57 protein-coding genes (2 of these 57 cut by a window edge) are annotated in these 57,088 nt (G+C 53.5%); 35 read left to right on the forward strand and 22 right to left on the reverse strand.

The window, feature by feature from the left end; all coding sequences use genetic code 11:
- From fabF to G340_RS0109240, 9 genes are all read right to left on the reverse strand, one after another.
- Positions 1–348: the beginning of a beta-ketoacyl-ACP synthase II gene (fabF, locus tag G340_RS0109200; RefSeq protein WP_020073360.1), read on the reverse strand. The gene continues 897 nt to the left of window position 1, outside the view; only the first 348 of its 1,245 coding nucleotides appear in the window; the start codon lies at positions 346–348; the stop codon falls past the left edge of the window.
- Positions 349–402: 54 nt separating this feature from the next.
- Positions 403–1,146: a 3-oxoacyl-[acyl-carrier-protein] reductase gene (gene fabG / locus G340_RS0109205; RefSeq protein ID WP_020073361.1), complete on the reverse strand. Its 744-nt coding sequence runs from the start codon at positions 1,144–1,146 to the stop codon at positions 403–405.
- A complete protein-coding gene (fabD, locus tag G340_RS0109210) occupies positions 1,143–2,078 on the reverse strand; it encodes an ACP S-malonyltransferase (protein ID WP_020073362.1) in 936 nt (311 codons plus the stop codon). The genes fabG and fabD overlap by 4 nt, the downstream gene beginning before the upstream one ends.
- A complete protein-coding gene (locus G340_RS0109215; RefSeq protein ID WP_020073363.1) occupies positions 2,075–3,142 on the reverse strand; it encodes an NAD(P)H-dependent flavin oxidoreductase in 1,068 nt (355 codons plus the stop codon). Before G340_RS0109215 ends, fabD begins: the two co-directional genes overlap by 4 nt.
- 1 nt (position 3,143) lies before the next feature.
- A complete protein-coding gene (locus G340_RS0109220) occupies positions 3,144–4,076 on the reverse strand; it encodes a nitronate monooxygenase (RefSeq protein ID WP_020073364.1) in 933 nt (310 codons plus the stop codon).
- Between the two features lie 15 nt (positions 4,077–4,091).
- A complete protein-coding gene (locus G340_RS0109225) occupies positions 4,092–5,033 on the reverse strand; it encodes a beta-ketoacyl-ACP synthase III (protein ID WP_020073365.1) in 942 nt (313 codons plus the stop codon).
- Positions 5,030–5,968 (reverse strand): acetyl-CoA carboxylase carboxyltransferase subunit alpha, encoded by a 939-nt coding sequence (locus G340_RS0109230; RefSeq protein ID WP_020073366.1) that lies wholly within the window; start codon positions 5,966–5,968, stop codon positions 5,030–5,032. The genes G340_RS0109225 and G340_RS0109230 overlap by 4 nt, the downstream gene beginning before the upstream one ends.
- A complete protein-coding gene (gene accD / locus G340_RS0109235; protein ID WP_020073367.1) occupies positions 5,965–6,816 on the reverse strand; it encodes an acetyl-CoA carboxylase, carboxyltransferase subunit beta in 852 nt (283 codons plus the stop codon). The genes G340_RS0109230 and accD overlap by 4 nt, the downstream gene beginning before the upstream one ends.
- Positions 6,817–6,889: 73 nt before the next feature.
- Positions 6,890–7,120, reverse strand: a complete 231-nt coding sequence (locus G340_RS0109240; RefSeq protein WP_020073368.1) for an acyl carrier protein — start codon at positions 7,118–7,120, stop codon at positions 6,890–6,892.
- A 453-nt stretch (positions 7,121–7,573) separates the two neighbouring features.
- Here G340_RS0109240 and hemC point away from each other — a divergent pair, with 453 nt between their 5' ends.
- The 5 genes from hemC (at position 7,574) to bioB (ending at position 13,635) form a co-directional block, all read left to right on the forward strand.
- Positions 7,574–8,452, forward strand: a complete 879-nt coding sequence (hemC, locus tag G340_RS0109250; RefSeq protein ID WP_020073370.1) for a hydroxymethylbilane synthase — start codon at positions 7,574–7,576, stop codon at positions 8,450–8,452.
- Positions 8,453–8,553: 101 nt separating this feature from the next.
- Positions 8,554–9,786 carry an aspartate aminotransferase family protein gene (locus G340_RS0109255; RefSeq protein WP_020073371.1) on the forward strand — a complete coding sequence of 411 codons (1,233 nt, stop codon included), beginning with the start codon at positions 8,554–8,556 and terminating at the stop codon, positions 9,784–9,786.
- Positions 9,787–9,926: 140 nt separating this feature from the next.
- On the forward strand, positions 9,927–10,493 hold the full coding sequence (gene ahpC, locus G340_RS0109260; protein WP_020073372.1) for an alkyl hydroperoxide reductase subunit C: 567 nt from the start codon (positions 9,927–9,929) through the stop codon (positions 10,491–10,493).
- A 158-nt stretch (positions 10,494–10,651) separates the two neighbouring features.
- On the forward strand, positions 10,652–12,328 hold the full coding sequence (locus G340_RS0109265; protein WP_027103943.1) for an FAD-dependent oxidoreductase: 1,677 nt from the start codon (positions 10,652–10,654) through the stop codon (positions 12,326–12,328).
- Between the two features lie 332 nt (positions 12,329–12,660).
- Positions 12,661–13,635, forward strand: coding sequence for a biotin synthase BioB (gene bioB, locus G340_RS0109270; protein ID WP_020073374.1), 975 nt, complete (start codon positions 12,661–12,663; stop codon positions 13,633–13,635).
- A 106-nt stretch (positions 13,636–13,741) separates the two neighbouring features.
- On the opposite strand, the gene G340_RS0109275 is transcribed toward bioB, so the two are convergent.
- A complete protein-coding gene (locus G340_RS0109275) occupies positions 13,742–15,097 on the reverse strand; it encodes a Na+/H+ antiporter NhaC family protein (RefSeq protein WP_020073375.1) in 1,356 nt (451 codons plus the stop codon).
- A 343-nt stretch (positions 15,098–15,440) separates the two neighbouring features.
- On the opposite strand from G340_RS0109275, the gene G340_RS0109280 reads away from it, so the two are divergent.
- A complete protein-coding gene (locus G340_RS0109280) occupies positions 15,441–16,319 on the forward strand; it encodes a LysR family transcriptional regulator (protein WP_020073376.1) in 879 nt (292 codons plus the stop codon).
- A 277-nt stretch (positions 16,320–16,596) separates the two neighbouring features.
- Entirely contained in the window at positions 16,597–17,598 is a 1,002-nt protein-coding gene (locus tag G340_RS16670; protein ID WP_020073377.1) for a DMT family transporter, read from the forward strand.
- Between the two features lie 529 nt (positions 17,599–18,127).
- Here G340_RS16670 and nspC read toward each other — a convergent pair.
- The 7 genes from nspC to G340_RS17915 form a co-directional block, all read right to left on the reverse strand.
- On the reverse strand, positions 18,128–19,264 hold the full coding sequence (nspC, locus tag G340_RS0109290) for a carboxynorspermidine decarboxylase (RefSeq protein ID WP_020073378.1): 1,137 nt from the start codon (positions 19,262–19,264) through the stop codon (positions 18,128–18,130).
- Positions 19,265–19,266: 2 nt separating this feature from the next.
- On the reverse strand, positions 19,267–20,466 hold the full coding sequence (locus G340_RS0109295) for a saccharopine dehydrogenase family protein (RefSeq protein ID WP_020073379.1): 1,200 nt from the start codon (positions 20,464–20,466) through the stop codon (positions 19,267–19,269).
- Positions 20,467–20,581: 115 nt separating this feature from the next.
- Complete coding sequence (gene speB / locus G340_RS0109300; RefSeq protein ID WP_020073380.1) at positions 20,582–21,469, reverse strand: agmatinase; 888 nt, start codon at positions 21,467–21,469, stop codon at positions 20,582–20,584.
- On the reverse strand, positions 21,450–22,310 hold the full coding sequence (speE, locus tag G340_RS0109305; protein ID WP_020073381.1) for a polyamine aminopropyltransferase: 861 nt from the start codon (positions 22,308–22,310) through the stop codon (positions 21,450–21,452). The genes speB and speE overlap by 20 nt, the downstream gene beginning before the upstream one ends.
- Before the next feature lie 3 nt (positions 22,311–22,313).
- Positions 22,314–23,744: an aminotransferase class I/II-fold pyridoxal phosphate-dependent enzyme gene (locus tag G340_RS0109310; protein ID WP_020073382.1), complete on the reverse strand. Its 1,431-nt coding sequence runs from the start codon at positions 23,742–23,744 to the stop codon at positions 22,314–22,316.
- A 43-nt stretch (positions 23,745–23,787) separates the two neighbouring features.
- Positions 23,788–24,576 (reverse strand): adenosylmethionine decarboxylase, encoded by a 789-nt coding sequence (gene speD, locus G340_RS0109315; RefSeq protein ID WP_009062947.1) that lies wholly within the window; start codon positions 24,574–24,576, stop codon positions 23,788–23,790.
- Between the two features lie 299 nt (positions 24,577–24,875).
- Complete coding sequence (locus tag G340_RS17915; RefSeq protein WP_154653157.1) at positions 24,876–25,094, reverse strand: hypothetical protein; 219 nt, start codon at positions 25,092–25,094, stop codon at positions 24,876–24,878.
- A 125-nt stretch (positions 25,095–25,219) separates the two neighbouring features.
- On the opposite strand from G340_RS17915, the gene G340_RS18480 reads away from it, so the two are divergent.
- From G340_RS18480 to G340_RS0109350, 6 genes are all read left to right on the forward strand, one after another.
- Complete coding sequence (locus G340_RS18480; protein WP_326522367.1) at positions 25,220–25,342, forward strand: hypothetical protein; 123 nt, start codon at positions 25,220–25,222, stop codon at positions 25,340–25,342.
- A 582-nt stretch (positions 25,343–25,924) separates the two neighbouring features.
- Complete coding sequence (locus tag G340_RS0109330; RefSeq protein ID WP_020073385.1) at positions 25,925–27,373, forward strand: 4Fe-4S dicluster domain-containing protein; 1,449 nt, start codon at positions 25,925–25,927, stop codon at positions 27,371–27,373.
- A gap of 129 nt (positions 27,374–27,502) precedes the next feature.
- Positions 27,503–28,411, forward strand: a complete 909-nt coding sequence (locus G340_RS0109335) for an ABC transporter ATP-binding protein (RefSeq protein ID WP_020073386.1) — start codon at positions 27,503–27,505, stop codon at positions 28,409–28,411.
- Positions 28,408–29,211 (forward strand): ABC transporter permease subunit, encoded by an 804-nt coding sequence (locus G340_RS0109340; protein ID WP_020073387.1) that lies wholly within the window; start codon positions 28,408–28,410, stop codon positions 29,209–29,211. Before G340_RS0109335 ends, G340_RS0109340 begins: the two co-directional genes overlap by 4 nt.
- Positions 29,212–29,574: 363 nt before the next feature.
- On the forward strand, positions 29,575–30,420 hold the full coding sequence (locus tag G340_RS0109345) for a PHP domain-containing protein (RefSeq protein WP_020073388.1): 846 nt from the start codon (positions 29,575–29,577) through the stop codon (positions 30,418–30,420).
- Between the two features lie 96 nt (positions 30,421–30,516).
- Positions 30,517–30,780 (forward strand): TIGR03905 family TSCPD domain-containing protein, encoded by a 264-nt coding sequence (locus G340_RS0109350; protein ID WP_020073389.1) that lies wholly within the window; start codon positions 30,517–30,519, stop codon positions 30,778–30,780.
- 232 nt (positions 30,781–31,012) lie between these two features.
- Here G340_RS0109350 and G340_RS18235 read toward each other — a convergent pair whose 3' ends face one another.
- Entirely contained in the window at positions 31,013–31,162 is a 150-nt protein-coding gene (locus tag G340_RS18235) for a hypothetical protein (RefSeq protein ID WP_020073390.1), read from the reverse strand.
- A gap of 347 nt (positions 31,163–31,509) precedes the next feature.
- Here G340_RS18235 and G340_RS0109360 point away from each other — a divergent pair, with 347 nt between their 5' ends.
- The 5 genes from G340_RS0109360 to G340_RS0109380 are packed head-to-tail and all read left to right on the forward strand — an operon-like array spanning position 31,510 to position 36,708.
- Entirely contained in the window at positions 31,510–31,959 is a 450-nt protein-coding gene (locus tag G340_RS0109360; protein WP_020073391.1) for a CtsR family transcriptional regulator, read from the forward strand.
- Between the two features lie 19 nt (positions 31,960–31,978).
- Complete coding sequence (locus tag G340_RS0109365; RefSeq protein ID WP_020073392.1) at positions 31,979–32,506, forward strand: UvrB/UvrC motif-containing protein; 528 nt, start codon at positions 31,979–31,981, stop codon at positions 32,504–32,506.
- Positions 32,503–33,522, forward strand: coding sequence for a protein arginine kinase (locus G340_RS0109370; protein WP_020073393.1), 1,020 nt, complete (start codon positions 32,503–32,505; stop codon positions 33,520–33,522). The genes G340_RS0109365 and G340_RS0109370 overlap by 4 nt, the downstream gene beginning before the upstream one ends.
- 16 nt (positions 33,523–33,538) lie before the next feature.
- A complete protein-coding gene (locus tag G340_RS0109375) occupies positions 33,539–36,004 on the forward strand; it encodes an ATP-dependent Clp protease ATP-binding subunit (RefSeq protein ID WP_020073394.1) in 2,466 nt (821 codons plus the stop codon).
- A gap of 53 nt (positions 36,005–36,057) precedes the next feature.
- Complete coding sequence (locus G340_RS0109380) at positions 36,058–36,708, forward strand: hypothetical protein (protein WP_020073395.1); 651 nt, start codon at positions 36,058–36,060, stop codon at positions 36,706–36,708.
- A 69-nt stretch (positions 36,709–36,777) separates the two neighbouring features.
- On the opposite strand, the gene G340_RS0109385 is transcribed toward G340_RS0109380, so the two are convergent.
- Positions 36,778–37,722, reverse strand: coding sequence for a S1 RNA-binding domain-containing protein (locus G340_RS0109385; protein WP_020073396.1), 945 nt, complete (start codon positions 37,720–37,722; stop codon positions 36,778–36,780).
- Positions 37,723–37,916: 194 nt separating this feature from the next.
- On the opposite strand from G340_RS0109385, the gene G340_RS0109390 reads away from it, so the two are divergent.
- The 4 genes from G340_RS0109390 to G340_RS0109410 all read left to right on the forward strand — a co-directional run bounded on the left by G340_RS0109390 (position 37,917) and on the right by G340_RS0109410 (position 41,944).
- Positions 37,917–38,756 (forward strand): peptidylprolyl isomerase, encoded by an 840-nt coding sequence (locus G340_RS0109390; protein ID WP_020073397.1) that lies wholly within the window; start codon positions 37,917–37,919, stop codon positions 38,754–38,756.
- 86 nt (positions 38,757–38,842) lie between these two features.
- Entirely contained in the window at positions 38,843–39,172 is a 330-nt protein-coding gene (gene trxA / locus G340_RS0109395; RefSeq protein ID WP_020073398.1) for a thioredoxin, read from the forward strand.
- A 345-nt stretch (positions 39,173–39,517) separates the two neighbouring features.
- On the forward strand, positions 39,518–41,134 hold the full coding sequence (locus G340_RS0109405; protein WP_020073400.1) for a CTP synthase: 1,617 nt from the start codon (positions 39,518–39,520) through the stop codon (positions 41,132–41,134).
- Between the two features lie 120 nt (positions 41,135–41,254).
- Complete coding sequence (locus G340_RS0109410; protein ID WP_020073401.1) at positions 41,255–41,944, forward strand: GntR family transcriptional regulator; 690 nt, start codon at positions 41,255–41,257, stop codon at positions 41,942–41,944.
- Between the two features lie 227 nt (positions 41,945–42,171).
- On the opposite strand, the gene G340_RS0109415 is transcribed toward G340_RS0109410, so the two are convergent.
- Positions 42,172–42,513: a carboxymuconolactone decarboxylase family protein gene (locus G340_RS0109415; RefSeq protein ID WP_020073402.1), complete on the reverse strand. Its 342-nt coding sequence runs from the start codon at positions 42,511–42,513 to the stop codon at positions 42,172–42,174.
- A 105-nt stretch (positions 42,514–42,618) separates the two neighbouring features.
- Positions 42,619–43,377 carry an RNA polymerase sigma factor gene (locus G340_RS0109420; protein WP_020073403.1) on the reverse strand — a complete coding sequence of 253 codons (759 nt, stop codon included), beginning with the start codon at positions 43,375–43,377 and terminating at the stop codon, positions 42,619–42,621.
- 879 nt (positions 43,378–44,256) lie between these two features.
- Between G340_RS0109420 and G340_RS0109430 the strand changes: the two genes are divergently transcribed.
- The 8 genes from G340_RS0109430 (at position 44,257) to G340_RS0109465 (ending at position 50,924) form a co-directional block, all read left to right on the forward strand.
- A complete protein-coding gene (locus G340_RS0109430) occupies positions 44,257–44,670 on the forward strand; it encodes a hypothetical protein (RefSeq protein WP_020073405.1) in 414 nt (137 codons plus the stop codon).
- A gap of 38 nt (positions 44,671–44,708) precedes the next feature.
- On the forward strand, positions 44,709–45,818 hold the full coding sequence (locus tag G340_RS0109435) for a nuclear transport factor 2 family protein (protein WP_020073406.1): 1,110 nt from the start codon (positions 44,709–44,711) through the stop codon (positions 45,816–45,818).
- Positions 45,819–46,077: 259 nt separating this feature from the next.
- Positions 46,078–46,749: a response regulator transcription factor gene (locus G340_RS0109440; RefSeq protein ID WP_020073407.1), complete on the forward strand. Its 672-nt coding sequence runs from the start codon at positions 46,078–46,080 to the stop codon at positions 46,747–46,749.
- Positions 46,746–47,813, forward strand: a complete 1,068-nt coding sequence (locus G340_RS0109445) for a HAMP domain-containing sensor histidine kinase (protein ID WP_020073408.1) — start codon at positions 46,746–46,748, stop codon at positions 47,811–47,813. The genes G340_RS0109440 and G340_RS0109445 overlap by 4 nt, the downstream gene beginning before the upstream one ends.
- 53 nt (positions 47,814–47,866) lie before the next feature.
- Entirely contained in the window at positions 47,867–48,598 is a 732-nt protein-coding gene (locus tag G340_RS0109450) for a hypothetical protein (RefSeq protein WP_020073409.1), read from the forward strand.
- A 152-nt stretch (positions 48,599–48,750) separates the two neighbouring features.
- Positions 48,751–49,122, forward strand: coding sequence for a hypothetical protein (locus G340_RS0109455; protein WP_020073410.1), 372 nt, complete (start codon positions 48,751–48,753; stop codon positions 49,120–49,122).
- Positions 49,123–49,229: 107 nt separating this feature from the next.
- A complete protein-coding gene (locus tag G340_RS0109460) occupies positions 49,230–50,252 on the forward strand; it encodes an NAD-dependent epimerase/dehydratase family protein (protein ID WP_020073411.1) in 1,023 nt (340 codons plus the stop codon).
- Between the two features lie 120 nt (positions 50,253–50,372).
- Positions 50,373–50,924, forward strand: a complete 552-nt coding sequence (locus G340_RS0109465; RefSeq protein WP_326522368.1) for a hypothetical protein — start codon at positions 50,373–50,375, stop codon at positions 50,922–50,924.
- Between the two features lie 575 nt (positions 50,925–51,499).
- Here G340_RS0109465 and G340_RS0109475 read toward each other — a convergent pair.
- On the reverse strand, positions 51,500–52,705 hold the full coding sequence (locus G340_RS0109475; protein ID WP_326522369.1) for a DUF6076 domain-containing protein: 1,206 nt from the start codon (positions 52,703–52,705) through the stop codon (positions 51,500–51,502).
- Positions 52,706–52,756: 51 nt separating this feature from the next.
- Here G340_RS0109475 and G340_RS0109480 point away from each other — a divergent pair, with 51 nt between their 5' ends.
- From G340_RS0109480 to G340_RS0109500, 5 genes are all read left to right on the forward strand, one after another.
- Entirely contained in the window at positions 52,757–53,857 is a 1,101-nt protein-coding gene (locus tag G340_RS0109480) for an AAA family ATPase (RefSeq protein WP_020073415.1), read from the forward strand.
- Positions 53,858–54,089: 232 nt separating this feature from the next.
- Complete coding sequence (locus G340_RS0109485) at positions 54,090–54,395, forward strand: plasmid mobilization protein (RefSeq protein ID WP_020073416.1); 306 nt, start codon at positions 54,090–54,092, stop codon at positions 54,393–54,395.
- The gene (locus G340_RS0109490; RefSeq protein ID WP_020073417.1) at positions 54,395–55,777 is read left to right on the forward strand and encodes a relaxase/mobilization nuclease domain-containing protein; all 1,383 of its coding nucleotides are present in this window, start codon (positions 54,395–54,397) and stop codon (positions 55,775–55,777) included. The genes G340_RS0109485 and G340_RS0109490 overlap by 1 nt, the downstream gene beginning before the upstream one ends.
- Before the next feature lie 12 nt (positions 55,778–55,789).
- Positions 55,790–56,083, forward strand: a complete 294-nt coding sequence (locus G340_RS0109495) for a hypothetical protein (protein WP_020073418.1) — start codon at positions 55,790–55,792, stop codon at positions 56,081–56,083.
- Between the two features lie 84 nt (positions 56,084–56,167).
- Positions 56,168–57,088, forward strand: partial view of a recombinase family protein gene (locus G340_RS0109500; protein WP_407635361.1) — the 5' portion only. The gene runs 780 nt beyond the window's last position; the window shows 921 of its 1,701 coding nt (coding positions 1–921); the start codon lies at positions 56,168–56,170; its stop codon lies off the right edge, out of view.

Raw genomic sequence — 57,088 nt, forward strand, 5'->3', positions numbered from 1 at the left:
CGCAATCGTGCCCAGCCCGCCGATGCCGCTGGAAACAATCACGGCGCAGCGGTACGCATTCTCCCGCTCCGTTACGATGCCGCTGTCGCGGAACGCCTGATCGGCGGCGGCGATAGCGAGCTGTGTAAAGCGGTCGAGCTTTCTGGCTTCGCGCTTGTCCATATAGTTTTCCGGCTGAAAGTTTTTGACCTCACCGGCAATTTTTACCTTTTGATTCGCAGTATCATACAGCGTGATTTCCCCGATTCCGCAGACGCCGTCCTTTGCGGAGCGCCAGGTTTCGTCTGCGGTCAGGCCGATGGGGGTAACCGCCCCCAGTCCGGTGATGACAACACGTCGTTCCGTCATAGTAACCTCCTGAAAATGTCCGCTCATAGGCGGTGATTGTGTTTGAAAGGGTGGTTAAACGGCCATTCCGCCATCTACGCAAAGCACCTGGCCGGTGATGTACCCGGCTTCTTCGCCGGCAAAAAAGGCAACGGCCGCGGCGATTTCCTCGGGCTTCCCGGCGCGTGCCATGGGAATGCCCTGCAAAAGCTGTTCCTTTACCGCGTCCGGCAGTACGCCGGTCATGTCGGTTTCGATCATGCCGGGAGCGACGGCGTTTACCGTCACGCTGCGCCCGGCCAGCTCTTTGGCCAGCGACTTGGTGATGCCGATCAGCCCGGCCTTGCTGGCGGAATAGTTGACCTGCCCGGCGTTTCCGCGCACGCCGGCCACGCTGCTCATGTTGATGATCCGTCCCCAGCGCTGCTTCATCATAATGCGCGAGGCGAGCTTCATGCACAGAAACGCGCCCTTGAGATTGGTGTTGATCACTTCGTCAAAATTGTCCTCGCTCATGCGCAGAATCAGCCCGTCGCGGGTGATGCCGGCATTGTTGACGAGAATATCCACGGTTTGAAAGGCCTCCTGCGCCTTCGCGAAGAGCTCTTCGCAGCCTGCGGCGGAGGATACGTCCGCCTGCACCAGAACGACCTGTGCGCCAAGCGCGTGGCATTCGGCGGCGGTTTCTTCCGCGGCCTGAAGATTGCCCGCATAGTTGATCACAAGGTTTTTTCCTTCTGCGGCGAATCGCTTGCAAATGGCGCGGCCAATGCCGCGGCTGCCACCGGTAACGATGGCGGTTCTGACAGTCTGGTTCATTGTGCGGCTCCTTTCAGCGCTTCGATTGCAGCGCGCAGGCTTTGGGCGTCTTCTACGGAGTACGTTTTGATGCTTTTGGTGGTTTTGCGCACAAACCCGGCAAGAACCTTGCCCGGGCCAATTTCCACTGCGGTATCGATTCCGGCCTGCTCCAAATAGCGGATGGAATCCTCAAAATACACGCTGCTCTGCACCTGGCGCTCCAGCAGAGCGGGGATGCTTTCTCCCGGCTGCAAGGGCTTTGCGGTGGTGTTGAAGATCACGGGGAATTTCATATCTCCAAAAGAAATGGTTTTAAAATAATTGGCCAGCGCATCCCCGGCGGGGTGCATCAGCGAGCTGTGGAACGGGCCGGGAAGGTGAAGCGGAATGCAGCGCCGGGCCCCGGCTGCGAGCGCCAGCTCGCCCGCCTTTTCCACGGCGGCCTTTTCACCGGCAATGACCAGCTGGCCGGGGCAGTTGTAGTTTGCGATTTCCACCACACCCAGCGCGGAGGCCTCCTCGCAGACCTTTTGCAGGTCGCCGCGGTTCAGATTCAGAATCGCGGCCATGGCACAGGGCAGATCGCCCACGGCGGTTTCCATCGCCTTACCGCGGAATGCCGTGAGGGCGATCGCGGTGTCGGGGTCAAACACCCCGGCGGCCGTCAGAGCGGAGTATTCCCCAAGGCTCAGCCCGGCAGCCATTTCAGGCACAATGCCCTCCCGCTCCAAAAGAGCGGTGATGCCGGAGCAAAAGGCCACCATGCACGGCTGGGTGTTGCGCGTCTGGCTCAGCTCCTCCTCGGGCCCGTTCTGAATCAGGGCCTTCAGATCAAATCCGGCGGCGCCGGTATCGTAGAAGCGCCGGAACTCCGGGTACTGCTCGTACAGGTCCATGCCCATTCCAACGTGCTGGTTTCCTTGTCCCGCATATAAAAAAGCCAATTTCATTGAGAATCCCTCCATCCCTGTTTCAGTTCCTCCAGCAGCTTCTGCACCGGCAGGATGCGATCCAGTCGCCAGGCATTGCTTCCGCAGAAGAATAACCCTTCCTCCCAGTTGCCGCGCACGGCCTCCGACAGCGCTTTGGTAATGCAGTACGGCGTCGTCGCGGGGCTGCACGGGTGCAGGCAGTCGCAGCACTTCTGCACGGGAATGCGCAGCTCCCTGCGCAGGCGCTGAATCAGCGGCGAATTCAGCGCGCGGCCAGGCATTCCCACCGGGCTTTTGATGAGGCAGATGTCCTCTTTTTTGGCGGCGACCAGAAGCTCTTTGTAGCGCTCTGAAGCGTCGCATTCCTCCGTGGCGATAAAGCGGGTGCCGATTTGCACGCCCGCTGCGCCCAGCTTTAAAAACCGGGCAATATCCTCCGCGGTATAAACGCCCCCGGCCACGAACACCGGAATGCGCCTTTGGTATTTCTCTTCATACGGTTTGATTGCCGCCAGTACCTCCGGCAGAATCTGCTCGGGGGTCTGGGCGGTGCCGTTCTCCAGCTCTTCCGCATGAAAGCCGAGGTGCCCTCCGGCCATTGGCCCTTCGATCACGATGAAATCGGGGCAGACCCGATGCCGTTTGTCCCACAGGCGGCAGATGGTGTGCGCCGCTCTTCCGCTCGAAACGATGGGGGCGATCGCTGTTTGGCTTCCCTTTACATAGGCGGGAAGATCGGAGGGGAGACCGGCTCCGGAAATCACCGCGTCCGCGCCCGCCTCCACGGTGGCCTGAATGGTCTCTTCATAATGGGTGGTGGCGACCATCGCGTTGATGGCGACCCACCCGTTGCCCTGCGCGATCCGCTTCGCTTTCTGAATCTGTTCTTTTAAAGCGGCGATATTGCACCGCATGGCGTTTTTCCAGAAATCCGGCGCCGCAAAGCCGGGGTTGGCCGCGCTGATCACGCCCATCGCGCCGTGCTTTGCCACATGGCCCGCCAGATTCCCGAGGGAAACGCCGATTCCCATGCCGCCCTGAATGATCGGTAGCAGCAAAGGCCGTTCCTTGACCAGAACCATATCAGCGCTCCTGTTCCAGCTTTGTCAGAGTATCGAGATATCCCTGGTAAAGCTCCTCGAAAATTTGGCGCAGGGGCTTGATTTCACGCAGCTGCCCCGCTACCTGGCCCGCCATCAGTGAGCCGTTGTCCACGTCGCCGTCAAACACGGCGCGGCGCAGGGAACCGAGCGTGTAGTGCTCCAGCTCCATTTTATCGGCTCCTGCGGCTTCCTTTTTCAGGTATTCGCGAACCATTTTGTTTTTGAGCAGGCGAACCGGTACGCCCGCCGAGCGGCCGGTAACGGTTGTGCTGTTGTCCTTGGCCTTGAGGATCGCCGCCTTGTAATTGGCGTGAATGGGGCATTCATCGCTGACGAGCAGGCAGGTGCCAAGCTGTGCGCCGATGGCTCCGAGCGCGAACGCGGCCAAAAGCTGCCGTCCGCTGGCAATGCCGCCCGCGGCGATCACGGGCAGGTTTACCGCGTCCGCCACCTGCGGCACCAGCGCCATGGTAGTCAGCTCGCCGACATGCCCGCCGCTTTCGGTTCCCTCCGCAATCACGGCATCGGCGCCGTATTCCGCTACCCGCTTGGCCAGAGCCACGCCGGGCACGACCGGGATGACCTTTGCGCCCGCGTTTTTCCACATGGAGATATAGGCGCTGGGGTTGCCCGCGCCGGTTGTCACGACGGGGATTTTCTCCTCCGCCGCCAGCTCCGCCATCTCTTTTGCCTGCGGGTGCATCAGCATGATGTTCACGCCGAAGGGCTTATCGGTTTTCTCCTTGCAGACCCGGATGTTTTCGCGAAAGGAATCCAGATTCATTCCGCCGGCCCCGATCAGGCCAAGACCGCCCGCGTTTGAAACCGCTGCGGCAAATTCGCCGGTGGCGATGTTGGCCATACCGCCCTGTATAAACGGAAATTCAATTCCGAGCCAGTTGTTCAGTCTCATATTGATTCCTCCTTCTTACCATTCCAAAATCGCGCTGCCCCAGGTGAGCCCTGCTCCAAACCCGACACAAAGCGTGCGTGTTCCGGGCGCGAGCATGCCCTGCTCCGCCATTTCGTCCAGAGCGATCGGGATGCTTGCGGCGGAAGTGTTGCCGTAATTGTGTACGTTGATGTAGAACTTTTCTTCGGGAAGATGTGTTTTGCGGATTGCACTGGAAATGATGCGCTGATTTGCCTGATGGCATACAAAATAGTCGATTTGATCTGCGGAAAGCTGTGCCTTCTGCAGTGATTCCTCGATGCTGCGGGGCACTGTTTCCACCGCAAAGCGGAACACCTCGCTGCCGTTCATGAAAATGCGGTGGCGCTCGGCGCCCGATTCGTTGGTGCAGCCCAGCAGCGTATCGTCGCCGCGGCAGCCCAGCACGCTGGTAAAGGCGTAGTCGTCCGAAAGCTCGATGACCGCCGCGCCCGCGCCGTCACCAAACAGAACGCAGGTGCTTCGGTCGCCAAAATCCAGCACCTTAGAGATAACCTCGCTGCCGATCAGCAGCGCGCGGGAATATCCGCTTTGCAGCAAAAGCCCCCGAACAACACTAAGACCGTACAGAAAGCCTGTGCAGCCCACACTGATATCGAAGGAGGGGCAGTCCTCCGGCAGGGAAAGACGGTGCTGCACCTGTGTGGCAACGGCGGGGGACATGTGGTCGGGCGTAAAGGTGGCTACCACGCAGGCGCCGATTTCCTCCGGCTTCGCCCCCGCGCGCTCCATCGCCTTCCGCGCGGCGGCGGTCGCCAGATCCGCGTTGCTCTCGCCCTGCACGAAATGTCTTTGACGGATTCCGGTGCGGGTGGAGATCCATTCGTCGTTGGTATCTGTCAGCTTGCTGATGTCGTCGTTTGTGACGATTTTCTCCGGAATGCAGCGTCCGGTTCCCAAAATGTGAATTCCGCTCATATGGCCTCCTTAGACGTGCCTATTTTTCTGAATTTATCGTATCGCTGAGTGGCCAGCCGCTCCCCGCTGAGCGGCAGCAGCTCCTTGAGGTTGCGCAGCAGGGCTTCGTCCAGCGCGGTGTAAACCGCGTTGGGGGTTCGGTGTGCGCCGCCGCGCGGCTCCGGCACAATTTCATCCGCTATGCCGAAACGGAGCAGATCCTGAGCGGTCAGTTTCATCATGGCGCTGGCTTCGGCGCTGCGGGAGGAATCCTTCCACAAAATGGAGGCGAAGCCCTCCGGCGACAAAACGGAATACACGGAGTTTTCCAGCATCAGCAGGCGGTTTGCAACGCCAAGCGCCAGAGCGCCGCCGCTGCCGCCTTCTCCGGTAACCACGGCGATCACAGGAACCGAAAGCTGGCTCATCTCGGCCAGATTGCGCGCAATCGCTTCGCTTTGGCCGTTCGTTTCCGCTTCCAAACCCGGGAACGCGCCGGGCGTATCGATAAAGGTAATAATGGGCCGCCCGAATTTTTCCGCCTGCTTCATCAGGCGCAGGGCCTTGCGGTATCCCTCGGGGCCGGGCATCCCGAAATTATAGTACAGGTTTTCCTCCAGATTTTTTCCCTTGCAGTGGCCGATTACCGTTACGGGAATCCCGTGGTAAAATGCCACGCCGCCCAGAATGCTCTTGTCGTCTTTATTCAGGCGGTCACCCCGCAGCTCAAAAAAATCCTGAAACAACGCCGCGGTGTAGTCGCGCACACCGGGGCGCTTCGGCCGGCGGGCCAGATAGACCTTGTCGGCCGGGGTAAGCTCGGGGTAGGCCTCAAGCAGCTTTCTGCGTTCTCCCTCCAGCTGCCAGATGCGCAGCTGGGGAACCTTGGACTTTTCCCGCAGGGCGGCAAGCTCCTGATCCAGCTGATCGAGCTGGAGCTCCGTCTCTTTGATCATGCGGGCATCCCTCCTTTTTGATGAATGAGCAGCAGAAAGCCCAAAGTGGACTTCATTTCGCCGCGCGGCACAATGCGGTCCACAAAGCCGTGCTCCTCCTGAAATTCCGCGCGCTGAAAGCCCTCGGGCAGCTTCTGGCGAATGGTCTGCTCAATGACGCGGGGGCCGGCAAAGCCGATCAGCGCGCCGGGCTCCGCGAGCGTGATGTCGCCAAGGCCCGCAAAGCTGGCGCTGACTCCCCCGGTGGTCGGGTGCGTCAGGTAAGAGAGATACAGGCCGCCCTCCTTTGCAAAACGGGCCAGCGCGGCGCTGGTTTTTGCCATCTGCATCAAAGAGAGGATTCCCTCCTGCATTCTCGCGCCGCCGCTGGCGCTGAAAATGATCAGGGGAAGCTGTTGTTCCAAAGCGTATTCCACGGCGCTGGTGACGATTTCGCCTACCTGAACGCCCATGCTGCCCATGAAAAAGCGACTGTCCAGCACCACCACAACGGCGGGCTGGCCGTAAATCTTTAAAGAGGCGAACAAAGCGGCCTCAGGCATCCCTGTTTTCTGCCGGTTTTCCTCCAGCTTTTCGGGGTACCCGGGAAAATCCAGCGGGTTTTCCGGGCAGGCGGGCAGATTGAGAAGCTGCAGGCTTCCCGCATCCGCCAGCATATTCAGGCGCTCCCGCGCGGAAATCGGGAAATGATGCCCGCACTGGGGGCAGACCATCTGCCGGTCCGACAAGTGCGCCCGCAGAATTTCTTTTTTGCAGCCCGGGCAGGTGGTGTAGCCCGGAATTTCTTTTTCGCTCGATTCCTTGCGGGCCTTTTGGGTAGGCAGGCGAAGCATCGAGAATAAAGTCATTTTGGGATGTGGGGAATGTTGATTCATGGCCTGTTCCTTTCTTTCGGTAAAAACAAAATCAACCCTGTGTATTTTATTTTGTGCTGTTTTTCATAAATGTAACAATATCGCTTACGGTATGAAAGGCAATCAAATCCTCGTCGGGTATTGTAACGGCAAAGACGTCCTCCAATTCTATTCCCAGCTCCGCAAGGTCGAACGAATCCAGACCAAGGTCGTCTCTCAAACTGGCCTGCATGGTCACAACACTTTCGCTGAGGTTGGTTCTGCTCATGATGCAATCTCTGATTTTTTCAAAAATCACGATGGTAACCTCTTCTCCGAAAATTCCGAAATAGTTAAAAATATTTAATTAAAAAAATTTAATGTTATGGTATTCCAATTGCCGTAAAAAGTCAAGAAAAATTTCTGTAAAAGAACGCGATAAGCCCGAGGGAGCTTTGCTCTGCTTGACTTTTCGCATGGTATCCGGTAAAATCAGGAACAAGATGATCCATACCATATATTGGAGTTCGGTGCTTCTTTAACGGCCGGCAGAAGCAATTGAAAAGAGGATGGATTTCAAAGGGCGAAATGGGCGGCATATCTTTTATCACAAGCTCGCGGGCCGGAGCCCCGGCGGGTGTTTTTCCCCTTTTTGTTCTTACATAAAACAGAAACCCCACATCATTTTAAAAGATGGATTCTTCCTGCCGCGGGGCAATACACATGCCGTGCGGACAGACAGGAATAAAACTGCAATGATCGGAGGTTGCAGATGGAAAGATTACGGATTGGCTGCCGTGATAACGCGCTTGCGGTGATCCACGCAAAACGGATCATGCAAAAAATAAAAAGAGCGGATTCTTCCTGCCAGCTGGATATGGTAACTGTTGCGGCGGCAGAGGAGCAGGTGCTGGAGCTGACGGAGGAAACGGCGCACAACGGGACATTCGCTGGGGAACTGGATCGGGCGCTGCTGGACGGAAGCATCGATCTGGCCGTGTGCGACCTGGGGAAGCTGCCACCGCAGCTGCCGCCGGGGATTTCAATCGCGGCGTATTCCGCGCGGTCGGACGCAAAGGACACTCTGGTTCTGCCGCGCGGGGCGGAGCACCCGGATATGGAAAGGCCGATCGGCGCTTCGGGCGCGCATCGCCGCATGCAGGAGGGGGTGCTGTATCCCCGTTTTGACATCGCCCCGATCCGCGGGGATATTCAGAGCAGGCTCAAACGGTTGGACTGCGGGGATTATTCTGCTCTGATTCTGTCCTGTGATGCGCTGGCCCGTTTGGGAATCCGCGGCCGCAGCAGCCGTGTTTTTTCGGAGCAGGAGATCGTTCCGCTGGCGGGGCAGGGGATTCTGGCCGTTATGACCAGAGAAAACGAGGTTCACGATTGCCTTTCGGGCGTGGATGATTTTTTCAGCCGGTGCTGTGCGAAGGCGGAGCGTACGTTTATTGAATCGTTTGAGGATATCTGCAATAATCCGGTCGCCGCGTTCGCGCAAATACAGGACAATGAAATGCAGCTGACCGTCTTTTACAGCGACGGTGAGCGAAGCTGCAAGCGGCAGCTGACCGGCCCGCTCTCTGAGGCGCGAAAGCTCGGGGAACGCCTGGCGAGGGAAGTGAAGCAATGGTATGAACATGGGTGACAAGCAGGCGCAAATGACTGCAGTTTACCTGAGAAAGGTGCTTGCACCGGCTGTGAAATCTGAATATTCATCGGGGATCAACCGAAGGGAGAAATCAATTTATGACACGTTCTGAGCAGTTGTTTGAGGAAGCGGCCCAGTATATTCCAGGCGGGGTGAACAACCCGCTGCGTTCCTTTGCGGGAATGGGGCAGCCCCTCCGCTTTATCCGCCGTGCGGATGAATCCCGTGTTTACGATGTGGACGGTCACGTTTATATTGATTTTGTGTGCTCCGGGGGCGCCGCGCTGCTGGGTCACAACCCGCCCCTGGTGAAAAAAGCTGTGCTCGAGGCCGTTCAGAACGGCCTGAATTACGAGGCCTGTGCAGAAGCCGAGCTGAAGCTGGCGAAGCTGATCGTTCAGCTGGTTCCGTCCGTCCAGATGGTGCGCATGGTCAGCTCCGTTACCGAAGCGGTTTTGAGCGCGGTTTGTGCGGCGCGCAGCGCGACGGGCAGAAAGCGCCTGATCCGGTTTGCCGGGTGCCGCCACGGCGGCTTTGACACGGCGGAGGGGGATCCCTCCGGCGTTTCTTTGCTCTGCGGCGGCGGTCAGGATGTGCTTGAGGCGCAATACAATGACCTGAGCAGTGTCGAACGCCTGTTGGAAGAAAACAAGGGGCAGGTTGCAGCGGTAATCATAGAGCCGCTGGCGGCCCACATGGGAGTCATCGAACCGGAACCGGAGTTTTTACAGGGCCTGCGAAGGCTTTGCGGCCAGAGCGGTACCATTCTGATTTTTGATGAGACGGTTACGGGATTTCGGCTGGCTCTTGGCGGCGCACAGGAATACTATGGAGTAAAGCCGGATATGACTATCTTCGGAGAGATCCTCGGGGCGGGGCTGCCGGCGGGCGCCCTTGGCGGGAGCAGGGCGATCATGGAGCAGCTGGCCCCCGTGGGGCCTGTGTACCAGGCGGACGCCTGCAACGGAAATCCGGTGGCGATGGCGGCGGGCTTTGCGCAGCTGAGTTCGGTGCTCAACCAGCCGCTGTTATATGAAAAACTGGCGAGAGAGGGAGAAGCGCTGCGGGCGGGCCTGCGCGAGCTGTTCCCCGAATGCACGGTCGGTGGAGTCGGCTCCATCAGCAGCCTGCTCTTCACGCCCGGCCCGGTGAAACATGACAGGGATGCCAAACGCGGAGATCAAGGGCAGTTTGCCCGCTATTTTTCGCACATGCTGCAAAACGGTATTTTTATGATGCCGTCTCAGTTCGAGCCTGTTTTTCTCTCCGGTGCTCACACAGAGCGCGATGTGGAAATGTTTTTGGAGGCCTCTGCCGAATTTTTGGCGTGATTGAAAAAATATTTTTAAAAATAATAATTATTCTTAAAAATCTATTGAAATTCAGACAAACTTCCTGTATACTAGGTGTTAGTAAAGAATAACTGCGAAAGCAGTTTCAAAATTCATGAAGGTACAGGAGGTAAATTGATATGACAAACTTAATTGGACGTGAACTCCCGGATTTCAAACTGCAGGCGTATCATCAGGGTGAATTCAAGGAGGTCTCCCGCGAGGATTTGAATGGCCAGTGGAGCATCCTGTTTTTCTACCCGGCGGATTTTTCCTTCGTTTGCCCGACAGAGCTCGGCGATCTGGCGGATCATTACAGCGATTTTAAGAAGATCGGCGTAGAGGTGTATTCCGTATCGACCGATAGCCAGTATGTCCATAAGGCCTGGGCGGATGCCTCCGAAACCATCAAGAAAATTCAGTATCCCATGCTGGCCGACCGGGCCGGGGCGCTCTCGAAAGAGCTGGGGATTTATGTGGAATCCGGCGGTCTGGCGCTGCGCGGCACCTTTATCGCAAATCCTCAGGGCAAGATTGTCGCCTACGAGGTGAATGATCTGGGAATCGGCCGAAATGCAGAGGAGGTTCTGCGCAAGGTGCAGGCCGCTCAGTTTGTCGATAAACACGGCGACCAGGTTTGCCCCGCCAAGTGGAAGCCCGGCGAGGAGACTCTTTCTCCCAGCCTGAATCTGGTTGGTAAGCTGTAAGAAAAGAAAATCCGATTGCCTTCTAAAAGCGAACGGAAGAAAAACGGCGATTTTCTTCCCTCCCCAAACAGGGAAGAGAGTAAAATCTTTTGTACAATGTGAATCAACAGGCCGCTGCCGGAATGGCGGCGGCCATTTTTAAAGAGGAGTCTGACAATATGAATCCGATTTATGATCTGATTATTATCGGGGCCGGCAGTGCGGGGCTGGCTGCCGGTGTTTATGCGGGGCGTGCAAAGCTCAAAACGCTGATTCTCGAGAAAAGCAATCCGGGCGGCCAGGTGGGGAATACCGCAGAGGTTGTGAACTACCCTGGCATCCGCAGAACAGGCGGCCCGGAGCTTGTCGAAGAAATGAAGAATCACGTCCGGGATTTTGGCGTAAAGATTGAAACGGCAGAGATTGAGCGGGTGGAATTATCCGGGGAGATCAAGAAGCTCTATTCCTCCTCCGGAACGTACCAAAGCCGCGCGGTGATCATCGCGACCGGGGCGTCGCCCCGCCGCGGCGGCTTTGAAGGGGAGGACCTTTACAGCGGGCACGGCGTCGCCTACTGCGCCACCTGCGACGGCGAATTTTTCAGCGGGCTCGATATTTTCGTGGTCGGGGGCGGTTATGCCGCGGCGGAGGAGGCGATTTACCTGACCCGTTTTGCCAAATCGGTCACGATCGTCATCCGCGGCAAAGATTTCAGCTGTGCGAGAACAGTGGCGGAAAAAGCGATCGCGCATCCGAAGATCACTGTAAAGTATAACACCCTGCTTGAAAAGGTAGAGGGCGACAGCCTGCCGCGCCGGGCGTATTTCAAGGATAAGCTGACCGGGGAAACCAGCGTGTATGACGCCGGGGAAAAGGGAACATTCGGCGTGTTCGTCTTTGTGGGGTACGACCCTGCGACCGAGCTGTTCCGCGGTGAGGTGGAAATGGACGAGGACGGGTATATTCTCACCGACGACGCCATGCGCACCAATGTGCCGGGCGTTTTTGCCGCCGGCGACCTGCGCCCGAAGCTGCTCCGCCAGATCGTTACCGCGGTGGCCGACGGCGCGGTGGCGGCCACTTCGGCCGAAAAGTATATCACCGGGGAAAAGGAACGCCTGGGTCTTCCGATGTTTGAGGAGGACGCGGCAACGGCGGAGCCGGAGCCGGAACAAAAGCCGGAAAAAGCGGAGAACTCTGCCTCCGCTTCCGATGGAGCGTATTTGGACGGCGAGCTGAAGGAGCAGCTGGCACAGGTATTCCAGCGCCTGAAAAGAGAAATGACGATCGTCACGGTAGTCGATCCGTCGAATCAGAAGTCTCTGGAGCTGGAGGGCTTCCTCCGCGAAATAGAGCCGCTGAGCGATCTGATTCACCTGCGCGTGCTGCAAAAGGGAGAGGACCCCGGGCTGGAGCAGTCGCTTGGAATCGAACGCTACCCCGTCGCCGCTTTTCTGGATGAGAACGGCCGTTTCAGCGGGGTGAAGTTCAGCGGGATTCCCGGCGGACACGAAATCAATTCGTTCGTCCTGGGGATTCTCCATTTGGCTGCGGAGGATAAGCTGACTGCGGAGCAGATTGAGAAAATCCGGCAGCTTCCCCCGAACACGACGCTGAAGGTGGGCGTGACGCTTGCTTGCCCGTATTGCCCCGATGTTGTCGCGGCGGCCCATTCCATTGCGATTGCGAGCGGCGGAAACGTGACGGCAGAAATGATGGATGTGGCGTTGTTCCCGGATATTCGGGAGAAATATCACATCATGAGCGTTCCTGCTCTGATCGTCAACGGCAACGAGCAGGCCACCTTTGGGGCGCAGTCATTCGATCAGGTTCTTCAAAAAGTTTTGGAGGGATGATTTCCACCCATCCTGTTTTTCAGAGCTCCCGGCCAATCAGGCTGGGAGCTCTGTTTTTTTGAACCTCTTTCGTCTCAGCCGCTTTTATGTCCGCTTTTAGAGATAATTGTAAACTAAATATATTTTTATAGGTTGACAATGCGCAGCGAGCCTGCTACAATAAGGCAGACATGTTTTTCAGCGGGCCTGCCGAATCGTCCAACAACTGAATCAACGCAGCATCAAACCCAACTGACCGGTTTCTCTTTGCCGGAGACAGGCGAGTATGTTGCTTTTATGTTGTATGGCCGTCAAGAACAGTGAATGGCAATTGATTAGGAGGATGTCACGAAATGAGTATCGTGCAGATTTGGAAGGAAAAAATCCTGTCCGGCGGGAAGATTGACCGCCCCGGGGCAGAAGAATTGCTGAAGGCACCGCTGGAGGAATTGTGTGAAGCCGCGAATGAAATCCGCGAAAAGCTGAACGGCAACACACTGGATACCTGTTCGATTTTAAACGGAAAAAGCGGTTTGTGTACCGAAAACTGTAAGTATTGCGCACAGGCGCGCGGGCATAAAACGGGGGTTGAGGAATATCCGCTCCTCACGGCAGACCGCATTGTGGAGGAGGGCCTGCAAACCGCCGAGGCAGGAGTGGATCGTTTTTCAGTCGTTACCGCCGGGGTGCGGGTATCCGACGCGGAGGTGGACGTTTTGTGCCGCGCCTACGCCAAAATCCATGAGCAGTCCGATATTCAGCTGTGCGCTTCTCACGGTCTGATCAATTACGGGCAGTTTCTGCGCCTGAAAGAGGCCGGCATTACCCGCATTCACAATAACCTTGAAACCTCCCGCAGGTTTTTCCCGCAGGTTTGTACCACCCATACGTACGACGATAAAATCGCAACCATCCGGGCGGCGCAAAAAGCGGGGCTCGAGATTTGCAGCGGCGGCATTATCGGGATGGGCGAAGAAATGAGCGATCGTCTGGATATGGCTTTCGAGCTGCGCGATCTGGGCGTGGAATCGATCCCCGTCAACGTGCTGATGGCGATTCCGGGTACGCCCATGCAGGATCAGCCCCTGCTGCCCGAGCCCGAAATTCTGCGCACGATTGCGCTGTTTCGGTTTATCAACCCCACGGCCAACATCCGTTTGGCCGGCGGACGCAATTCCATGACGGACTGCGGCCGGCTGGCGCTGCACGCCGGTGCGAACGCTTCGATTACGGGGAACATGCTCACCACCTCCGGCAATACGGTGGAAGAGGATTTTGAAATGTTCACCAAGGCTGGCTTCCGGCTGCGCCGTCGGGTTCGGGCTTAAGCCGTATCTTTCTGCAAACAGGATTTCCTATCATAACATAAAAGGGCACCGGGGATGGTTTCGGCCATTCCCGGTGTTCTTTTGCGCTTGCCTATGTACAGTGGATTTATTTGTTCTCTTCCGGATTGTGCGAGGGCTTCATGCCTTTCTCTGCCGTTGCCCGTTTGTTCTTCCCGTTCAGGAGCAGCTCCGCTCCGAAGCTGAAAACGGGGAGCAGAAACAGATAAAAAGCGAACCAGATGCTCGCGGTCGGCGCGCCGACTGTCGTTAAGGGCATACCGCCCGCAATGCTCCAGGGAATCAGCGGCGCAACCACAATCACGGTATCTTCCAGCGCAATCGCCAGCTTTTTTCGGTCCGGCAAAATGGAATCGCACATCTGAAAGGTCAGCATCGTGGCCAGCGTTTGATTGCAGCTGATCGCACTCATCACCACAGAGGTAAACAGCACCGAGCCGAACGGCGTGATTTTGGAGGCGGAGGCCTCCACGAGCCTGTGAACCTCCGTCAAAAGCTGCGTCTGCTTGAATATGCCGAAGTAGGAGGTGGAGATCAGGATGATCCCGGCCACCCTTGCCATGGAAAGAATCCCGCCGCCGTTCAGTAAAGCCGCGAGCTCGGCATTCGGCGACTCATAGCCCAGCAGCAGGCTGGGGAGCAGCTGAGCCAGAGGAATTTTCTGTACGGTAAGGCAGATTACGCCCGCGGCGAGGATGCTCAGCAGCATGGTTCGCTTTACCGGCACACGGAACAGCGACAGGAGGATGATCAGCAGCGCGGGCAGCGCCACGACAAAGGGGAGGTTAAAATGCTCGCGGAACAGGTCTAAAGACGCCACGGCGCCGGTTTGGGGAGAGGCCCCCCGCGCCATCAGGTACAACAAACACGAAAGGGCAAACGGGACGGCCGCCGTTTTCAGCATCCGCCTTATATTATCGTAGATGTTGGTATCGGTCAGCTCACTGACCAGCAGCGCGCTGGAGGACATCGGCGAGCAGCGGTCGCCGAAATAAGAGCCCGCCAGAATCGCGCCGCCCGCAAAAACCGGGTCGATTCCCAGTGAGCGTGAGATCATCATACACACAACGCCCATGGTGGCCGCCGTTCCGAACGAGGTTCCCATCAAAAAAGACATCATGCAGCACAAAAGGAATGTGTACAGCACAAAAAAGCCGGGATTCAGCATCTGAACGGCATGGTAAATCAAATATGGAATGGTTCCCGACGACCGCCACACAGAGGTCAGTATGCCGATCAATAAAAAGATAATCAGAATGTTCTTTGCACCGCGGATACCGTCCAGCATCATGACGATCATCTGACGAGGCGTATGTTTTTTCAAAAGACCGTAGACGACAAAGCAGACCAGACCAAAGGCCAGCGCGTACAGAATTTGAAATCCTCCTAGAATACAGGCAACGAGCCCCAATAAAAACAAAGACAGCGCGATTCGTTCCGCCAAAGCCAATTCCCCCACCAATCGAATTGTATTTTAGATAGTACAAACTCAGAGGGGGTTTCTTTATGAAGACTGCCCGGAGAATGAAAAACAGATCCCCGGCGCTCCAATGCTCCCTCAGCCGCCAAATGCTTCGCCTTTTACGCAGCGTGAGGTTATTATAGCGAAGTTGCCGGGAATTTCCAACCCTTTTCCATTCTTTATTTCGCACAATCAACGGGTAAAGAAAGAAATCGGGCGTATTTGCTTGATTTTCCATAAGTAAAATAGTATCATCTAATCAGATTTGCTTCCATTCTCTTATGGATAAGAGTGAATGCAATGAAAGTGAGGGAGAACAAACCGTATGACTTTGCGGCATTATAAAATTTTTTTGGCAGTCTGCGACTGTATGAATATGACGGCGGCAGCGGAAAATCTGTTTCTCTCTCAATCGGCAGTCAGCCAGGCGATCGCGGAGATGGAGAAGCATTACGGCGTGCGCCTGTTCGAGCGGATGTCCCGCAAGCTTTACCTGACCACCGCCGGAAAAAAGCTGATGCGCTACGCGAATCAGATCGTGCGGATGAACCTCGAAGCGGAAGACAATATGAAAGCTCTGCAAAAGGACGGCTCCATCCGGGTGGGCGCGAGCGTAACCATCGGAGCCTACGTGCTGCCGAAGCTGGTGTCGCGCTTTCAGCAGAACCGGCCGGGCACGGAGGTGTTCGTGGTGGAGGACAACACGGCGAATATGGAAGCGATGCTGCTGGGCGGCCAGCTGGATCTGGCGCTTGTGGAGGGGGATACGGTATCCTCCGATCTCGTGACGCTTCCTTTTCTCAGCGATGAGCTGGTGCTGATCTGCGGCGCGCGGCACCGTTTTGCCGGGCGCAAACAGATTGCCCCCGAGGAACTGGAGCGGGAAACCTTTATCGTTCGCGAAAAGGGCAGCGGAACCCGTAAGACCTTTGAGGATGAAATGGCGGCAAAATCACTCGCCTGGCGGGAGGGCTGGGTCTGCAACAACGTGGATACCATTAAGCTGGCCGTGCAGGAGGGGCTGGGGGTTTCCGTGATTTCGCGCCTTGCGGTACAAGAAGAATGTGCTGCGGGCAAGCTCTTTATGATCGACGTCGGCCACATGCGGTTCCGCAGATGGTTCAAGGCAGTTTATCATAAAGGGAAATATCTGACCGACGCCATGACGGAGATGATTGATCTTTGCCGGGACGGGAAATTTTGACCGCAGAAAAACACCTGGAAGGGATAGACATTCCGGAGCGGCTGGGTTACACTGGTTGAAGCGGATTTTTACAGGGAAAAATGGCCGCAAGACGGCCGCCTTGCGCAGACCGAGCAAACTCTCAATGCCGCTTTGCGTCTGCGCATTTGCACACGGCGCGAACAGGCGCACTGATTTGCCGGGGATACAGCGGTGCCCTGCGTTTTGGGCTGCGAAACAAAAGCATCCGGCAGAAAATATACTGAAAACATACGATAAGGGGTTGGAGAGGTTTTATATGAAAAAGGGATATTTGTACATTCTGATTACGACCATTTTTTTCAGTACCATGGAGATCATGCTGAAAATTACGGCGGGCGGGTTCCATCCGCTGCAAATTACCGTGCTGCGTTTTTCCATCGGCGCGCTGGTGCTGCTGCCGTTTGCACTCCGGCATCTAAAGAAGAAAAATTGCCGACTGAGCTCTAAGGATTTGCTGTATTTAGCCCTTACCGGCTTTTGCTGTGTCGTCATCAGCATGGTTGTATACCAGATGGCTGTTCTTTATTCGGATGCGTCGATCGTTGCGATTTTGTTCAGCTGCAACCCTGTGTTTGTCATGATACTGGCCGCGCTGGTTCTGAAAGAAAAGGTTTATAAATATTCGATCGTTTCTATCCTCGTCAGCCTTGCCGGTATGCTGGTGACGATCGATCCCTTCCATGCCAAGGGCTCCGCAACGGGAACCGTTCTTTCGGTTCTGGCGGCGATCACCTTTGCGCTGTACAGTGTGATGGGCAAAAAGCACGGCGCCCGTTATGGCAGCGTCGTCACCACCTGCTTCAGCTTCATCTTCGGCGCGGCGGAGCTGCTCGTCCTCGTTCTGCTGACGAAAACGGCATGGTTCGGCGGCTTCTTAACCGATATCGGATTGGGTGTGTTCGCCAATACGCCCATTTTCACCGGCATCACTGCTGACCTGCTGCCCAGCCTGCTGTACATCGGCGTCGGCGTTACCGGCCTTGGCTTCGCGTTTTACTTTATGGCCATGGAAGAAACCTCGGCGATCACTGCCTCGCTCGTATTTTTTATCAAACCGGCTCTCGCGCCGGTTCTGGCTTTTCTGATTCTTCAGGAGCCGCTCACTTCCACAAAGATTGCCGGTATCGCGCTGATTCTGATCGGCTCGATGATCACGTTCATTCCCGGCTGGAAGCGCCAGAAGGCCGCCGCCGTGCCGGCGGCTGTACCGAAAGAAGCCGCCCCTGCGGAAATCGCCGAACAAGTGATTCCGGAATAATCCGAATTACGCAAAACCTCTGTCACAAGCGGACAGATCCTCGATGAGAAAGCCCTGTCGCAGAATGACTTGGATTCAAACCGCTACTTGTTCGACTTCTGCACGGCAGATGAATTTCATACGATATAGACCTTCCGTCTTGGGAGTACCAAAGAAATTTCCCATAGAAGCCACTGCGGGAAACCTCATGGGAACGGCACATGGCCTCAATGCAGTTATTTACCGCGAAACCGTTCAATCACGCGATATTTTAACTTCACTTTCTTCCAGCTTCGGACAGAAAATTTTGCAGCGGTTCACTTTCATTCGGAGTTAGCGGTTGCTCTCTCCTGCTTCCTCTCGCCGGAATACCTCTTGGTTCAGTCCTTCTGTTTTTGTATCTTTCTGGATATAAAATGGCCTCCTGTCGTAGCTCTATTCTACAACAGGAGGTCTCTTTTTTTAGAGTATTGTCCATCAAATGCGGCAGGCGGTGTTTGTCATTGTCTGCTTGCTGCGGTATCGTCCCTTATGCCGGGGTTTTTGCGGCTTACGACAGCCGCCCTTTAAAATCCTCATACCCAAAGGTTTTCTGCACCCGCAGCCTGCCGCTTTGGTCAAGAATCGCGATCGAGGGCAGAGCCATGCCGTTGAATGTGTTGGTTTTCACCATCGAATAATGGGCCATGTCACCGAAAATCAGCCGGTCGCCGGGGGCAAGCGGCTGATCGAAGGAGTAATCCCCAATGATGTCGCCCGCAAGGCAGGTCGGCCCGCCCAGCCGGTAACAGTACGGCTTTTCCTCCAGCAGTCCCGCGCCCAGCAGGGGCGGGCGGTAGGGCATTTCCAGCACGTCCGGCATGTGGCACGCGGCAGAGGTATCGAGAATCGCGTTGGTGATCCCGTTTTCCACGATCTCCAGCACGGTGCAGACGAGAAAGCCCGCGTTCAGCGCGACGGCCTCGCCCGGCTCCAGATACACCTGCACGCCGTAGCGCTGCTGTGTGCGATTGATCAGGGAAATCAGCTTCTCCACATTGTAGTCCGGACGGGTAATGTGGTGCCCGCCGCCGAAATTGAGCCATTTCATCCGGGGGAGATAAGCCCCGAACTTTTCTTCCACAGCATCCAGTGTCCGCTCCAGCGCGTCGGCGTCCTGCTCGCACAGCGTGTGAAAATGCAGGCCCGAAATGCCGCCGAGCAGCTCCGACCGAAAATTCGCGGCGGTTACCCCCAGCCGCGAGCCGGGGGAGCAGGGGTCGTAGATCGCGTGATCCTGCGTGGAGCATTCCGGGTTGATGCGGATGCCGCATTCGCATCCGGCAGCCAGCGCGCGGTCTTTGTACTTTTGCCACTGAGAAAACGAGTTGAATACAATGTGGCCGCACAGGCGGGTGATCTCGTCAAATTCTTCGTCGCGGTACGCGGGGGAAAACACATGGTTTTCCTTTCCCATTTCCTCAAAGCCCAGCCGTGCTTCATACAATCCGCTGGCGGTTGCCCCGCTCAGATACTTCCCGATCAGCGGGTACAGCGAAAACATGGAAAAGGCCTTCTGTGCCAGCAGAATCCTGCAGCCGGTGCGCTCCTGCACCGAGGAAAGCAGCTCCAGATTTTGAATCAGCAGGGCCTCGTCCACCACAAAGCAGGGGGAGGGCGCCTGTAAATAAAGCTCCGTTCGTTCCATACTCAGTCAACCAGCTCGGGGGCAAAGCTCTCCTGCCACGGCAGGCCCCATTTGTTCAGCGCGTCCATAAACGGATCGGGATCGAACTCCTCAATGTTGTGCACGCCGGGCTTGTTCCACACGCCGGTCATCAGCAGAGCCGCGCCGATCATGGCCGGAACGCCTGTGGTGTACGAAATGGCCTGCGAGCCTACCTCGCGGTAGCACTCCTGATGGTCGCATACATTATAAAGGTAATAGGTTTTCTCTTTGCCGTCCTTCTTGCCCTGAAAGATGCAGCCGATATTCGTCTTGCCCTTGGTGCGCGGGCCGAGCGAGGCCGGGTCGGGCAGAACGGCCTTCAAAAACTGCAGCGGCACAATCTGCTTGCCCTCGAATTCGATCGGCACAATCGAGGTCATGCCCACGTTCTCCAGGCATTTCAGGTGGGTCAGGTAGCTCTGACCGAACGTCATGAAGAAGCGGATGCGGCGGATGCCCTTGATGTTGAGCGCGAGGGATTCCAGCTCCTCATGGTGCAGCAGGTACATATCCTTTTCGCCGATTTCGGGGAAGTTGTACACGCGCTTGATCTCCATGGGCTCGGTTTCGACCCATTTGCCGTTTTCCCAGTAGCTGCCCTTGGCACTCACTTCGCGGATGTTGATTTCGGGGTTGAAGTTGGTGGCAAAGGGATAGCCGTGGTCGCCCGCGTTTGCGTCGAGAATGTCGATGTAGTTGATCTCGTCGAACTGGTGCTTCTGCGCGTAGGCAGAGAATACGCCGGTCACGCCGGGGTCAAAGCCGCTGCCGAGCAGCGCGGTAATGCCCGCCTTCTCGAAGCGCTCCTTGTAATCCCACTGCCATTTGTATTCAAATTTTGCGGTGTCAAGCGGCTCGTAGTTCGCGGTATCCACATAATTGGTCTTGGTCGCAAGGCAAGCGTCCATAATGGTCAGATCCTGATACGGCAGGGCCAGGTTCAGTACCACATCGGGCTTGAATTGTTCGATCAGCGCAATCAGCTCGTCCACGTTGTCGGCGTTGACCTGCGCGGTGTGAATGACGGTTTTCCCGCCGGAGAGTTTTTCCTTGAGCGCGTCGCATTTGCTTTTGGTACGGCTCGCGATGCAGATTTCCTCAAAAACGTCGCTGTTTTGGCAGCATTTGTGAATGGCAACGCTCGCAACGCCGCCGCAGCCGATGATCAGTGCTTTTCCCATAATATGATACCTCCTGTGTTGTTCCCTTGCGGGGATTCACCGCTCTGGTGCAATTCCCCGCGGCCTGTATTGCTTCTCCATATACTTTAATGCCCAATCTTACGGTCGTTGACTCTTATTTGCCCTTTTCTTTTCGGTCGGGAGAGGGAACAACCGCTAAAAGCAGCTCCCGCAGGATTTTGCAGGCCACCGCGGTGGAAACGCCGCTCTGGTCGTAAACGGGGGAAAGCTCGTTTACGTCGCAGCCCACGACATGCAGCCCTTTCAGCGCCAGCACCGCGTGCAGCAGCTGCAAAAAGGTGACGCCGCCCGGCTCCGGTGTACCCGTGCCGGGGAATACCGACGGGTCGAGAACATCCAGATCGATCGTGACGTAGACCGGCTTGCTCTCAAGGGAAGAAATGGTTTTTTCCAGCCCCTCAAAATTGAATTTGTGGGTGGATACATGCTGCCGTCCCCACAAAAATTCGCTCCGGTCGCCGGAGCGAATGCCGAACTGAAAGATTTTGCCGTCCCCGACCAAGTCCCAGCAGCGGTGCAGCACCGTCGCGTGGGAGAGGGCCGCGCCCAGGTATTCCTCGCGCAGGTCGGCGTGCGCGTCAAAATGCAGAATGTGCAGGTCGGGATGCTTCTTCACCGCGGCCCGAACCGCGCCCAGCGTCACCAGATGCTCGCCGCCGATCATCACGGGAAGCTTGCCGTCCTCCAATATGCCCGCGGCAAATTCTTCGATCTGCGCAAGGGCTTTCTGCGTGTCGCCGAAGCAGAGCTCCAGATCGCCGCCGTCAAATACGGAAATATCCGTTAAATCCTTGTCCTGATAGGGGCTGTACGTTTCCAGCCCGAACGAGTCGCCCCGCATGGCGCGGCTTGCAAAGCGTGTGCCGGGGCGGAACGACGTGGTGGAATCAAACGGCGCGCCGAACAGCACGGCCCTTGCGGATTCGTATTCGCTGTCGCAGCCCAGAAAGGTTTCAATGTTTTTAGTCAATGTGTTCGACATTTTTCAGGAGCTCCTCCACATAGTTTGGCAGGGCGAACGCGCCCCTGTGCAGCTTGGTGTTATAGTATCGGGTCGGAATGCCGCGTTCCTTCCAGCGCTTGGTATCCATATCTTTCAGCGGGTGATATTCCTTCGACGCGAACCCGAACAGCCAGTGGCCGGAGGGGTACGTGGGAATATGCGCCTGATACACGCGGCTGATGGGGAAGGATTTCACAATCCGTTTGTGCGCCCGCTGCATGGCCAGCGCGTCCACCGCGTAGAACGGGCTTTCGTGCTGGTTGACCATGATGCCGTCCTCTTTGAGCGCCTTGTAGCAGTTGCCGTAAAATTCCCGGGTAAACAGGCCCTCGCCGGGGCCGAACGGGTCGGTGGAATCGACCAGAATCAGGTCGTATTCCTCGCTCTGACGGCGCACAAATTTCAGCCCGTCCTGAAAATAGAGCTTCACTCTCGGGTCGTCAAAGCCGCAGGCCGTAAACGGCAGGTGCTCACGGCAGACCGTGACTACCTGTTCGTCGATCTCAACTAAGTCGATCCGCTCGATCTCGGGGTAGCGGATCAGCTCGCGCACCGCGCCGCCGTCGCCGCCGCCGATCACCAGCACGCGCCGCACCTTGGGGTGCACCACCATGGGGACATGGACGATCATTTCATGATAAATAAACTCATCGCGCTCTGTCAGCATCATGTAGCCGTCGAGCGTTAAAAAGCGGCCGAATTCTTCGGATTCAAACACATCGATGCGCTGAAACTCGCTCTGCCCGCTGTACAGCTGCCGGTCCACCCGGATGGAAAGCTTAACGCCGGGCGCGTGTTTTTCAGTAAACCATAAATCCACCGCTTATTCCTCCTTGATTACGTTGAGCCGTTCCAGATTCAAATCCTCCGGGCCGGTCAAAAAGCAGCCCTTTTCCTTGGCGTACTCAATATATTCCAGTATCTCGCCGGTGATCAGCTCGCCCGGGGCAAGGATCGGGATTCCCGGCGGATAGCACATGACAAATTCACTGCAGATGCGCCCGGGGCTCTGCGCAAGGGGCAAAGCCTCCTTTTCGGCGTAAAAAGCCTTTTGCGGCGCAACCGCTACGATGGGGGAGATGTACTCCATGCGCAGCATGCCCGTTTTGTCGCGCTTGTAGTTGCGGCGGATCTCCGCGAGCGCGCCGACAAGCCGCTCCAGATCGCGGTGGCGGTCGCCGACGGACAGATACGCCAATATATTGCCAAGGTCACCGAATTCTACCTGAATATCGTATTCATCGCGAAGAATGTCATAAACCTCGATTCCGGCCAAACCCAGCTCCAGCGTGTTGACGGAAAGCTTTGTGGTGTCGAAGTCGTACACGGTGTCGCCGTTGATCAGCTCGCGGGAATAGGCATAGTAATCGCCGATCTGGTTGATCTCGCCGCGCGCGTACTCGGCCATTTCCACCACCCGGCGAAAAATCTCTTTGCCCTCGGTGGCAAGCTTTTTCCGGGAAATATCGAGGCTCGACAGCAGCAGATAAGAGCCGCTGGTCGTCTGGGTCAGGTTGATGATCTGCCGTACGTACCCCGCGCTCACGCCGCCGTTTACCAGCAGAAACGAGCTTTGGGTCAGCGAGCCGCCGGATTTGTGCATGCTCACCGAGGCCATGTCCGCCCCGGCCTTCATGGCGCACAGGGGCAGGTCTTCGCCAAAATACAGGTGTGTGCCGTGCGCCTCGTCCGCCAGCACCAGCATGCCGTTCCGGTGGGCCAGCTCGGTGATGGCTTTCAGGTTCGAGCAGATGCCGTAATAGGTGGGGTTGTTTACGAGAACCGCCCGCGCCTTCGGATGCTCGCGGATTGCCTGCTCCACGGCGGAAAGGCGCATCCCGAGCGAAATACCGAGCTGGTGGTCGGTTTCGGGATTGACATAGACGGGCGTCGCACCGCACAGAATCAGCGCGTTGATCACGCTGCGGTGCACGTTGCGCGGCAGGATGATCTCATCCCCGTGCTTGCAGGCAGAAAGCACCATCGCCTGCACGGCAGAGGTGGTGCCGTTCACCATAAAAAAAGCGTGCGCCGCTCCGAATGCGTCCGCGGCCAGCTCCTCCGCCTCACGGATCACGGAAACCGGGTGGCACAGATTGTCCAGCGGCTTCATGGAGTTGACGTCAAGCTGCATGCAGCGCTCGCCCAAAAACTGGGTCAGTTCGGGGTTTCCGCGCCCGTGCTTATGCCCGGGTACATCAAAAGGAACCACTCGTTCCGCCTCAAAATCCAGCAGCGCCTGCCGGATGGGCATTCGGGTTTGGTCTAGTTTGCTCAACAAAGGGCCTCCTTTCCGTTCAGTACACGTTGCTGCCGGTGAAAATTTCAATCATCTCGCGCCGCAGGCTGTCTGTGATCTTCAGCCGTGCCTGGGGCGGCAGCTCGTAAACGTCGGTATTGAACAGATAGTTCTGCAGATTGATGTCTTTGATCAGCATCTTGGTATGGAACAGATTCGATTGGTATACGTTCAGGTCGATCGCGTCGTATTTGCGCAGGGTTTTGTCATCGATAAAATCCTGAATCGACGTCATCTTATGATCCATGAACAGCTTTTTGCCGGTTACGTCGCGGGTAAAGCCGCGCACGCGGTAATCCATAGTGATGATGTCGGAGTCAAAGCTGCCGATCAGGTAGTCTAGTGTGCTCAAAGGCGTGATCTCGCCGCAGGTGGCAACGTCAATATCGACCCGGAACGTTGCGAGGAAGGTGTCCGGGTGGTATTCGGGGTAGGTGTGCACCGTCACGTGGCTTTTGTCGAGATGTGCCACCATCGTTTCGCCGGAAAGCTCCGCGCGCGTGCCGGCCCTGCGTCCCGCCAGCATCGATTCCTCCGCGATCAGGAAGGTGACACTCGCGCCCTGCGGGTCGTAATCCTGTGTTGAGATATTCAGTACATGCGCGCCGATCATTTCAGTCACGCGTTCCAGAATCCCGGTCAGCCGTTCGGAATTATATTGTTCGTCAATATAAGCGATGTAATCCCGCTGTTCCCGTTCGCTTTTGGCGTAGCAGACGTCATAGATGTTAAAGCTGAGGGATTTGGTCAGATTGTTAAAGCCATATAATTTCAGTTTGTTTTCCATACCGTCACCTGATTTCCGGCGTATTTTTTGTGGGGAGAAAATAAAAAAAGACCCAAAGTGAGCGCGGCGTGTGTCGCACTTTATCACTTGAGTCACAATTCTGTCGATTTTGTTTTATTTCGAGCGGGCCATGCGCAAAGGCGCGTCAGTCCGCTGTTATTTATTCAAAAGTACAGAGAATCAGAGTCTATATAGCAATAACTTACTTTTACTACTCTTATTGATTGTTTCACAAGCGTAATGTGCGAAAAGCACACGGTTTTAAGTAACCAACTTATAAAATTTGAGCAACGGCTCAATCAATAAGGCAACGAAAGTTGCCAACCGGCATTTTGACCCAGCTGTCCGTATGGCGTTTGATTTCTTCCGCAAGACACAAAAGAAATGGTCAAAAAAAGTTGTTGCTGTGAAAGTGAAGCCTCACCTTCACTGAAAATAGGCTTTGATCCTATCTTTTCTTCGATTTGCATTGTACTATAAACAGCTGCAAAATGCAAGAAGAATTTTATGTGATCCATATTATAATTTCATTTTTCTCACGAGATTATCACAAATGGTTTGTTTTGGCAATGATACATAAGGACAATCAATTCTCAATTATGGTACATTTGCTCCTTCCATTCGGGAAAAAAGCCGATACCCGGTGCCTGAAGCTGCCTCTTTTGCAAAAGCATCTGCCAATTCTATTGATGAATTTACCTTAGTCGGTATCGAGGAAGAGGAATATCAACCCCTTTATCAGGAGGTCAGCGAAAAATATTTTTAAATAACAAAGATTTGCTTTTTGTAAGCGCGGGGGCTGCTGCGGCATCGCACAGCCCTTTTTTATGTTACGAAAGGGTTTGCAGGCTGAAAGAAAAAGAAATTCTTTTGAGTCATTTCACACACGATGAAAAATTCATCGAAAAACCGAAAAGGATTTTTTACAAGATCATTTAAATTTCAGCAAGTTCAGCAAATCCGCAGAAGATACGACGGTGTCTTTTTATGGTGCACAGGTGTATTGCCTGAAAGACCTGGCGCAATCTTATATTTATACATTTTTCTGAATGAAAATAGTTGAAAACTGAAAGAAAGGCTACCGCATGTTTCAGAAACTTCTTGTATGGCTGACGGAAAAAAGCAAAGATTTTTGTGTGGTTTACAGAGAATATCATTTCGGCTTTTTTGTGGCTTTTTCCAAATCATTTTTATTTCTCTCTTGTTATTATACAGCTGAAATGTTATAATAATCACAAAGATAACATGAAACGGTTTCCGCAATCCTTTCTGAAAGCTGCGGAGCGTTTCTTATGCTTTTAATTGTACGCAATCAAAATACAATGATAAAAGTAGGGTGGATTTTAGCATGAAGTATGACAATGACGCAAAGCAGCTCAAGTATAGAGTGCTGTCTTCGGTGGCGCGCCTGAGCTATGACAATCAGCTGTCAGAGCATCTGGGGGATATTCCCTATGAAATCATCCCCGGCCCGCAGCCCGCGTTTCGCTGCTGCATTTACCGTGAGCGCGAAATCATCCGCGAGCGCGTTTCGGCGGCCTGCGGGGAAGATCTTCCCCGTCAGGGAGACAAGGCCGTAATGGGCGTGCTTCCGGCCGCGTGCGAGGGGTGTCCGATCAACCGTTTTAATGTAACGGATAACTGTCAGAAATGTCTGGCGAAGAAATGCGTGGCGGCCTGTCCCTTTGGGGCGGTCAGCGTGACCGGGCGCGGCGCGTATATCGACCCGGCCAAATGCAAGGAGTGCGGCCGCTGTGCCGCCGCCTGTCCGTACAACGCAATTTCAGACACCATGCGCCCGTGCCTGCGCTCCTGCCCGGTCAACGCCATCACCATGGATGAGAACCGTCTGGCTGCGATCGATTACAGCCGCTGCATCAGCTGCGGCGCGTGCATGGCCGGCTGCCCGTTCGGTGCGATTACAGACCGCTCCAGTCTGGTCAGCGTAATTCAGGAGATTCAGTCCGGCAAAAGAGTATACGCGGTATTTGCCCCAGCAATAGAAGGGCATTTTGGAACCGCGAATGTCGGTCAGCTGAAAGAGGGCCTGCGCCGGCTTGGCTTTGCCGATGCGGTAGAGGTTTCTCTGGGCGCGGATGCCACAGCCTATCATGAAGCGCAGGAGTTGAAAGAGGTGGTTGAGGAAGGCAAGAAGATGACCACTTCCTGCTGCCCGGCGTTTGTGGATATGATCGAAAAGCATTTTCCCAAGCTTGAGCCCAACATTTCTCATACGGCGTCTCCCATGACAATGACCGTGCGGTACTTAAAAGAGAAAGAGCCGGACATAAAGGTTGTCTTTTTTGGCCCCTGTGTGGCGAAGAAGCTCGAAATTCAGAAAGCGAAAGATACCGCTGATTTCGTTATGACATTTGAAGAGCTGGCCGCTATGTTCAGCGCCAAAGAGATCGAAGTGGAAACGATCGAAGTGGAGAACGCGCAGGACGGCAGCCTCAAGGGCAAGAATTTTGCCGTCAGCGGCGGTGTTACCGCTGCGGTAGAAGCCGCTTTGGCTGAGGATGGCTTTGATAAAGCAGTTTCCTGCGTCAAGTGCAGCGGCGCCAAGGAGTGCAAAAAGCAGTTGATGGTAATGAACGCCGGCCGCATGCAGGAGGATCTGATCGAAGGCATGGCCTGCGAGGGCGGCTGCGTCGCCGGGCCCGGCGGAATAGAGCCGGTGCAGAAGCTGATGAAGAACCGCCAGAAGCTGCTGGCTGCCGCCGACAAACGCGGTATTAAAGAAAATTTGGAGCAAATTCACGATTTGACGCACATTCCCATGGAGCAGAGAGCATAATAGCTTCATGCACTTTCAAACAGCCTGATTGCCGGCACAACGGTTTCCTCCCCCGCCTGCGGCGGGGAAGGAAACCGACAGCTTTATCTCAGGCATCAGCGATCAATCGAAAAGGAGGCGGATATCCCGATGAATGCCATCGCTGCGCAGAGTCTGGGAAAATCGTACGATGGGAAGACCGCCGCACTCTCGGATCTGACGCTTCGGGTGCCGCAGGGGGGCGTGTGCGGCTTTCTCGGCCCCAACGGCGCGGGCAAAACGACGACCGTCAAGCTTTTGACCGGGCTTCTGCGCCCCACCTCCGGCGAATGCTCCGTGATGGGCCTTTCGCCGCAGAGCGAGCCGGAGCGGGTTCATGCCCTGTGCGGGGTCATGACGGAAACCGCCCATCTATACGGCAGCATGACCGGCCAGCAGAATCTGGAGTTCTTCGGCCAGACGGCCGGGCTCGTCCGGGCTCAGGCCAAGGAGCGGGCCGAGCTGCTGCTGCGTGAGCTTGAGCTCTGGGAGGCCCGGGATCAGAGGGCGGGCCAATATTCCACCGGGATGATGCAGCGCCTGTCTTTGGCCCGTGCGCTCATGCACGAGCCGCAGGTTCTGTTTTTGGACGAGCCCACCAGCGGCCTTGACCCCGAATCGGCCCAGGCGGTGAACGAAATGATCTCCGCTCTGGCGAAAAAGAGCGGCGTCACCGTCTTTTTGTGTACGCACCAGCTGCGCTACGCGCAGGATTTGTGTACCACCTACGGGATTCTGTACCGCGGCCGGATGGTTTTGCAGGGGGATTTTGCCGCCCTGTGCGAAGGGGCCGGGTGCCGCATCAAAGCGGGCATCCGAACAGAGCCGGAGCAGACCCTGCACGGCTTTGTCAAAAACGGGGAGTACTGGGAGGCGGAGATCGCGTCCGAGGCCGAAATGCCTGCGATCCTGCGCGATCTGATCGCGCAGGACATTCCCGTGTATGAGGCGCGGTTGATTCGGCCCACGCTTGAGGACGTTTATTTTTCCTGCCTGCAGGGTCAGGAGGTGGCGGAATGAAGCTGCTGACCGAGCCGGAGCTCGCTGTTTTCAGGAAGGATTTTAATGAGGTCTGGCATATTCGCAGTGTGCGCGGCACGCTGATCGGCGTGCCGGCCTGCATGGTGGTGCTGCTGCCGGCGCTGTACCTGTTTCTGGTGCTGTACGCTCCGTCCGACCAGCTCAACGGGGTCGACAACATGATGAAGCTGATGCCACCGGAGCTTTTGGACGATTTTGATCTCAAGCAGTCCATGTTCTATTTGATGGTGAATCTGGTTTGTCCCATGTTCTTCCTGATGATCCCGCTGATGTCCTCCACCACGTCGGCCGCGGCCAGCTTTGTGGGGGAGAAGGAGCGGGGAACAATGGAAACGCTGCTGCTGACTCCGCTTTCAGCCCGCAGCCTGTTCAAGGCGAAGGTGGCGGCGTGCGCGGCGCTGTCGTTTTTAATTTCGGCCATTTCCTTTATCACGTTTTCCGTTGTGGTCGGGGCCGGCAACCTGATTCTGAACATGCCGTTCTTCCTCAACTGGAACTGGCTGGCGCTGGTGCTCGTGCTTTCGCCCGCCGCAACGGTGTTCGGCGTTATCTTCATGGTGCTGCTTTCAGGCCGGTCGAAAAGCTACCTGGAATCGATGCAGCTTTCGGGGTATATCGTGCTGCCGCTGGTGCTGGTGCTGATCGGCCAGTTTACGGGGCTGATTTACGTGGATGCGTTCTGGACGCTGCTGGCCGGCCTTGTGCTGATTCTGGCAGATGCGCTCCTGCTGTTTTTGTCCGCGAGAAAGTTCAATTCGGAGCTGCTTCTGAAAAAATAGAGCACAGAGCTTTGTTTGCATGGTCGGTTTACTAAGAACGGCGGTTCCTCTTTTCGCCAAAGGCAGGGGGGCACCCAACGGCTTTTTGAAGTAATATGACTGTATGATTGCGCAGGGACAAGCCGGGCTTGCAAAAAGCCCTGGCTTGTTCCCTTTTTCCTGCGTCCTCCTCTGCCTGTAACGGATTGAAAGGCAATATAACCTTAGAATCACTGCGGTTTCTTCCCCGCTTTCAGCGGGGGCGAAACCGCAGTTTTCGGGGCGGATTGGATTTGATCCATAGAGGATGCGGAAGTAACGGCTTACCTTTTATTTTTGAATTTGTGATATTAAAATATAGGAGATTGATGGGGGGATTACGATATGGCAGCGGATTTGCATTGTCATACAAGAATGTCGGACGGAGCGGTTTCTATCGATGAGCTGGTGATGCTGGCAAAAATGAAGGGGATCGGCACGATTGCGGTAACCGATCACGATACCTTTGCGGGAGCGACCCGCGCGAAGATTTTTGGGGATCGCCATGGGGTCGAGGTCATCCCCGGAATCGAAATCTCCGCCTATGATAACGCGCGGGGCAGAAAGGTACATATTCTGGGGTATGACTGTGAAAGCCCCGACCGGCTGGAGGGCCTCTGCAAGCGCATCGGCGAATCGCGCAAGCGGGCCGCCAATATCATGATGCAGAAGGTGATGCGGCTGTATCCGGTTCCGGCAGAAATGGTGCTGCGCCGCGCGCAGGGCTGCACCAATATTTATAAGCAGCACATTATGCACGCGCTGATTGACGCGGGGTATACCACCGAAATGTTCGGTTCGGTGTTTCATAAGCTGTTCAGCCCGCGCGGCGGTCTTGCCTACTGCGCGATCGAATATCCCGATGTGCACGACGTCATCCGGCAGATTCACGGGGCGGGCGGCGTCGCGGTAATGGCGCATCCCGGGCAGTACGACGGCCACGACCTGATGCTGGAGCTGGCCGAGCGGGGGGAGATCGACGGCATTGAGGTATGGCACCCTCTGCACAGGGAGGAGGATGTCCCCCAGTACATCGCGCTGGCGCGCCTGCGGGGCCTGCTCATGACCGGCGGCTCCGATTTTCACGGAATGTACACCTCGCATTCCTGCTCGCTGGCGGCCTTTACCGCCCCCGACGAGCAGCTCGAGGCGCTCAAAAAGAAAAGCCGCAGGATCAAATCCGGCGGCTGATGGATAGCTGACCTGAAAAAATGACGGTTTTTCCCCGAAAAAACGGAGAAAAAATCATTGGCTTCATATTGAAAAAGTGGGAAAGGAGGCAGGGCAATGCAGTATGAATTTCGTCCCAGCGGGGTATGTTCTTCAAAAATCGTTCTCGATGTGGAAGGCGATATCGTGCGGAAGGTACAGTTCGTCGGCGGCTGCAGCGGCAACAGTCAGGGAATCGGCGCTCTGGTGCAGGGCATGAAGGTCGACGATGTGATCGGGCGGCTGCGGGGAATCCGCTGCGGGCGCAGAAACACGTCGTGTCCCGACCAGCTCGCGCAGGCGCTGCTGCTGTACCAATCCAAAAACGAAACAAAAGAGTAGATTTTGTTTGTCAAACAGGAATCGGCGGCTTTTCGCAGGAAACGGCGCCTGCGGGAAAGCCCCGCCGTATGCCGGGCGGCTTTCATGAGGCCGGGCGCAGTTTCAACCGAAACAGGCGCATTTTCCTGCCGCGACAAGCAAAGCCGAAAGCTTGCTTGCGAAAAGGGAGCTGTGGGGTTTCCACAGCTCCCTTTTCGTGTGCGGGTTAGACGGTAGTTTGCCGATTGTAGAATTAGCAGCCGCAGCCGCCGCAATTGTTGTTGCAGCCACAATCGCCGCATCCGCCGCATCCGCTATTGCCCCAGCCGCCGCAGCAAAACAGAATGAGGATTAAAATGATGATCCACCAGCAGCCACCAAAGCCAGAATTATTGTTACACATTATTGTATTCCTCCTTTCGGTTTACACTATAGTATATTGCATGCGGAGAAATGGTGTTACAATAATTTTGCTGCGTCATTTCCGGCGGGAAATTCTCCGCAAATACTTTTTTTCGGCGCTTGAAATCCGCCCAAATGAATACAATAGGAGAGGGCGGGGCAGCAAAAACGCGAGAAACAATTTATAATCTTTAGAAAATAATATGCTGAGCGAGTTAAATTGCTACTGTTTGGCAAAATAAGTGAAAATTGACTTTAACTGACTTTGACTGCCGGGTGTCTGTTCTTTATAATAAGATTTATAAAGTCAAAGAAAGTCAAAATCAAACTTCGACTGGAAGGGTGATTATGAAAATCAGTGATCATGTTGCCAATTATATATTGGCACTGTTGGAAGAAGAAAACGGAAGAGCAGAGATTCAAAGGAACGAGCTGGCCGAATCGCTGGGGTGCGTTCCCAGCCAGATCAGCTATGTGATCACCTCCCGCTTTACGCCCGAGCAGGGCTACCTGGTAGAAAGCCGGCGGGGCGGCGGCGGGTATATCCGCATCACACAGATCCGGATGGACGCAAGCAGCGCGATCATGCACACGGTCAACTGTGTTGGGGATTCGCTCGACAGCGCTACGGCGCGCATTATGCTCTCAAATCTGCTTCAGCGCGAGATCATTTCGGAAAAGGCGGCAAACATTATGGCGGCGGCTCTGAACGACCGGTGCTACCAGAATGTGCCGAAAGAAAACCGGGATGTGCTTCGCGCGGCGATTTTCAAGCATATGCTGATGACACAGATTTGAGCCTTCAGGAGGGATTGTAATGAAATGTCAAATGTGCGGAAAAAACCCGGCGACCACATATGTGAAGATCATTGTGAACGGCGAATTAACCGAGTACGCTCTGTGCGGCGAATGCGCGCAGAAGGCGGGGTACAGCAATTTTTTGTACCCCTTTGCGCTGGATTTCAACAGCCTGCTTGGCAGTTTCTTCGGGAACCCCGTTCCCGAAATGACGGATACCGTCCGCTGCCCGGGGTGCGGTTCTTCCTTTGGGGAGATCGCCCAGAGCGGCAAGGTCGGCTGTGCCGAGTGCTACAATACCTTCCGCGACCGCATGATGCCGTCGATTCAGAGAATACACGGCAACACCAAGCACTATGGCAAGCGCCCGAGCAGCCGGGCCCTGCGGGTAAATCCCGAAGCAAAGCTGAGCGTGGCCCCGCAGGAGGATACGGAGCTAGCCCGCAAAAGAAGAGAGCTGCGCGAGGCGATTGAGAGCCAGAATTTTGAGCGCGCGGCAGTGCTGCGCGACGAGATCAAAGCGCTGGAAGGGGGCGGAAAGGCATGATGAAATGGTATGAGAAAAGCGGGCAGGAGGCAGACGTGGTCATCAGCACCCGCGTGCGGCTGGCCCGAAACCTGAGCGATTACCCGTTCCCGGTAAAGATGACCGCCGAGCAGCGGGAAAAGGTGGAGCACGCGGTGCGCGACGCCGTAATGCGCGGCAACAGCTCCATTTCCAACAATTTTCGGTTCATCAGTCTCGATGACATCAGCCAGAACGAAGCGGTGTCTCTGGTGGAACGCCACTTGGTCAGCCCGGAGTTCATTTCGGCGCCGAATGGCCGCGGCCTTCTGCTGACGCAGGATGAAACCATCTCGATCATGATCAACGAGGAGGATCACCTGCGGATTCAGGTGATGTGCGAGGGCCTTGACCTGGAGGGAGCCTACGAAACGGTGGACCGTGTGGACGCTCTGCTGAACGAAAGCCTGCATTTCGCGTTCGACGAGGATTTTGGGTACCTGACCCAGTGCCCCACCAATTTGGGCACCGGCATGCGCGCGTCCCTGATGCTGCATCTGCCGGCGCTTCAGGAAAGCGGCGCCATGCGCCGGGTGGCGTCCAGCCTGTCGAAGCTGGGGCTTGTGATCCGCGGCATTTACGGCGAGGGCAGCGAGCCGGTGGGGGCGATTTACCAGCTGTCCAATCAGGTAACGCTGGGCCTGAGCGAGCAGGCTGCCATCGCGAACCTGAAAAGCATCGCGGGCCAGCTGATTGCGCAGGAGCGCGCGGCCCGGGCCGAGCTGGTGAAAACGGTGGAAACGCAGGATCAGATCTTCCGCTCCATCGGCATTCTGAGAAGCGCCCGTGTTCTCAGCAGCGACGAATTTATGCGGCTGATCTCCTACGTGAGAATGGGGATTGCCACCGAGCTGCTCACCGGAATTTCGTACGATACCATCAACAGCCTCATCGTGCAGGTACAGCCCGCCACCATGATGCTGACAAAGAAAATGACCACAGCCGAGCGGGACGCGCTTCGCGCAAGCATCGTATCACGGCGGCTGAATGTAACATGAAGAGGGGGGACGATCTATGTATCGTTTTAACGGATTTACAGAAAAAGCAAACACCGCGCTGAACCTTTCCATTGAATCGGCGGAAAATCTGGGCCATACCTATATCGGCAGCGAGCACATTGTTCTGGGCCTTTTAAAGGAGGGTACGGGCGTGGCCGCCACAGTGCTGAATAAGCTGCAGGTAACGGCCGCGCAGCTGGAACAGCTGCTGTCCGAAAAGATCGGAACCGGCACGAAAACCAGCCTTTCCGCGGATGATTTTACGCCCCGCAGCAAGCGGATTCTTCAGATCGCCGTTATGGAGGCCGCGCGGCTTGGCCATAATTATGTGGGAACCGAGCATCTGCTCATCGCGATTTTGTCGGAGGGTGACAGCTACGGCGTGCGTTTTCTCCAGTCGCTCGGCGCGAAGTCCGGCGATATTCTGAACGAGATCAGCTCCGCCCTGAACAGCGGGGAGGATTCCGCTCCCGCTCCCGGCATGCCGCCGGCTTCGTCCGGCAAGAGCGGCAAGAGCGCTACCAAAACGCTCGATCAGTTCGGGCGCGATCTCACCGCGTTGGCCGCCAAGGGCGGCATTGATCCCGTCATCGGCCGCCAGACGGAAATTGATCGCGTGATTCAGATTCTGTCCCGCCGCACCAAAAACAATCCCTGCCTGATCGGCGAGCCCGGCGTCGGCAAAACAGCCGTCGCGGAGGGCCTTGCCCTGAAGATTGCGGAGGGTCAGGTGCCGGAGCTTTTGAAAAACAAGCGCGTGATCACGCTGGATCTCACCGGCATGGTCGCCGGCACCAAGTACCGCGGCGATTTTGAAGAGAGAATCAAGGCCGCAATGGACGAGGTGCGCAGCGCCGGGAACATTATTCTGTTCATCGATGAGCTGCACACCATCATCGGTGCCGGCTCCGCGGAGGGCTCCACAGACGCCGCTAACATTTTAAAGCCCGCGCTGGCCCGCGGTGATTTTCAGGTGATTGGCGCGACCACCATCAACGAATACCGCAAATATATTGAAAAGGATGCCGCCCTTGAGCGCCGGTTCCAGCCCGTTATGGTCGGCGAGCCGAGCGAGGAGGAAGCGGTCGAGATTCTGAAGGGTCTGCGCGACCGGTACGAGGCGCATCATAAGGTAAAGATCACCGACGAGGCGATCGCCGCCGCCGTGAAGCTCTCTTCCCGCTATATCGCGGATCGCTTTTTGCCGGATAAGGCCATCGACCTGATGGACGAAGCCTCCTCGCGCGTGCGCCTGCGCGCCTTTACCGCTCCCACCGATTTGCAGGAGCTGGAGAAGCGCATTAAGGAGCTGGAGCAGGAGAAGGCCGCCGCGATCAACGCGCAGGAATTCGAGCGGGCCGCGAAGGTGCGCGACGAAGAGAAGAAGGCCAAGGAGGAGCTCAAGAGGCAAAAAAACCAGTGGACCGAAAAGCGCTCGCATGAGGGCGGAGAGGTCACTCCCGAGGACATCGCCAATGTGGTGTCTGTGTGGACGGGAATCCCCGTGGTGCAGCTCACCGAAGAGGAAAGCGAGCGCCTGCTGCATCTGGAAGAAACCCTGCACAAGCGTCTGGTCGGGCAGGAAGAGGCCGTGAGCGCTGTATCCAGAGCCATTCGCCGCGGCCGTGTCGGCCTGAAGGACCCGAAACGCCCTGTGGGCTCGTTCATCTTCCTCGGGCCGACCGGCGTCGGGAAAACCGAGCTGACCAAGGCTTTGGCCGAAGCGATGTTCGGCGATGAAAACGCAATGATTCGCCTGGACATGTCGGAATATATGGAGAAGCATACCGTATCCCGTCTGGTTGGCTCGCCTCCCGGATATGTGGGCTACGATGAGGGCGGCCAGCTGACCGAGGCCGTTCGCCGCAAGCCGTATTCTGTTGTGCTGTTCGACGAGATCGAAAAGGCGCATCCGGATGTGTTCAACATTCTGCTGCAGATTCTGGAGGATGGCCGCCTGACCGACGCGCAGGGCCGGAAGGTGGATTTCAAGAACACCGTGATCATCATGACCTCGAACGTCGGCGCGCGCCTGATCACCGAGAAAAAGGGCAGCCTGGGCTTTGCGACGGAGGATAACCAGAAGCTGGACAGCGAAAAGGTCAAGGAGCTGGTGCTCGGCGAGCTGAAAAGCACGTTCCGTCCCGAATTCCTGAACCGTGTGGACGACATTATTGTGTTCCATAAGCTTACGGATGGGGATATCCGCGAAATCGCGGGGCGCATGCTCAAGACCTTGCAGAAGCGCCTGGGTGAAATCGGCGTCTCCGCAGAGTTTGCCGAAACCGCCGTGGCCGAAATTGCCAAAGAGGGCTTCGACCCGGTCTACGGGGCTCGTCCGCTGCGCCGCGCGATTCAGACAAAGCTTGAAGACCGCCTTTCGGAACTGATGCTCGAGGGAAAAGTGCACGCGGGGAACCATGTTGTATGTAATTTCGAGAACGGTGAATTTATTTTTGTAGAATCGCCTATTGAGAAATAACTGGACTGCGGATATAATAGAGGCATTCATAGAAGTGAAAGTGGGTGTTGTCCATGGAATCCGCAGTCAACAGCCGCACGGATTTAGCGGCAGCTTTATTCCGGCTAATCGGGGCCTCGATCCCTGTCAACTATGCAGAAGAGGAAGAAGCGCAGCGCTTGTATGCAGAGCTCAAAAATGACCATGAACGTTTGAGCAAGGTGATTTCTCTTTGCGGCACTCCCAAAACACCGCAGGCGCTTTATATTGCCGCCACCGCATCCAGCTGGCTGGGCGGAAACGACGAGCTTACGGCCAAATACGCCCAGCAGTACCTCGAAACTCCGGGATGGGATCGCCTCACCGGCGGCACGATAGTCCAGGACGGCATCACCATCAGCCGGTGGGCCAAAAGCCGTGCGGAGATGTACATGATTCTGGCGCAGGCACAGGAAAATCTGGGGAAGCATGAGGCCGCTCTCACCAATTTTGCGGAAGCCTACCGGCTGGAGCCTTACGACGCGATGTACGCCGTAAAGATGGCGGGTGTCATCGAGACCGCGAGAAGCCGCAAGGAGGCATTGCAGTTTTTAAAGCAGCAGACGCTGACCGTGCATTACCGCCCTCTTCACTATAAGGATGAGAATGGCAATCACGGCAGCAATCAGACCTTCCGCCAGATTATCGATTCCCATATCCTGCGGCTCGAGTCGCTGGAAAAATGAACAAAAGCCCGCAAAGCAGCGATTATACTGCCTTGCGGGTTTTTTCCTATCGGGATTGAAAAGCTGCCATTAAATGGCGGAATCGCTTTTAAATTCCGTTATAATCTGCTTATCGCTGCATTCCGGCGAATAGACAAAGCGATCCATGTGATCGCCCTTAAAAAAGTATTTTGGCGGAATCGGGCGGTAAGAATAATCGAAGGTATCGATAATGACAAGTTTGATTTTCATGCGGGAGGGCAAAATGCTTTTAATGTAAACGCTGGCCTGCTGCCCCGGCAGCACGCCCTCCTTGATTTCGGCCAGCCCGGCCAGATTCGGCGCCAGCTCGACGAAGATTCCGTAGGGCTCGGTGGAGCGGATGATCCCCGCCACGGTTTCGCCGGTGTGGAACAGGGCGACGTTTTCCTCCCAGGTGCCGAGCAGCTCCTTTTGGGTAAGGGTGATGCGGTCCCCCTCAATTGATTTGATGACGGTGCGGACATCCATCCCCACGGTAAACCGCTCTCTGGGGTGGTCGATGCGCGAAACGGAAATCGCGTCGATCGGCAGCAGCGAGATGATCCCGCAGCCGATGTCCGCAAAAGCGCCGAACGTTTCCAGGTGTGTCACCCTGGCGTCCGTCACGTCTCCGGGGCGCAGCTTCTCTATGTATTCTCTCCGGCACTTTTCCTGCGCCGCCGTGCGCGAGAGCACGGCAATCGGATTTCCCGCATCATCCTTTTGAAATCCGGTTATGATAAAGCAGACGGGTCGGTTTACACGGGAGATGATAGCAATGTCCCGTGTGGTGCCCTCCCGAATGCCCAGAGCGCCCTCTTCGCGGGGGATCCATCCTTTCATGCAGCCCAAATCCACCAGCAGATTGTGGGAGCTGTCACAAACCAACGCCCGGCCCTCCAGTATTTTTTCATCCCGGCATGCGTCCATCAGAGCGGTCATGCTTGCCATGGCAGCCCTGTTCTCCGGCGTATCAATCTTCCAGCCCTCGGGCTTATAAGTATTCAGGCCCATTCTTTTACCTCCTTTTTCCGGTCAAAACATCTATATGCAAAAAATTGCGCGCCTAATACAGAAATCAAAATGTTCCGCCAATTCGCACCCCCGGCGCGTATTCCATGGGATCAATTTCTGCCGGGAGAGCTTGCATATTTTCATGAAATAGACTAAAATATTACCAAATTGATCGAGAAAAGGATGGTGGTTTGATGCGGAAAAGAATCCGCGCGGCTCTGGTTGGGTTTTCTTTGCTGCTGCTTACGGCCTGCAACGCAGGGCAGGGTGCATCTTCGGCAAATTCTGCGATCCCATCGAAGGGGTCCGATTCCGTGGAAAGCAGTAGTTCAATCACGAAAAATGATAAAACGCTGGGTTACCAGCTGGACAAACCCGCGGCCGGCGAGGAAATCGCTGTGATGGAAACCAGCATGGGTGAGATGAAGCTTCGTTTCTTCCCGCAGGCTGCGCCAAAGGCTGTAGACAACTTTAAGCAGCTGGCGCAGAAGGGGTATTATAACGGAATTACCTTTCACCGGGTGATCAATCATTTTATGATTCAGGGCGGTGACCCCACCGCAACCGGCACCGGCGGCGAAAGCGTGTACGGCAAGGCGTTTGAGGATGAATTCAGCGAGTCACTCGTGAATCTGCGCGGCGCGGTATCGATGGCGAACTCCGGCCCGAACACCAACGGCAGCCAGTTCTTTATCAATCAGGCACCGTCCTCTTCGTTTTCCGGCTGGGACTATTACCAGCAGGGCTACGACGTGTACAAGCAGAGCCCCGACGCGTTTACCACGCAGTACGGCAGCTGGGTAGACATGAGCAAGGTTTCGGATACCTACAAAAAGCTGTATGAGGAGAACGGCGGCAACCCGACGCTCGACGGCGCCTACAGCACCACAAAGAAAGGCCACACCGTGTTCGCTCAGGTGTTTGAGGGCATGGATGTGGTGGATAAGATTGCGGCGGTAAAGGTTGACGACAATAGCAAGCCTGCTGCCGACGTGACGATTACAAAAATCACGCTGGAAAAATACAAGGGTTAATTTTCAAAGTGCGTGCGCGGGCCCAGGGCAGACTGCCTTGGCGTTTGCCGACACGCGCTCGGGAACACAGAAAAGGAGATAATGCAATGGAACTGATTCATGCAACTGAAGAAAATTTTGATCAGCTGATCACAGAAAATCCGCTGGTGCTCGTCGATTTCTGGGCCAGCTGGTGCGGTCCCTGCCGCATGGTGGCCCCGATTGTGGAGGAGCTTGCAAAAACCTTTGAGGGCAGCCTGACCGTTCTCAAGGTAGACGTTGACGATAACCAGGAGCTGGCCCGCCGCTACGGCATCATGAGCATCCCCACTATCATTCTGCTCAAAAACGGCGAGAAGCAGTGGACGGAGGTTGGGGTAAAGCCGCAGAAGCATTTCGAGGAGCAGATCCGGCAGGCGATTTCATCCGAAGCATAATAATTTTGCGTTGGAAAGCGGCGGATGCCGTTTCAAAAAATCGAGGCCGTTCGCCGGCATCGGTTTTGTGACTTTGAAAAGAGGTATTTTCGCGCGCGATTTGCACTGCTTTCTCAGATTGGAATGCGCAAAATCCGTTTTGCGGGCTCGGCAAATGAATTGATCCGGGAAAAAAGTGTTGTTTTTTCTCTTATCTTTGGAACTCCTTACGAATCCGACAAAATATCGCCTGTCCCGATTGACACCCGCCGGGATAGGCGATATAATAAAATGCGGTAATTTGTGTTCCCCAGCATTTGGTGGGGAATTTATTTTTTAAAGGGCAATTGCTGGTAGGAGGAAATTATGGCAGCGAAATTTATATTTGTGACCGGCGGAGTCGTGTCTGGCCTGGGAAAAGGAATTACTGCAGCATCTTTGGGCCGTTTGCTCAAGTCGCGCGGACTGCGTGTGACGATGCAGAAGTTTGACCCGTATTTAAATGTTGACCCAGGTACGATGAATCCGTTTCAGCACGGCGAGGTTTTTGTAACCGACGATGGTGCAGAAACCGATTTGGATCTGGGGCATTACGAGCGTTTTATCGACGAAAACCTGACGCAGAACAGCAACGTGACCTCGGGCCGCGTGTACTGGAACGTTCTTCAGAAAGAGCGCAACGGCGATTACGACGGGGGAACCGTGCAGGTGATCCCGCATATTACAAATGAAATCAAAAGCCGCATCACAGCCGGCAAAGAGAATGTGGATGTCGCAATCATAGAGGTGGGCGGCACGGTGGGCGATATTGAGAGCCAGCCGTTTTTGGAGGCGATCCGCCAGTTTGCGACGGAGATCGGCCGCAATAACTGCTTGTTTATCCACGTGACGCTGGTGCCGTATTTGTCCGCGTCTCACGAGCAGAAGACAAAGCCTACTCAGCACAGCGTAAAAGAGCTGCTTTCCATCGGAATTCAGCCCGATATTATTGTTCTGCGTTCCGAACTGCCGGTCGGTGAGGATCAGAAAAAGAAGATTGCCCTGTTCTGCAACGTAAAGGAAAACTGCGTGATCCAGAATCTGGATCTTCCGCTGTTGTATTCCGTGCCGCTTGCCCTGAAAGAGGAGCGGCTGGATGATATTGTATGCAAGCACTTTTGTCTGGATACCCACGGCGCGGATCTGACCGAATGGATCAAGATGGTCAACACCGCCATGGCGCTGACCGAAACCGTTACGATTGCCATGGTGGGCAAATATGTGGACCTGCACGACGCTTACCTGAGCGTGGCCGAAGCGCTGACCCACGGCGGCATCGGCAACCACGTCAAGGTAGATATCCGCTGGGTCGATTCCGAGCTGATCACGCCCGAAAATGTGGCGGAGGTTCTCGAGGGAGTGCAGGGCATTCTGGTGCCCGGCGGCTTTGGCCAGCGCGGGATCGAGGGCAAGATCACCGCGGTTCAGTACGCGCGTGAGCGCAAAGTGCCGTTTTTGGGTATTTGTCTCGGCATGCAGATGGCTATTGTGGAATACAGCCGCCATGTGCTTGGTCTGGAGGACGCGAATTCCGCTGAATTCGATCCCCAGACCAGCAACCCGGTCATCGATTTGATGCCCGAGCAGAAGGATGTGGTTCAGCTGGGCGGAACCATGCGCCTTGGCAAATACCCCTGCAAGCTGCTGGCCGGCACCAGGGCTTTCGAGCTGTACGATGAGCAGCCGCTGATTTCGGAGCGCCACCGCCACCGCTACGAGGTGAACAACGATTACCGGGATCGCCTGGAGGCGGCCGGCATCGTGTTCTGCGGAAAATCCCCCGACAACCGGATTGTTGAAATGATGGAGCTCCCGAGCCACCCGTGGTTCATGGGCGCACAGTTCCATCCGGAGTTTAAGTCCCGCCCGAACCGCCCGCACCCGTTGTTCCGCGGGTTTATCGGCGCGGCCAAGGAATATAAAAAAGAAGCTTCGGCTGAATAGGATCACTGGAAATTCGTGATGGACTTCTTCCCTCGCCGCAGGCGGGGGAAGAAGTCGTTGTACTCCCATGAGGCCAAGGTGTAAAGTGAATGGATGATAATACGAAAGGGTTAGAATTTCATGGAGCATAAAATCAAGGTATCTGCTCCGGTGTATCAGCAGATTGCGGCGGATATTGCCGCGAAGATCGTTGAGCGCAGGTACCAGGTGGGCGACAGGCTGTATGCCCGGTCGGCGCTGGCCAGCCAGTACAGTGTTTCACCCGAAACGGCCCGCCGTGCGATCGCCGTTTTGTCTGATCTCGAGATCGTTTCGGTGGTAAAAGGGAGCGGCGTGGTAATTCTCTCTTACGACAACGCGGTTCGCTTCGTTCAGCAGTTTATGGATATTAAATCCATGTACGACCTGAAAAAGAATATTATGGACAGCCTGGAGCGGCAGCGCAAAGAGGCCGAGCACATGGCGGAGTCCATTTCTGAAATATTGGACAGAACCGAACGCTTTCAGGCATTCAACCCCTTTATCCCGTTTGAAATTGAGATCACGGCCAAAACGCCGTATTTGAATCTTTCTATTTCGGATATTAATTTCTGGCACTATACAACGGCAACGATTCTGGGAGTCCGCAGGGGAGAGATGATGATGATTTCCCCCGGGCCGTATGCGGTTCTCTGTGAGGGAGACATCCTCTATTACTGCGGCGATACGGACTGCCAGCAGCGTGTGCGCAACTTTCTGTACCCGGAGCATCCGCCGGAAAAGGCGATTCTCGATAAATTGCGCGCCTCCCACCGAGACGGCAAGGAATAAAAACAACACCCTGTCTTTGGCCTTAATCCGATAAAGACAGGGTGTTTTGCATTTTTTGAATCGTCACTTCGCCCGAAAACAGCCGGTTCTCGTGCTGCGATCCCGCAAGTGCATCTTTTCGGTGCTGCTAGGAACAGCACAAGGCGGTGGCGGTTTTCCCTGCTCTTCCAACCGTCTCGTTTCACGCGTTTGTCAGTATGCTGGGTGAAAGATACCGGGGAAAGCGTTCAAAGCTTTGTTTTGCCGCATTCCTCAGGAGAGCGGTTTTCCGTCAGCTCCGCCAGATAGGGCAACGCATCCGCCACCTGAATCCCGACAATTGGCAGGGGCACGAGCATGGCGCTTTTGATCTCCTCTTTGCTTGCGTCTAGCTCCGCCGCGCGGTGAATATGAAACGGCAGCCCGCCGTACATCCTCGTTGACACCAAAACAGCAATATATGCTAATTCCTGCGTCTTTTTCTCAAGCGCGCTTTTCTCCGACATTTGAAAGACTGCGTCCATAAATGCCTGCCCCACGCCATTTGTTTCCGTCATCAACAATTCAAACCCGTTTGTCACTTTTTCCATGGTCATTTCATCCTTTCTTCTGTACATTGTTTTGATACAGCTCACAGAAAAAGACAAAATCAAAATGCAAAAGATACGGCCACATCTAAAAAATAAAAAAATTTTTTACGCCAGCAAGGCCAAAACACGTTGATACCATTCATCAGACGGCTTTTGTTCCGGCATATGGCGATACAGGTACATCACTCTTTTTCTGACGCGCTCGTTGTAAGTGTAGTTTTTCTGCTCAAAATCCAGTCGTTCGATCAGCTTTTTCGCCCGGCTCTGCAAATCGGCACGGTTGAGGGAAAACGCAATCCATGCCTTGCAGGAGCAGGGATTCTTTTCGTCGATGATACCGCAGTGACCGGCAAAGAAAGAGTCGATATTCATTCTGGCACGGTACAGCAGCCCTTTTGCCGCTCCTCTGGATACCCCCAGTATACCGGCCGCATGCTCGATCGGAAGGCCGTACATATCCACCAGAGAAAACACGATGCGCTGATGCAGCGTCAGCTTTCTTACCATCGCCAGAAAGCACCCGTTTTGCAAATTCCGGATCTCTTCCGCTACGATCACTTCCTCTTCCGGCTGCGGCGTTACGCCGGCCAGCAGAATTCCCTCCGCCTCCAGCTTTTCCCATTCAACCGGCTCCGTCAAATATTTCTTCGGGTCCTTTTGGGCTCTGTTGACGAATTCACGGAAACAGATTGTCCTTAACCAGCTCGCCAACGCGTTTTCGTTTTCCAGGGTATTCAGCTTTTCCATTGCCTTTAAAAAAGTGTCCTGCGTTACATCGAGCGCATCCTCGGGGTGACAGGTCAATTTCAAAGCGTAGTTGAAAATATACTGATAATAATTTTGGTATACATCACGTATCTCCATTTTTATCCTCGATCCTCATGAAAAGCACGATTTACATTTGCCTTTTGCCCAATGCCGAAAATGTGCTGCTGTGGATAGTGTAGCACAGCAAACTGCCGCCGTAAAGCAGGATCATTTGCCGCGGCAGGCAGGGGTGCTCTCTCTCAACAGAAAAAGGTGAACAGCCAAATACGAGTAGTCATAAAGACAACTTGTGAACCCAGGGCCAAGGTAAACTGAATACGAATAGTGAGCACGCCTAAAGCAAAAAGCTTAAGGCGTGTTCACTATTATAATCTGCAATTTTATTGCAATACGCTCTAGCTTATAATTATATAAATTGGTCAATTATATTATCATTGCCGTAAAAATCTGCATATTTGCCAGAGCGGTCTCTAGCGTGTGGTCGCCTTTTCAATAAAAAATCAGCCGTTGAAACAACGGTTCCCAAGCTACCCCCAGACAGGGCAGCATTTTTTTGCTGTTCTGTCTGGGGGTGAAATTGTTGGGATAAAGATAGCGGTAAAAGTAAAAATGTATATTATGTGGTAATTTCTGTGTGATAAGGTCACTTCACAAATCATCTCATTTTAATAAAACACAAACAATTCGTAATCATCTCAAAAACAATCGGGCGGTAAGATACAAACATCAACAGCAAAGAGGCTCTTACGAAGGGCCCTCCTGGCAAAGACATTTCAAACGAAGGAGGTGGCAAAATGCAAAAGACATTCATTATTGCGGGAAGCCTGATCAGTATCGCTGCGGCATTCCTGATCTTTCTATCAGAAAGAAACATGGCAAGCCGCAGCGCTTGAAAGGAGAACAGTGAATACAAATATTCCAATTCTTTAAAAATAAACATACGAACAATAAGAGTCGAAAAAGGAGAATTATTTTATGAAAACGACAAACACACAGATGGAGAAGGCTATCCGGGACAGATTGCTCAACGGATTCAAAAACTGGAACGGCGGATATGACGGATGGCTGGAATGGTGCAATACCCTTTATGAGCCGGACGCACACTACAACGTGTACGGCAAGCGCCTGACCCTGCAGGAATACAAAGACATGATGGGGCAGCTTTTTGAGCACTATACCATGGAGCTGGGCGAATTTGACAACATGATTATTCGCGATGACTGGTGCGCTATCCGCTACACGGTCAAAATCAAGAATTTGCATACCGACGAGGAGGTTTTGCAGCACACCATGGAGTTTGTAAACTTCAAAGAAAATCCCGACCCGGTGGGCGTTCGCGTTGTAGAGGGATGGGCGCTGTCCGACAGCCCGCTTTCCGCCAGGCAGTAAACCTATAGGACTGTTAAAATTATGAGAGGAAAATCGTTTTGAAAAAAAATATGATAAAGATATTGATGGCGGGCGTGACAGTCTTGGCTATTGGTGCAGTTGCTACGGGGTGTGGGACCACCAATACGGGTTCTAGTCCGGCCGAGAATTCGGCAAATCCTATCTCAAGTAAACCTGCGGTCGCTTTTTCTGATTCCTATGAGAACACAAAAGAACTTGCAGCTACTTTCCCAGTCATCAATCCTACCCCCATCGACACTGAAATGGAAAAAAATATTCAGAACAGACTGCTTAACGGGTTTGAAAACTGGAACAGAGGCTTCGATGCATGGAAAGCCTGGGGCGATATTCTGTACACCAAGGATTCCCTTTATAACGTTCATGGTGTGAAGCTTACCTTGAAGCAATATCAGGATTCTATGAATGCAACGCTGAAAGCCAGCGATATTCAGATGGGCAACTTCAATAATATGATTATCTGCGGCGACTGGACTGCGATTCGATATGACATTTCAACGACCGACAGGCAGACCCAAAAAAAATCGGACTCAAGTGTGATGGAGTTTGTCCACTTCAAGGACTATGGAGACAAGCTTGGCACTCGGGTTGTGGAAGGCTGGGCCGGAACAAAGGGTGCTGATTTTGCCGGTCTGACAAGCTTCCAGACCGACGATGCGAAGGCGGCACAGCAGGCTGCGTTGGATTCCGTCGTCAATGCGACAATCCCTGACACAAAGGATCTTAAAGCCAAGTATCCTGTTACCTATCCCACGCCGATTGATACCGACATGGCAAAAAAGATTCAGAGCGCGATACTGAACGATTTTGATAATTGGAACAAAGGGTCCGATGCTTGGACGAAATGGGCGGATACCTATTATGACAGTAGTCTGCAATATCATACGAGTGATGGAACCATGTCCCTCGCGGAATATAAGGCTTCCGTTAAGAAAACTGCCGAATCAACCGATGTAAAGCGCATCCGCTTTGACAATATGCTAATCAGTGGGGATTGGGCTGCCATTCATTACAGAATCACCAATCAGGACACGGCTACAGGCAAAAAGACTGCCGGTGACGTCATGCAGTTCCTGCACTTCGCAAAAGACGGCGACGGCGTGAAAGTGATTGAGTGCTGGACGAAGTAAGCCCATGTGTTTATGACAACACCGATGGAATTCGACAAGTTTAATGATAACGGTGTTGAGCGCGGCGTTCGCGTTGTAGAGGGATGGGCGTTGTCCGACAGCCCGCTTTCCGCAAAATAGCAGAAACACATTTGTTTGTGAAGCGGCACATTTCTGTGTGCCGCTTCATTTCGCTCAAAAAAGTTTACCGAAGATGAAAACGTAAATAATACTTTAACAACCATATGATATAATATTTTAAAAGAAGGGAGGTTTTCCCATGTTCAAAATACTTGTTGTAGAAGATGACCATGAACTGAACCATGCGGTTTGCTCATACTTAATGCAAAATGGCTACGAAGCCATCGGCTGCTTTAATGGCAATGAGGCATATGACGCCATGTACGGCAATCTTTTTGATCTGATTGTTTCGGATATTATGATGCCTGGCGTAGATGGTTATGAGTTTGCCGAAACTGTGAGAAGCATCAATCAGGAAATCCCTATTTTATTTATGACCGCGCGGGATGATCTTGCATCCAAGCAGCGGGGATTCCGCGCGGGTGTGGACGATTATCTGGTCAAGCCGTTTGAACTGGACGAGCTTGTTCTGCGGATCGGGGCGCTGCTTCGCCGGGCGAAGATCGCAAGCAGCAAAAAGCTGACCGTAGGCGGCTTGACAATGGACGCGGAGGAGCGCACCGCAATCTTAAACGGCGAGGATATCCCCCTTACCCTACGCGAGTTCAACCTGCTCTATAAACTGCTGTCCTACCCGAAAAAAACCTTTACGAGAACCCAGCTCATGGACGAGTTCTGGGACAGTGAGACCTCCTCCGGCCCGCGTACCGTGGATGTCTATATGACAAAGCTGCGTGACAAATTCGCAGCCTGCGATGATTTTGAGATCGTGACGGTGCATGGCCTCGGGTATAAGGCGGTGCTGAAATGAGCCGGATAAAACGCGATCAGCGTGTGGGCCGCAGCCTGTTTTCATTCCGTCAGTATTTAATGTTTTTTCTTTGGGTTTCACTGATTGTGGCCTGCTGCTTTTTGCTTTTTCTAAGGACCATGAATGTGCAGTGGCGGGACGTCAAGTTCAGCGCCCTCATCACCCTTGGCAATGTGCTGTTTTTGAGTCTGGTTTGTGCGCTTACAGACGCAGTTCGGCGGAAGATCACCGTGCAGCGTCCGGTCAAGCGTATTCTGAAAGCGACCCACGAGCTGACGCGGGGAAATTTTTCGTTCAGAATCAAACCCTTCCACACGCTGGACTATATGAATGAGTTTGATGTGATTATTGAGGACTTCAATAAGATGGCGCAGGAGCTTTCCAGAACGGAAACTCTGCGGACCGATTTTATTGCCAGCGTTTCCCATGAACTGAAAACGCCGCTTACCGTGATTCAAAATTATTCCACCATGCTGCAAACGCCCGGCTTGCAGGAGGACAAGCGACTGGAATACGCCAAAACTGTCTCGGATGCCTCCCGCAGGCTTTCCGAGCTGATTACCAATATTCTGCGGCTGAACAAGCTGGAAAACCAGCAGATATTCCCGGAGTTTACGTCCTTCGACCTCGGCGAGCAGCTTCGGGAGTGCTTACTTGGGTTTGAAGATTTATGGGAGAAAAAGGGCCTTGAGATTGCGGCGGATATTGACGATGTAACAGTGAAAGCCGATGCGGAGCTTTTGAGCCTTGTTTGGAACAACCTCTTTTCCAATGCTATGAAATTCACCGAGCCGGGCGGAAAAATCACGGTCAGCTTAAAAAACGAGAACGGTACCGCCGTGGCCAGAGTTTCTGACACCGGCTGCGGAATCTCAGTCGAGGTCGGCAGCCGCATTTTCGATAAATTTTATCAGGGCGACCCTTCTCATGCTACACAGGGCAATGGGCTGGGGCTGGCTCTGGTCAAACGCATCATGGATATTCTCGGCGGTGAAATCTCAGTGGAAAGCACGGTTGGGGTGGGGAGTACGTTTACGGTCAGGCTGCATGGTGATGCTTCATGAAGCGGCTTTGGGCGCTATGGAAAAGGCTTCACAAGCCGGGGGGATTACTCTCTTTGTTTCTGGCCATCAGCAGTGTTGCCCTGCTGGCCTATACCTTTGCAAATCGCCTTGAAGCCTCCCCATTCGCCTATGCCGTTTATGTAGTATCCGCCTATACGATTGCCGTTCTATCGCTTTCTTTGCCCGCCATGGTAAAGAAAGCGAAGATTTTGCTGTATGCCAATGAGCACAGCCGCCGGTATATGACGGACATTCCCTTCCGGGTGACAGTTTCCTTGTACTTCTCGCTGGGCTTGAATATGGCTTACGCCATATTCAAGCTGGTTTGCAGTATTGTATACTCTTCGCTCTGGCTGAGCGCAGTTGCTTTTTATTATATGATACTCAGCGTAATGCGTTTTTTGATGCTGCGCCATATGCGGGAGGAAAACCGTGATATTCGTCAGGAATACAGGCAATACCGTCTTTGCGGATGCCTGCTGTTTGTGCTGAACCTTGCGTTATGCGGTATCTGTTATCAAATGATACACAGCGGAAAGGGTTATTACTATCCCGGCTTTTTAATTTACGCTGCCGCCGCATATGCTTTTTATATGCTGACGATTTCGATTCTCGGTCTGATCCGATTCCGCAAACTGCACAGCCCCGCAGTCTCCGCGTCGAAAATCATCAGCTTGTCTGCGGCTCTGGTTTCTATCTTCACCTTACAAACTGCTATGTTTACTTCCTTTGGAGATGACATACAATTTCAGCTTATGATGAACAGCGCCACCGGGGCATCGTAAGTTTGGCCGTATTCAGCATGGCGCTGTTTATGGTTGTGCGTTCCGGCCGCAAGCTAAAAACAGGCAAGTTTAACATTTCGTAAACATAACTTCATCATTTCGCAAACGAAACGCTCCTATACTGAGGCCATAGAGCGAAAGGAGCCTGGAAAATGGACCCCAAAAACGAATCCTTTAACTACACCTATTCCGCGAAACAGCGGGAAGAAATTAAAAAAATCCGTCAGTACTATGTACCGCGCGAGGAAGACAAGATGGAGCGGCTTCGCAGGCTGGATGAGCGTGCGAAAAAGCCCGGCAAAGTTGTTTCCATGATAGTTGGCACTGTCGGCACACTCATTCTGGGTATAGGCATGTGCTGCATACTGGTCTGGGACCGGCTCTTTGTCCCAGGTATCATCATAAGCCTTGTGGGAATTGCAGGTGTGACGGCAGCATATCCGATTTACACGAGAATAACGAAAAAGCAGCGTGAAAAAATTGCGCCGCAGATTATGAAGCTGAGTGACGAACTAATGCAATAAGCATGCTGCAGAAAAACATAGGACAGGGCGTCAATTTGTTCTGTTTGATTTAAAAACGCAGGCTCATCCTGTCAGCGCTCTATATACAAACAAAGGAAAACACAAACATGAGTAAAATTTATCTTTTAACCGGAGCTGCCGGATTACTGGGCAGCAATATTTCCCGTCAGCTGATCGACGCGGGTGAAACGGTTCGTGCGCTCGTCATGAAGGGCGATCCCGCCGCAAAATATGTGCCCCACGAGGCTCAAATTGTATATGGAGATCTGCTGGATCTGGCATCGCTGGAAGAACTGTTCACTGTACCGGCGGACAGTGAAATTTACATGATCCACTGCGCCAGCGTCGTGACATTGAATCCCGATCCCAACCCCAAGGTTCACGCGGTGAATGTGGACGGTACACAGAACATCATCAATATGTGCCTGAAGCATCCAGTCAAAAAGCTGGTCTACATCAGCTCCACCGGCGCAATTCCGGAACTTCCCCACGATCAGAAGATCACCGAGGTCGACCATTTCCTGCCGACGGATGGATTAGTTGGGTACTATTCAGTGACGAAAGCCGAAGCCACCCAACTGGTTCTGGATTCAGTTCACACATATCCCCAGCTGGATGCCTCCATCGTACACCCTTCCGGCATCTGCGGCCCCAACGATTATGCCTTTGGCCCTGTGGCACAGCTCATTATGCAGTACGCCGCCGGCGAGATGAAAACCGGCATTGAGGGCACCTTTAACAGTGTGGATGTCCGCGATTTGGCGGCGGGCGTCATCGCCTGCTGCGATAAAGGCCGCCGCGGCGAGTGCTATATCATGAGCAACAGCCTTGTCAGCATGGAGGAGATATTCCAATTCATTAACGATGCCGCAGGTCTTAACTATCGCCCATCCATTCTCAGCGTGAAAAAGGCGCATATGGCCGTAAAGATGATGGCGATCAGCAGCAAGCTTTCCGGCAAGCCCGCCTTATTGACAGAATTCGGAATCTATAATTTATCACGCAACAATGAGTATGACTGCTCCAAGGCACAGAGAGAGCTGGGTTTCTCCTGCCGCCCGTTTGCCGAGACCATTCAGGATGAAGTGGCATGGCTGAAACAGGAGGGGAAAATTGTACTGTCGGCATAAATTAAGTTGAATTTTATGTGCGTTCAACCCCGGAAATAGGATACGCACGCTATTAGGAAAGACAGTATGACTAAACCGAAACAAGCATAATAGGGTCATCAACGGACCTTAAATAAATATTTGAAAAGAAGTGCTGAGAAAATGACACTGGAAGAACGAATTGAACACCACCGCAAAATGGCAGAGAGCTATCACATGGCTTATGTCAAGCAGGATGTAGAGGACGGCGCGACCTATGACGAATGGAAATTCGCGGATAATGCGGTCTATTGGTCTCCTTACTTTGGGGACAACCTGATTCATTTGAAGGAATACCCCATGTCAGTTCAAAAATCCGCCACGATGGAGGCAGCTACCTATTGCATCACCTTTCCAGACTGGGCGCCGCTGGGCTTCAAGTGCTGGCCGTCTGACAACGGCTTTGCAATGCAGAGCCACTTCGGCGGTCACGATAAGGACGGCAAGCTTCATGACTTCTACGCCTACGGCTTTGTGGAAACCAATGAGGATGTTGAAATCACGCGCTGGGAAACTCATGTCAGCCCGGAGTACAATGATTTTCTGGATGTGTCCATCGGTGTGCACGGTCCGTTCAAAGAAGGCCCCGAGCCGTACATGGCAGCTGTAGCCAAAAAGATGCAGGAAGCCGGGATTCAAATCCATTTGCGATAAACACACATGCAAGCGCTTCGACCAGATTAAACGAAGTGATTTGAAACATAGGAACGCCAGTGCTAATAAATTGGCGCAACACTTCCGGCCAGAGCAGCGGAAACCGACTGAGAGTATCAGTTGCCCAATTTGCGAATCTACGAATAATACAAAAACATATTACCATGGCAAAACGCTGTATTCCGCAGTTGTGAGTTTGATTCCCACCGCCAACTCCACGCTATAAGCTACATTTTCGTTGGTAATAAACCAATAGAAATGTAGCTTTTTCCAAACTAAAAATAGTTTTTTCCATCAGAAATAAGATTTTCACTTTTGCTGGACTTTAATAAACTTTGCGTTACCATATTCCTTTTCCAGGATTTCTACCAGTCAAAGATATGTGCGAAAACGGAAATAAAATCGGCAGCATGGGCGGCGGCACCTTGGTAGATGGTGCTGGTGACATCAATAAAATGGTGGGGTATATGGATTAAGGCCAAAACCAAGCATTCTATCCTATACCGCAACAAAGGCTGTTCCAATCGGAGCAGCCTTTGTTGTTCTGCATTGGAAGCCGTGAAACAGGCACCCCATTAATCCACCTTGATCTTTACCAGCATTTCTTCACCCGTAATTTTCCCGTCAAGATAATCGCTCCGAGCCTGCCGCGCCAGCTTTGCCCACTGGGCATACTCCTCCGAGGACATGTCCTTGCCGCTAAACTTTTCCGGCAATTTATTGTCCGCACGGTAACGGCGTGAGTACACCTTGTTGTACTCAGTCAGGAAAGCGAGCAAATAATCATTTCCCTGCATGCCCTGGTCATAAAACAGCTTTGCTCCAACCTGCTTGCAGGTGCGATTGCCTTTATAAGGTCGGTCGCAAAAATCACGCTTACGTTTGTCGGTCAACACAAAATAGCGGCTGCATAGTTTGCAACGCTTAACGAACCGTGCGTTTTTCAGCATCTCGGTAAACTCAAAATAGAGCATCTCATCCAAATATTCAAACAAATAGTATGGCATCAGACTGACGCCCTCACCATCCTGGTGCATGATTTCCAAAAGCTCATCTGTTTCCCGTAGATTCCAATCATGAATATCCTTAAGCGTACCCATATCTACCTTACCATTTTTCCTTGGCAGCAGCTCATATTTTATTTTTATAATAGCCTCGGCAAAGCCGGGGTACTCCGATACGAACTCACAAAGCCACTGGGACATCTCCTTGTCCGAGCGGTTTTCTTTATCTAAACAGGTGGTGACCGCTTTCGTGCATACCTCCTGCAGCTCTAAAATGTGCTCCAATTCCTCGATACAAATTGCAAGGGGTCTGAGCAAAGCGGCATCAAATTCATCTTTAGTGTGAATGGGTTCTTTCAAAATGTTGTTCAGTAAGCCCACTAAAAAGAAATAGACATAGCGGTGCTTGTCCGCGATGGTTTCTGCAACATCAAATATTTTGTTCCTAATTGTCTGATAGTTTTCCATAATGAGCGGAATGGCTTTCGTTTCGGTGAGCAGTGTTGTGTATTCCTCAAAATCCATTTCTACAAATTCAATCAGTCCATTGCCAATAAACTTTTGCGCATATTGCGTCACCTTGTCCGGATAGGCATAAGCCATGGAGTAAATCAGCTTGTCACTTCCCTCAAAAACTTTAATCAGTGGGTACTGTTCCATAGGCACTCCTCTCGCAAATAATCGATTTTCCTCAAACCAGCGTTTCTGCGATTCGCTGTGTATTTCTTTTTCTGGATATAGGACAATGGTATCACAAGGAATAGAGGTTTTCAACATTCGATTTATTGCACTTTTCAAAGCAAATTGAATTAAGAGGAGGAATCGCAAATGTCAAAAAAGTTAAAAACCATGGATGCAGAAACCTTGATGACCACACCCATGGAGCCACTGAAATTTATTGTCAGCGGTCTGCTACCCGAAGGACTGCATGTGCTGGCTGGCTCACCGAAAATTGGCAAGAGCTGGCTGGCACTGTGGATCTGCTTACAGGTGGCAAAGGGTGAAAAGGTATGGGAATTCGAAACGCAAAAAAGCGAAGTCCTGTATCTCTGCTTAGAGGACAGCTTCGCCCGTATCCAAAGCAGGCTGTTTGAAATTACCGATGAAGCACCGGCGACACTTCACTTTGCCATTATGAGTGAGGCTATCGGCCATGGTCTGGAAAACCAAATTGAAAACTTTATCCAAGGGCACCCCGGCACAAGACTGATTGTGATTGACACCCTGCAAAAGGTTCGCAAAACCGTTTCCGCAAATGTCAATCCCTATGCCTCCGATTATGATGACATTAACGCACTGAAGCAAATTGCGGACCGTCACCATCTTGCCATCCTGCTCGTACATCATCTTAGAAAAACAGGCGATGCCGATCCGCTCAATATGATTTCGGGCACCAGCGGTATTGCTGGTGGTGCTGATACAAACTTTGTACTGCAAAAAGACAAGCGAACGGAAAGTACCGCAACGCTCATCTGCACCGGCAGAGATATCGAGGGGCGGGAATTGTTCTTGGAGTTTAACAAAGAAAGCTTTGTATGGGAGCTGCTGGAACCGATTGAAATAGAGCAGCTAATTATTCCGGATGAAATTTTTCTTCTCTGTGGTTTTATAAAATCGGCAGGCAGCTTCACCGGGACGGCAACCGAGCTTATAGAAAAATTGAATCTGGATTGTAGCCCTGCAATTCTGAAGAAGAGAATCATTAAGCACATGGAGCATCTGGGTAGAAATAGAATTCATTATTCGGAGAACAGGACTTTTGAACGGCGAGAATTTACTCTCCGCTATGACGGCAATGACGATATGACGGTAGAACTATGCCCTCAAAACTTGCCGTCTTTGCCGTCAGTACTGTCACAGGACAGTAATCTCGCCACCGTCACCCCCTGTTTGCCCCTGTGTGGCGAGATTGATGGTGAAATGGGATAACTCCACCTAACCCGAATAAACCCGCAAATTGAGCCACTGTTGCGGCAACTTCGTATTTGCACTTGTTTCCGATGAAACGTGGGCGCTTCGGTTGCGATTTCTCACCCCTTGGGTGAGGCGAGCAGAGCGTCGGGCTATACGCCCGCCACAGCTCGCTCGCTCGGGGCAGAAGCCCCAGACCCCACTTTGTAGAGCGCCCTTGGCACAGCAAAAATAGAAAGGATACATGCCTATGAAGAAAAAGCCATTTGCCTTTCGCATCAGCGAAAGCGGATACAAAACCTTACAACAAAAATCTAAGCGTGGCAAGGTCACCATGACCGAATTTTTAGAACGATCTATCACTGATAAAGAAATCGTTGTGGTAGACGGTGTGCAAGAGCTTATCAGTGAGCTGAAATCCATCGGCAGAAACCTTAATCAGCTGACAATCCTCGCAAATATGGGCAAGGTGGATGTTGTTTATCTTGCTGACACTAAGGCGCAGCTAAGTGGCATTTACGAAAAGCTGTCTGCCATTTGCGAGGTGATAAGGTAATGGCAACCGTGAATTTTATCCCCTGTTCCAAGCAGTGTGTGTCCTCTATGAAAAATGAAATCGAATATATTTTGCAGGATTTCAAGGTGTGCATAGAGCCTGAAAAGTTGGACTGTGACCACACCGTCAACTACCAAACCTATTCCACCGATGCAGATAAGATCGGCTGCATCCGCTTAATCTCCGGCAAGGACTGCTGCCCCGAAACAGCCTTCCAAGAATTCATGGCAACCAAAAACAGCTTTAAAAAGGCTGACCAAACCATGTTTTATCACTACGACCAAGCTTTTAAGGACGGCGAAACCATTTCACCCAAAACCGCACATGAGATTGCTGTTAAATTTGCGGAGGATAATTACCCGGATTATGAAGTGGTCATCGCCACCCATGTGGACAACGAGCATCTGCACTCCCACTTTATTATCAACTCGGTCAGCTTCAAAACAGGAAAGAAATTGCATCAAGGCCCCAAAACACTATTCAAGCTTCGGGCATATTCAGACCGAATTTGTCAGCAATATGGGCTAACTACCCTTGAGCCATACACCGGCGGTAAGTCGAAGAGCCTCGCCTCCCGGGAATACCGTGCCGCCGCCAAGGGGCAGAGCTGGAAGTTTTCTTTGATGAATGCGATTGATACGGCGATGAAAACCAGTGGCACAAAAGCAGAGTTTATCAAGAATATGGAGCAACAAGGCTACACGGTAAAATGGACAGAGAACAGAAAATACATCACCTACACCTGCCCGAACACTATGTCCTGCCGAGATGTTAAGCTCCATGACAACCGCTATTTAAAGGAGATGATGGAGCGTGAATTTGAGCTTAGAAGAATTGAAACAGCGGAACGCAGGCTCGCAGCCAGTCGAACCGATTCCCCAGCAGCCATTGCAGAACAGCCCGTCTTGTCCTCTGACACAGGAGAAGCTGGACAACCTGTTCTACAATCAGGGGCTGATTTGGGATGGAATCGAGAACTTGGAGAAACAGCAGAAAACCTTACAACAGCAGCTCCACAGCATCAAAACCCAACTGAACAGTCTACCCTCGCAGGCACAGCTGGAGCAGATCAGCAAGAGTTTGTTGCAGATACAGCAGATGTTATCACCGGCTGGGAAACAGAAAGAGAAGCATTTTTCTCTGCCGAAGCTGCGGCTGCCGCACCTGACATGGACGCCGCTGTGGATCGCCATTCCCTTGACCTTGCTGGCATTGGCGGCAGTGTGGTTCAGCTGGGACGCGCTTTGGAACGGCTGGTCAACCCTGTTCCCCTAAAGGATGCCACCATAAAACCGCCGCAGCATACCGGCAGAAAGAAGAAATTAGCGGTCGGTCAAAAGGAAGATGACCACAGCGGGCACGATTTTGAAATGAAGATGTAAAGGAGATTAGATATGACAAATGAGCGTTTAGCAGCACAGCATTATCTGAAAACCAATATCCTCGGCGCTTACGAAACCGTCGATATCATTTGGCAAAGCGACAGCGAGGGTACCTCTCACCGCACCTTTGCGGATAGCTTTGTTTACACAGACGAATCCTCTCACACCGTTGAACGGGATATGGTGGTAGAGGAGAGAGTGTTCCGGGTGCATTCCGTGTTCCCCGTAAAAAGTGCCTCAACCCCCACGAAAAAGATGCTCTCGGTGATTGAAAACGATCTCGAAAAAGCGCTTAAAAACGCTTGATTTCAGTAGACTTGTGGAACCTGTTGCGGTATGCTTGGGTTACCGTATTCAGTTTGCCACAACAAGAAGGAGGATTTTTATATGATGGCAAACAACGAAAAATATACCATACTGTACGGCAGACTGAGCCAGGAGGATGACCGGGAGGGCGAAAGCAACAGCATCCAGAATCAGCGTCTGATTCTCACCAAGTACGCAGAGGAAAAGGGCTTCGAGAATATTCGTTTTCTGTTCGATGACGGTTTCAGCGGAACAAACTTCAATCGTCCTTCGTGGAATGAGATTATGGAATTGATTGAAAGCGGGCAGGTGGAAACCTTGATTGTCAAGGACATGAGCCGCCTTGGCAGAGATTATCTGCAAACAGGTTTTCTCATGGAGCATACCTTTCCCAACAACAATGTCCGGTTTATTGCGATCAATGATGCGGTGGACACACTCTATGGGGACAACGACTTTGCTCCCTTCCGAAACTTATTCAACGATTTTTACGCGAAAGACTGCAGTAAAAAAATTCGGTCGGTGAAGAAAGCGCAGGCTGAGCGCGGGGAGCGAGTTGGAACAAGACCACCCTATGGGTACAAAAAAGACGAGAGCAATCCCAAAAAGATTGTTCCCGATCCAGAAGCCGCCGAAGTGGTCAAGCATATTTTTAAGCTGTGCACCGAGGGCAGAGGGCCGAGTCAAATTGCAAAGCAGTTAACAGAAGAAGGTATTGTTAACCCTTCAAATTCATATTACAACCAAACTGGAGTTGCACTCACTAATTTAGATAGATCAAGGATTTACAACTGGTCTAAAAACACTGTTTTAAGAATATTAGACGACGAAACCTATCTCGGACACACAGTTAATTTGAAACACACCACCGCATCTTACAAAAACAAAAAGCAAATCATCCGTCCGGAATCGGAATGGCTGAGGTTTGAGAACACCCATGAAGCAATTATTACTCAGGATATTTGGGACATCGCCCATGAGGTTCGAATGCACAAAAAGCGTCCG

Source organism: Faecalispora sporosphaeroides DSM 1294 (assembly GCA_000383295.1).
Taxonomy (GTDB): Bacteria; Bacillota; Clostridia; order Oscillospirales; family Acutalibacteraceae; genus Faecalispora; species Faecalispora sporosphaeroides.

Bases quoted from the DNA above. Each gene is read 5' to 3' on its own strand.
- fabG (WP_020073361.1), bottom strand. From the start codon at position 1,146: ATGAACCAGACTGTCAGAACCGCCATCGTTACCGGTGGCAGCCGCGGC.
- fabD (WP_020073362.1), bottom strand. From the start codon at position 2,078: ATGAAATTGGCTTTTTTATATGCGGGACAAGGAAACCAGCACGTTGGA.
- G340_RS0109215 (WP_020073363.1), bottom strand. From the start codon at position 3,142: ATGGTTCTGGTCAAGGAACGGCCTTTGCTGCTACCGATCATTCAGGGC.
- G340_RS0109220 (WP_020073364.1), bottom strand. From the start codon at position 4,076: ATGAGACTGAACAACTGGCTCGGAATTGAATTTCCGTTTATACAGGGC.
- G340_RS0109225 (WP_020073365.1), bottom strand. From the start codon at position 5,033: ATGAGCGGAATTCACATTTTGGGAACCGGACGCTGCATTCCGGAGAAA.
- G340_RS0109230 (WP_020073366.1), bottom strand. From the start codon at position 5,968: ATGATCAAAGAGACGGAGCTCCAGCTCGATCAGCTGGATCAGGAGCTT.
- accD (WP_020073367.1), bottom strand. From the start codon at position 6,816: ATGACTTTATTCTCGATGCTTCGCCTGCCTACCCAAAAGGCCCGCAAG.
- hemC (WP_020073370.1), top strand. From the start codon at position 7,574: ATGGAAAGATTACGGATTGGCTGCCGTGATAACGCGCTTGCGGTGATC.
- G340_RS0109255 (WP_020073371.1), top strand. From the start codon at position 8,554: ATGACACGTTCTGAGCAGTTGTTTGAGGAAGCGGCCCAGTATATTCCA.
- ahpC (WP_020073372.1), top strand. From the start codon at position 9,927: ATGACAAACTTAATTGGACGTGAACTCCCGGATTTCAAACTGCAGGCG.
- G340_RS0109265 (WP_027103943.1), top strand. From the start codon at position 10,652: ATGAATCCGATTTATGATCTGATTATTATCGGGGCCGGCAGTGCGGGG.
- bioB (WP_020073374.1), top strand. From the start codon at position 12,661: ATGAGTATCGTGCAGATTTGGAAGGAAAAAATCCTGTCCGGCGGGAAG.
- G340_RS0109280 (WP_020073376.1), top strand. From the start codon at position 15,441: ATGACTTTGCGGCATTATAAAATTTTTTTGGCAGTCTGCGACTGTATG.
- G340_RS16670 (WP_020073377.1), top strand. From the start codon at position 16,597: ATGAAAAAGGGATATTTGTACATTCTGATTACGACCATTTTTTTCAGT.
- nspC (WP_020073378.1), bottom strand. From the start codon at position 19,264: ATGGAACGAACGGAGCTTTATTTACAGGCGCCCTCCCCCTGCTTTGTG.
- G340_RS0109295 (WP_020073379.1), bottom strand. From the start codon at position 20,466: ATGGGAAAAGCACTGATCATCGGCTGCGGCGGCGTTGCGAGCGTTGCC.
- speB (WP_020073380.1), bottom strand. From the start codon at position 21,469: ATGTCGAACACATTGACTAAAAACATTGAAACCTTTCTGGGCTGCGAC.
- G340_RS0109310 (WP_020073382.1), bottom strand. From the start codon at position 23,744: ATGCCCATCCGGCAGGCGCTGCTGGATTTTGAGGCGGAACGAGTGGTT.
- speD (WP_009062947.1), bottom strand. From the start codon at position 24,576: ATGGAAAACAAACTGAAATTATATGGCTTTAACAATCTGACCAAATCC.
- G340_RS17915 (WP_154653157.1), bottom strand. From the start codon at position 25,094: ATGGATCACATAAAATTCTTCTTGCATTTTGCAGCTGTTTATAGTACA.
- G340_RS0109330 (WP_020073385.1), top strand. From the start codon at position 25,925: ATGAAGTATGACAATGACGCAAAGCAGCTCAAGTATAGAGTGCTGTCT.
- G340_RS0109335 (WP_020073386.1), top strand. From the start codon at position 27,503: ATGAATGCCATCGCTGCGCAGAGTCTGGGAAAATCGTACGATGGGAAG.
- G340_RS0109340 (WP_020073387.1), top strand. From the start codon at position 28,408: ATGAAGCTGCTGACCGAGCCGGAGCTCGCTGTTTTCAGGAAGGATTTT.
- G340_RS0109345 (WP_020073388.1), top strand. From the start codon at position 29,575: ATGGCAGCGGATTTGCATTGTCATACAAGAATGTCGGACGGAGCGGTT.
- G340_RS0109350 (WP_020073389.1), top strand. From the start codon at position 30,517: ATGCAGTATGAATTTCGTCCCAGCGGGGTATGTTCTTCAAAAATCGTT.
- G340_RS18235 (WP_020073390.1), bottom strand. From the start codon at position 31,162: ATGTGTAACAATAATTCTGGCTTTGGTGGCTGCTGGTGGATCATCATT.
- G340_RS0109360 (WP_020073391.1), top strand. From the start codon at position 31,510: ATGAAAATCAGTGATCATGTTGCCAATTATATATTGGCACTGTTGGAA.
- G340_RS0109365 (WP_020073392.1), top strand. From the start codon at position 31,979: ATGAAATGTCAAATGTGCGGAAAAAACCCGGCGACCACATATGTGAAG.
- G340_RS0109370 (WP_020073393.1), top strand. From the start codon at position 32,503: ATGATGAAATGGTATGAGAAAAGCGGGCAGGAGGCAGACGTGGTCATC.
- G340_RS0109375 (WP_020073394.1), top strand. From the start codon at position 33,539: ATGTATCGTTTTAACGGATTTACAGAAAAAGCAAACACCGCGCTGAAC.
- G340_RS0109380 (WP_020073395.1), top strand. From the start codon at position 36,058: ATGGAATCCGCAGTCAACAGCCGCACGGATTTAGCGGCAGCTTTATTC.
- G340_RS0109385 (WP_020073396.1), bottom strand. From the start codon at position 37,722: ATGGGCCTGAATACTTATAAGCCCGAGGGCTGGAAGATTGATACGCCG.
- G340_RS0109390 (WP_020073397.1), top strand. From the start codon at position 37,917: ATGCGGAAAAGAATCCGCGCGGCTCTGGTTGGGTTTTCTTTGCTGCTG.
- trxA (WP_020073398.1), top strand. From the start codon at position 38,843: ATGGAACTGATTCATGCAACTGAAGAAAATTTTGATCAGCTGATCACA.
- G340_RS0109405 (WP_020073400.1), top strand. From the start codon at position 39,518: ATGGCAGCGAAATTTATATTTGTGACCGGCGGAGTCGTGTCTGGCCTG.
- G340_RS0109410 (WP_020073401.1), top strand. From the start codon at position 41,255: ATGGAGCATAAAATCAAGGTATCTGCTCCGGTGTATCAGCAGATTGCG.
- G340_RS0109415 (WP_020073402.1), bottom strand. From the start codon at position 42,513: ATGGAAAAAGTGACAAACGGGTTTGAATTGTTGATGACGGAAACAAAT.
- G340_RS0109420 (WP_020073403.1), bottom strand. From the start codon at position 43,377: ATGGAGATACGTGATGTATACCAAAATTATTATCAGTATATTTTCAAC.
- G340_RS0109430 (WP_020073405.1), top strand. From the start codon at position 44,257: ATGAAAACGACAAACACACAGATGGAGAAGGCTATCCGGGACAGATTG.
- G340_RS0109440 (WP_020073407.1), top strand. From the start codon at position 46,078: ATGTTCAAAATACTTGTTGTAGAAGATGACCATGAACTGAACCATGCG.
- G340_RS0109445 (WP_020073408.1), top strand. From the start codon at position 46,746: ATGAGCCGGATAAAACGCGATCAGCGTGTGGGCCGCAGCCTGTTTTCA.
- G340_RS0109455 (WP_020073410.1), top strand. From the start codon at position 48,751: ATGGACCCCAAAAACGAATCCTTTAACTACACCTATTCCGCGAAACAG.
- G340_RS0109460 (WP_020073411.1), top strand. From the start codon at position 49,230: ATGAGTAAAATTTATCTTTTAACCGGAGCTGCCGGATTACTGGGCAGC.
- G340_RS0109475 (WP_326522369.1), bottom strand. From the start codon at position 52,705: ATGTTGAAAACCTCTATTCCTTGTGATACCATTGTCCTATATCCAGAA.
- G340_RS0109480 (WP_020073415.1), top strand. From the start codon at position 52,757: ATGTCAAAAAAGTTAAAAACCATGGATGCAGAAACCTTGATGACCACA.
- G340_RS0109485 (WP_020073416.1), top strand. From the start codon at position 54,090: ATGAAGAAAAAGCCATTTGCCTTTCGCATCAGCGAAAGCGGATACAAA.
- G340_RS0109490 (WP_020073417.1), top strand. From the start codon at position 54,395: ATGGCAACCGTGAATTTTATCCCCTGTTCCAAGCAGTGTGTGTCCTCT.
- G340_RS0109495 (WP_020073418.1), top strand. From the start codon at position 55,790: ATGACAAATGAGCGTTTAGCAGCACAGCATTATCTGAAAACCAATATC.